General features: G+C 59.0%; 54 protein-coding genes. 26 read left to right on the plus strand and 28 right to left on the minus strand.

Translation table 11 applies throughout. The features are described from left to right. Window positions 1–27 precede the first annotated feature (27 nt). Together HDF10_RS07540 and rpsU are read right to left on the minus strand one after the other, a co-directional pair. Entirely contained in the window at window positions 28–441 is a 414-nt protein-coding gene (locus HDF10_RS07540) for a zinc-ribbon domain containing protein (protein WP_183812099.1), read from the minus strand. A gap of 285 nt (window positions 442–726) precedes the next feature. After that, window positions 727–924: a 30S ribosomal protein S21 gene (gene rpsU, locus HDF10_RS07545; protein WP_014267628.1), complete on the minus strand. Its 198-nt coding sequence runs from the start codon at window positions 922–924 to the stop codon at window positions 727–729. A 141-nt stretch (window positions 925–1,065) separates the two neighbouring features. Here rpsU and HDF10_RS07550 point away from each other — a divergent pair, with 141 nt between their 5' ends. The 4 genes from HDF10_RS07550 to glgC all read left to right on the plus strand — a co-directional run bounded on the left by HDF10_RS07550 (window position 1,066) and on the right by glgC (window position 6,384). Further along, on the plus strand, window positions 1,066–1,587 hold the full coding sequence (locus HDF10_RS07550) for a gamma carbonic anhydrase family protein (protein WP_183812100.1): 522 nt from the start codon (window positions 1,066–1,068) through the stop codon (window positions 1,585–1,587). A 32-nt stretch (window positions 1,588–1,619) separates the two neighbouring features. Beyond that, window positions 1,620–2,912 (plus strand): histidine--tRNA ligase, encoded by a 1,293-nt coding sequence (gene hisS / locus HDF10_RS07555; RefSeq protein WP_183812101.1) that lies wholly within the window; start codon window positions 1,620–1,622, stop codon window positions 2,910–2,912. A gap of 71 nt (window positions 2,913–2,983) precedes the next feature. Then, the gene (gene aspS, locus HDF10_RS07560; RefSeq protein ID WP_183812620.1) at window positions 2,984–4,840 is read left to right on the plus strand and encodes an aspartate--tRNA ligase; all 1,857 of its coding nucleotides are present in this window, start codon (window positions 2,984–2,986) and stop codon (window positions 4,838–4,840) included. Between the two features lie 254 nt (window positions 4,841–5,094). Then, window positions 5,095–6,384 (plus strand): glucose-1-phosphate adenylyltransferase, encoded by a 1,290-nt coding sequence (gene glgC / locus HDF10_RS07565; RefSeq protein ID WP_311732709.1) that lies wholly within the window; start codon window positions 5,095–5,097, stop codon window positions 6,382–6,384. Between the two features lie 126 nt (window positions 6,385–6,510). Here glgC and HDF10_RS07570 read toward each other — a convergent pair whose 3' ends face one another. Then, window positions 6,511–7,221: a hypothetical protein gene (locus tag HDF10_RS07570; protein WP_311732710.1), complete on the minus strand. Its 711-nt coding sequence runs from the start codon at window positions 7,219–7,221 to the stop codon at window positions 6,511–6,513. A gap of 274 nt (window positions 7,222–7,495) precedes the next feature. On the opposite strand from HDF10_RS07570, the gene HDF10_RS07575 reads away from it, so the two are divergent. Both HDF10_RS07575 and HDF10_RS07580 read left to right on the plus strand, forming a co-directional pair. Next, window positions 7,496–7,708 (plus strand): Sec-independent protein translocase subunit TatA/TatB, encoded by a 213-nt coding sequence (locus HDF10_RS07575; RefSeq protein WP_158945869.1) that lies wholly within the window; start codon window positions 7,496–7,498, stop codon window positions 7,706–7,708. Between the two features lie 266 nt (window positions 7,709–7,974). Beyond that, window positions 7,975–8,781, plus strand: a complete 807-nt coding sequence (locus HDF10_RS07580) for a PPK2 family polyphosphate kinase (RefSeq protein ID WP_183812106.1) — start codon at window positions 7,975–7,977, stop codon at window positions 8,779–8,781. A gap of 274 nt (window positions 8,782–9,055) precedes the next feature. Here the strand turns inward: HDF10_RS07580 and HDF10_RS07585 are convergent, their stop codons facing one another. Together HDF10_RS07585 and HDF10_RS07590 are read right to left on the minus strand one after the other, a co-directional pair. Continuing rightward, a complete protein-coding gene (locus HDF10_RS07585) occupies window positions 9,056–9,946 on the minus strand; it encodes an EamA family transporter (protein WP_183812108.1) in 891 nt (296 codons plus the stop codon). Between the two features lie 37 nt (window positions 9,947–9,983). Continuing rightward, the gene (locus tag HDF10_RS07590; RefSeq protein WP_311732692.1) at window positions 9,984–11,387 is read right to left on the minus strand and encodes a VWA domain-containing protein; all 1,404 of its coding nucleotides are present in this window, start codon (window positions 11,385–11,387) and stop codon (window positions 9,984–9,986) included. Window positions 11,388–11,766: 379 nt separating this feature from the next. On the opposite strand from HDF10_RS07590, the gene HDF10_RS07595 reads away from it, so the two are divergent. From HDF10_RS07595 to HDF10_RS07605, 3 genes are all read left to right on the plus strand, one after another. Continuing rightward, entirely contained in the window at window positions 11,767–12,798 is a 1,032-nt protein-coding gene (locus HDF10_RS07595; protein WP_183812110.1) for a VWA domain-containing protein, read from the plus strand. A gap of 621 nt (window positions 12,799–13,419) precedes the next feature. Continuing rightward, on the plus strand, window positions 13,420–14,418 hold the full coding sequence (locus HDF10_RS07600; protein ID WP_183812112.1) for an aldo/keto reductase: 999 nt from the start codon (window positions 13,420–13,422) through the stop codon (window positions 14,416–14,418). A gap of 136 nt (window positions 14,419–14,554) precedes the next feature. After that, the gene (locus HDF10_RS07605) at window positions 14,555–15,256 is read left to right on the plus strand and encodes a 1-(5-phosphoribosyl)-5-[(5-phosphoribosylamino)methylideneamino]imidazole-4-carboxamide isomerase (protein WP_183812114.1); all 702 of its coding nucleotides are present in this window, start codon (window positions 14,555–14,557) and stop codon (window positions 15,254–15,256) included. A gap of 119 nt (window positions 15,257–15,375) precedes the next feature. On the opposite strand, the gene hisF is transcribed toward HDF10_RS07605, so the two are convergent. Genes hisF through hisI form a run of 8 tightly spaced genes read right to left on the minus strand, consistent with a single transcriptional unit; the run spans window position 15,376 to window position 21,361 of the window. Beyond that, complete coding sequence (gene hisF / locus HDF10_RS07610; protein ID WP_183812116.1) at window positions 15,376–16,149, minus strand: imidazole glycerol phosphate synthase subunit HisF; 774 nt, start codon at window positions 16,147–16,149, stop codon at window positions 15,376–15,378. Window positions 16,150–16,151: 2 nt separating this feature from the next. Continuing rightward, the gene (locus tag HDF10_RS07615; RefSeq protein WP_183812117.1) at window positions 16,152–16,433 is read right to left on the minus strand and encodes a biotin/lipoyl-containing protein; all 282 of its coding nucleotides are present in this window, start codon (window positions 16,431–16,433) and stop codon (window positions 16,152–16,154) included. A 3-nt stretch (window positions 16,434–16,436) separates the two neighbouring features. Then, a complete protein-coding gene (hisH, locus tag HDF10_RS07620; protein ID WP_183812118.1) occupies window positions 16,437–17,048 on the minus strand; it encodes an imidazole glycerol phosphate synthase subunit HisH in 612 nt (203 codons plus the stop codon). Between the two features lie 43 nt (window positions 17,049–17,091). Next, window positions 17,092–17,703 (minus strand): imidazoleglycerol-phosphate dehydratase HisB, encoded by a 612-nt coding sequence (hisB, locus tag HDF10_RS07625; protein WP_183812119.1) that lies wholly within the window; start codon window positions 17,701–17,703, stop codon window positions 17,092–17,094. Beyond that, complete coding sequence (hisC, locus tag HDF10_RS07630) at window positions 17,700–18,806, minus strand: histidinol-phosphate transaminase (protein WP_183812120.1); 1,107 nt, start codon at window positions 18,804–18,806, stop codon at window positions 17,700–17,702. Before hisC ends, hisB begins: the two co-directional genes overlap by 4 nt. After that, on the minus strand, window positions 18,803–20,062 hold the full coding sequence (gene hisD, locus HDF10_RS07635) for a histidinol dehydrogenase (protein ID WP_183812121.1): 1,260 nt from the start codon (window positions 20,060–20,062) through the stop codon (window positions 18,803–18,805). Before hisD ends, hisC begins: the two co-directional genes overlap by 4 nt. 46 nt (window positions 20,063–20,108) lie before the next feature. Further along, window positions 20,109–20,990: an ATP phosphoribosyltransferase gene (gene hisG, locus HDF10_RS07640; protein ID WP_183812122.1), complete on the minus strand. Its 882-nt coding sequence runs from the start codon at window positions 20,988–20,990 to the stop codon at window positions 20,109–20,111. Beyond that, the gene (gene hisI, locus HDF10_RS07645) at window positions 20,987–21,361 is read right to left on the minus strand and encodes a phosphoribosyl-AMP cyclohydrolase (protein WP_183812124.1); all 375 of its coding nucleotides are present in this window, start codon (window positions 21,359–21,361) and stop codon (window positions 20,987–20,989) included. The genes hisG and hisI overlap by 4 nt, the downstream gene beginning before the upstream one ends. Window positions 21,362–21,703: 342 nt before the next feature. Here hisI and HDF10_RS07650 point away from each other — a divergent pair, with 342 nt between their 5' ends. The 4 genes from HDF10_RS07650 to HDF10_RS07665 all read left to right on the plus strand — a co-directional run bounded on the left by HDF10_RS07650 (window position 21,704) and on the right by HDF10_RS07665 (window position 26,299). Then, window positions 21,704–22,009, plus strand: a complete 306-nt coding sequence (locus tag HDF10_RS07650) for a ComEA family DNA-binding protein (protein ID WP_183812126.1) — start codon at window positions 21,704–21,706, stop codon at window positions 22,007–22,009. Window positions 22,010–22,126: 117 nt separating this feature from the next. Then, a complete protein-coding gene (locus HDF10_RS07655; RefSeq protein WP_183812128.1) occupies window positions 22,127–24,775 on the plus strand; it encodes a SpoIIE family protein phosphatase in 2,649 nt (882 codons plus the stop codon). Between the two features lie 185 nt (window positions 24,776–24,960). After that, entirely contained in the window at window positions 24,961–25,698 is a 738-nt protein-coding gene (locus HDF10_RS07660; protein WP_183812130.1) for a DUF4397 domain-containing protein, read from the plus strand. Window positions 25,699–25,960: 262 nt separating this feature from the next. Continuing rightward, the gene (locus HDF10_RS07665; protein WP_183812132.1) at window positions 25,961–26,299 is read left to right on the plus strand and encodes a hypothetical protein; all 339 of its coding nucleotides are present in this window, start codon (window positions 25,961–25,963) and stop codon (window positions 26,297–26,299) included. A gap of 129 nt (window positions 26,300–26,428) precedes the next feature. On the opposite strand, the gene ahcY is transcribed toward HDF10_RS07665, so the two are convergent. The 5 genes from ahcY to HDF10_RS07690 form a co-directional block, all read right to left on the minus strand. Beyond that, the gene (gene ahcY, locus HDF10_RS07670; RefSeq protein WP_183812134.1) at window positions 26,429–27,877 is read right to left on the minus strand and encodes an adenosylhomocysteinase; all 1,449 of its coding nucleotides are present in this window, start codon (window positions 27,875–27,877) and stop codon (window positions 26,429–26,431) included. 197 nt (window positions 27,878–28,074) lie between these two features. Beyond that, window positions 28,075–29,391, minus strand: a complete 1,317-nt coding sequence (locus HDF10_RS07675) for an MFS transporter (protein WP_183812136.1) — start codon at window positions 29,389–29,391, stop codon at window positions 28,075–28,077. Then, window positions 29,388–29,786, minus strand: coding sequence for a hypothetical protein (locus tag HDF10_RS07680; protein ID WP_183812138.1), 399 nt, complete (start codon window positions 29,784–29,786; stop codon window positions 29,388–29,390). The genes HDF10_RS07675 and HDF10_RS07680 overlap by 4 nt, the downstream gene beginning before the upstream one ends. Window positions 29,787–29,878: 92 nt before the next feature. Further along, entirely contained in the window at window positions 29,879–30,163 is a 285-nt protein-coding gene (locus tag HDF10_RS07685) for a hypothetical protein (protein ID WP_183812140.1), read from the minus strand. Further along, the gene (locus HDF10_RS07690; protein WP_311732693.1) at window positions 30,163–31,290 is read right to left on the minus strand and encodes a bifunctional transcriptional activator/DNA repair enzyme AdaA; all 1,128 of its coding nucleotides are present in this window, start codon (window positions 31,288–31,290) and stop codon (window positions 30,163–30,165) included. Before HDF10_RS07690 ends, HDF10_RS07685 begins: the two co-directional genes overlap by 1 nt. A gap of 112 nt (window positions 31,291–31,402) precedes the next feature. Here HDF10_RS07690 and HDF10_RS07695 point away from each other — a divergent pair, with 112 nt between their 5' ends. Continuing rightward, window positions 31,403–31,921, plus strand: a complete 519-nt coding sequence (locus tag HDF10_RS07695) for a DUF3455 domain-containing protein (protein ID WP_183812142.1) — start codon at window positions 31,403–31,405, stop codon at window positions 31,919–31,921. Here HDF10_RS07695 and HDF10_RS07700 read toward each other — a convergent pair. Continuing rightward, the gene (locus HDF10_RS07700; RefSeq protein ID WP_183812144.1) at window positions 31,903–32,841 is read right to left on the minus strand and encodes a transglutaminase-like domain-containing protein; all 939 of its coding nucleotides are present in this window, start codon (window positions 32,839–32,841) and stop codon (window positions 31,903–31,905) included. The two genes, HDF10_RS07695 and HDF10_RS07700, sit on opposite strands and share 19 nt — an antisense overlap. A gap of 252 nt (window positions 32,842–33,093) precedes the next feature. Here HDF10_RS07700 and HDF10_RS07705 point away from each other — a divergent pair, with 252 nt between their 5' ends. Together HDF10_RS07705 and HDF10_RS07710 are read left to right on the plus strand one after the other, a co-directional pair. Further along, complete coding sequence (locus HDF10_RS07705; RefSeq protein ID WP_183812146.1) at window positions 33,094–34,038, plus strand: aldo/keto reductase; 945 nt, start codon at window positions 33,094–33,096, stop codon at window positions 34,036–34,038. Between the two features lie 38 nt (window positions 34,039–34,076). Beyond that, complete coding sequence (locus HDF10_RS07710) at window positions 34,077–34,460, plus strand: nuclear transport factor 2 family protein (protein ID WP_183812148.1); 384 nt, start codon at window positions 34,077–34,079, stop codon at window positions 34,458–34,460. Window positions 34,461–34,675: 215 nt separating this feature from the next. Here the strand turns inward: HDF10_RS07710 and metK are convergent, their stop codons facing one another. Both metK and HDF10_RS07720 read right to left on the minus strand, forming a co-directional pair. Further along, a complete protein-coding gene (metK, locus tag HDF10_RS07715) occupies window positions 34,676–35,848 on the minus strand; it encodes a methionine adenosyltransferase (RefSeq protein WP_183812150.1) in 1,173 nt (390 codons plus the stop codon). 221 nt (window positions 35,849–36,069) lie between these two features. Further along, the gene (locus tag HDF10_RS07720; protein WP_183812152.1) at window positions 36,070–36,486 is read right to left on the minus strand and encodes a helix-turn-helix domain-containing protein; all 417 of its coding nucleotides are present in this window, start codon (window positions 36,484–36,486) and stop codon (window positions 36,070–36,072) included. A gap of 344 nt (window positions 36,487–36,830) precedes the next feature. On the opposite strand from HDF10_RS07720, the gene HDF10_RS07725 reads away from it, so the two are divergent. From HDF10_RS07725 to HDF10_RS07735, 3 genes are all read left to right on the plus strand, one after another. Then, window positions 36,831–38,351, plus strand: coding sequence for a hypothetical protein (locus HDF10_RS07725; RefSeq protein ID WP_183812154.1), 1,521 nt, complete (start codon window positions 36,831–36,833; stop codon window positions 38,349–38,351). A 237-nt stretch (window positions 38,352–38,588) separates the two neighbouring features. Beyond that, complete coding sequence (locus HDF10_RS07730; protein WP_183812156.1) at window positions 38,589–39,680, plus strand: ABC transporter permease; 1,092 nt, start codon at window positions 38,589–38,591, stop codon at window positions 39,678–39,680. Between the two features lie 266 nt (window positions 39,681–39,946). Beyond that, window positions 39,947–40,771, plus strand: a complete 825-nt coding sequence (locus tag HDF10_RS07735; RefSeq protein ID WP_183812158.1) for an alpha/beta fold hydrolase — start codon at window positions 39,947–39,949, stop codon at window positions 40,769–40,771. Between the two features lie 271 nt (window positions 40,772–41,042). Here HDF10_RS07735 and HDF10_RS07740 read toward each other — a convergent pair whose 3' ends face one another. After that, a complete protein-coding gene (locus HDF10_RS07740; RefSeq protein WP_183812160.1) occupies window positions 41,043–42,050 on the minus strand; it encodes a hypothetical protein in 1,008 nt (335 codons plus the stop codon). 166 nt (window positions 42,051–42,216) lie between these two features. Here HDF10_RS07740 and HDF10_RS07745 point away from each other — a divergent pair, with 166 nt between their 5' ends. Further along, window positions 42,217–43,902 carry a hypothetical protein gene (locus tag HDF10_RS07745; RefSeq protein ID WP_183812162.1) on the plus strand — a complete coding sequence of 562 codons (1,686 nt, stop codon included), beginning with the start codon at window positions 42,217–42,219 and terminating at the stop codon, window positions 43,900–43,902. A 56-nt stretch (window positions 43,903–43,958) separates the two neighbouring features. Here HDF10_RS07745 and HDF10_RS07750 read toward each other — a convergent pair whose 3' ends face one another. Then, the gene (locus HDF10_RS07750; RefSeq protein WP_183812164.1) at window positions 43,959–45,098 is read right to left on the minus strand and encodes a hypothetical protein; all 1,140 of its coding nucleotides are present in this window, start codon (window positions 45,096–45,098) and stop codon (window positions 43,959–43,961) included. A gap of 458 nt (window positions 45,099–45,556) precedes the next feature. On the opposite strand from HDF10_RS07750, the gene rplM reads away from it, so the two are divergent. From rplM to HDF10_RS07770, 4 genes are all read left to right on the plus strand, one after another. Next, window positions 45,557–46,060, plus strand: coding sequence for a 50S ribosomal protein L13 (rplM, locus tag HDF10_RS07755; RefSeq protein ID WP_183812167.1), 504 nt, complete (start codon window positions 45,557–45,559; stop codon window positions 46,058–46,060). Between the two features lie 76 nt (window positions 46,061–46,136). Then, a complete protein-coding gene (rpsI, locus tag HDF10_RS07760; protein ID WP_020712730.1) occupies window positions 46,137–46,532 on the plus strand; it encodes a 30S ribosomal protein S9 in 396 nt (131 codons plus the stop codon). A 184-nt stretch (window positions 46,533–46,716) separates the two neighbouring features. Beyond that, complete coding sequence (gene rpsB, locus HDF10_RS07765) at window positions 46,717–47,655, plus strand: 30S ribosomal protein S2 (RefSeq protein ID WP_183812169.1); 939 nt, start codon at window positions 46,717–46,719, stop codon at window positions 47,653–47,655. A 142-nt stretch (window positions 47,656–47,797) separates the two neighbouring features. Beyond that, on the plus strand, window positions 47,798–48,460 hold the full coding sequence (locus tag HDF10_RS07770) for a translation elongation factor Ts (protein ID WP_183812171.1): 663 nt from the start codon (window positions 47,798–47,800) through the stop codon (window positions 48,458–48,460). 93 nt (window positions 48,461–48,553) lie between these two features. Here HDF10_RS07770 and HDF10_RS07775 read toward each other — a convergent pair whose 3' ends face one another. The 3 genes from HDF10_RS07775 to HDF10_RS07785 form a co-directional block, all read right to left on the minus strand. After that, the gene (locus HDF10_RS07775; RefSeq protein ID WP_221271540.1) at window positions 48,554–49,549 is read right to left on the minus strand and encodes a linear amide C-N hydrolase; all 996 of its coding nucleotides are present in this window, start codon (window positions 49,547–49,549) and stop codon (window positions 48,554–48,556) included. Between the two features lie 327 nt (window positions 49,550–49,876). Next, window positions 49,877–50,839: a hypothetical protein gene (locus HDF10_RS07780; RefSeq protein ID WP_183812176.1), complete on the minus strand. Its 963-nt coding sequence runs from the start codon at window positions 50,837–50,839 to the stop codon at window positions 49,877–49,879. A 216-nt stretch (window positions 50,840–51,055) separates the two neighbouring features. Further along, window positions 51,056–51,520 carry a hypothetical protein gene (locus HDF10_RS07785; RefSeq protein ID WP_183812178.1) on the minus strand — a complete coding sequence of 155 codons (465 nt, stop codon included), beginning with the start codon at window positions 51,518–51,520 and terminating at the stop codon, window positions 51,056–51,058. Window positions 51,521–51,708: 188 nt separating this feature from the next. On the opposite strand from HDF10_RS07785, the gene pyrH reads away from it, so the two are divergent. Further along, complete coding sequence (pyrH, locus tag HDF10_RS07790; RefSeq protein WP_183812180.1) at window positions 51,709–52,413, plus strand: UMP kinase; 705 nt, start codon at window positions 51,709–51,711, stop codon at window positions 52,411–52,413. Window positions 52,414–52,649: 236 nt separating this feature from the next. Further along, complete coding sequence (locus HDF10_RS07795; RefSeq protein WP_183812181.1) at window positions 52,650–53,903, plus strand: acyltransferase family protein; 1,254 nt, start codon at window positions 52,650–52,652, stop codon at window positions 53,901–53,903. 422 nt (window positions 53,904–54,325) lie between these two features. Here HDF10_RS07795 and HDF10_RS07800 read toward each other — a convergent pair whose 3' ends face one another. Continuing rightward, window positions 54,326–55,693 carry a lactonase family protein gene (locus HDF10_RS07800; RefSeq protein ID WP_183812182.1) on the minus strand — a complete coding sequence of 456 codons (1,368 nt, stop codon included), beginning with the start codon at window positions 55,691–55,693 and terminating at the stop codon, window positions 54,326–54,328. A 105-nt stretch (window positions 55,694–55,798) separates the two neighbouring features. After that, a complete protein-coding gene (locus HDF10_RS07805) occupies window positions 55,799–57,025 on the minus strand; it encodes a beta-propeller fold lactonase family protein (protein ID WP_183812183.1) in 1,227 nt (408 codons plus the stop codon). Window positions 57,026–57,256 lie beyond the last annotated feature (231 nt).

Raw genomic sequence — 57,256 nt, forward strand, 5'->3', positions numbered from 1 at the left:
GTGAGGGAGACAGGCAGAAGGAGCAGTTCAGACTCGCGAAGCCGCCAGTAGCTCGACGTTGGGCGCAACATGCTCTCCAGGAGCACCGGCAACCATTCCCGCTGTCTCAGCCGCAGTCACCAGCGCCCCGGTTGTAGGAGCACGTTTGCTCTGGAAGCACTGCCGGCAAAGCACCGGGCGCCCCTGTGTCGGCTTGAACGGCACAGTAGTCTCCACCCCGCACTCCGAGCACTCCGTACGCGTCTCGGTGCGCGACAGGCCCGCCGCCGCCGGTCCCGCCCCAGCCTTCAGCCCCACCCCGGACCGTTTGGACTTGCAAGGCTTACAGCGCTTTGGGTCGTTCTTGAATTGTTTGTCGAAGAAAAAGAGTTGTTCCCCGGCGGTGAAGATGAACTCGCCACCGCAGTCTGCGCAGGTTAATAGCCGATCCAGAAATTCCATGCCGCTTCTCCCGTCCTACGGAAAGGAAGAACACCCGAGGGCCTGATCGTGGCAACACCGCAAGGGGGTTTACCTTTACTGATGACCGTTACTCTTTGGATTTGAAGGGGCCCGAAACTACGAGTTCGTGGAATTTGCTTCGGTTTGCCGGTCAATGTGAACCAGGAGTCAGGTTCTATCTGCCGGGGCTAGCCGATGGCGGGAGTCCATCACTAGCGGTTCAGACGGCCGCCTCTTCAAACTCTTTGACGAGGTAGAGGCGGCACATCCTGGTTGCGGAGCTGACTAATCCTGCTCCTTACGGACCTTCTTGCGATTGCGCTTACGTGCAAGCGCTTCTTTCACACGCTTCTTCTCACCTGGTTTCAGATAAAAAGAGTGACGCTTGACTTCCTTGATAATGTCTTCTGTCTGCACCTTGCGCTTAAAGCGCCGCAGGGCATTCTCAAGGGGTTCGCCTTCTTGTACTCGAACCTCTGCCAAGAAAAATACACCTCCAACCACTCCCAATGGGGATATCTACTAGAATACTCGTCTTTAGCACGAAAAGCACACAAATCGTTGGTAATTAGGGGGTGGATACCACTCTGAAATCTTTTGCATTCCAAAGGTAGAATTTGTTTCATGATTCGCACTTATCAGACACACACACCGGAAATTCCTGCCAGTTGTTATGTCGACCAGTCGGCTCAAGTCATCGGTGACGTTATCCTTGGCGAACAAGCCAGTGTCTGGATGAACGCCGTCGTCCGCGGCGATGTAAATTCGATCCGCATCGGTGCCAAAAGCAACGTACAGGACTGCGCCGTCCTGCATGGTATGCGCTATCTCTACCCGGTAATCGTAGGCGAACTGGTGACCATCGGACACAATGCCACCGTACATGGGTGCGTGTTGGAGGATATGGTTCTGATTGGGATCGGCGCGACCATCCTCAACAACGCCCGGATTGGGGAGGGATCGATCATCGCCGCAGGCGCCGTAATTCCGGAGCACACCGTGATTCCACCCAACTCGCTAGTTGCCGGAGTTCCAGGCAAGGTGCGGCGAACCTTGGGCGATGCGGATCGGACGCTGATCCTCAAGTACGCGCAGAACTACCTCGACTACACCGCAATCTATCTGGCCGAAGCAGCCGGCGCGTAAATCCCGCGTCGCTTTCGCTACACTAGGAAGTGATGGCTACTTTGAAGGCAGTACGCGGGACTCGGGACTTGTTGCCTCCCGAGACGGCGCTTTGGAACTATGTGGAGGCAACGGCGAGAGCCGTCTTTGCACGCTATGGATTCGGGGAGATTCGTACCCCGATCTTCGAGGATACGGCGCTCTTCGCCCGCGGAGTAGGCGAGGAGACCGACATCGTCTCCAAGGAGATGTACACCTGGGAGGATCGCGCGCGAGCCGATAGCGACAGCGCGCAGAGCCTCACCCTCCGTCCCGAAAACACCGCCGGCGTAGTCCGCGCCTACATCGAGCACAAGCTCGCAGACACCGGAATGCTACAGAAGCTCTTCTACATCGGCCCGCAGTTCCGGCGCGAGCGGCCACAGCGCGGACGTTATCGCCAGTTCTGGCAGATCGGCGCAGAGGTCCTCGGACCAGCGTGGTCAGGCGCGGACAGCGCACTGCGCGATGCAGAAGTTCTGGAAATGCTCTCGACCTTCCTGAACGAGCTTGGCGTGAAGGGCTGGAAGCTCGAAGTGAACTCCGTGGGCTCCTCGACCGACCGGCCCAGGTACATCACTGCTCTGCGTGAGGCGTTGGCTCCCGTGAAACACAAAATGAGCGCAGACAATCAGCGCCGCGCCGAGACGAATCCGCTGCGTGTTCTCGACTCGAAGGATGCTGGCGATCAGGAGATCATCAACGGCCTTCCGAAGATCGCGGACTTCCTCGATGAAGTCAGCAAGGAGCACTTCGCGCAGGTACTCGCCGCGCTCGATGCATGCGGCGTCGCCTACACCATCAACCCGCGCCTGGTTCGCGGCCTGGACTACTACACGCGAACGACCTTCGAGTTTACCGTGCCCGATGGAAGCGGACTCGGAACGCAGAACGCTCTGTTAGGAGGCGGTCGCTACGATGGCCTCTCCGAGATGCTCGGCGGACCTAAGGCTCCTGGAATCGGCTTCGCGATTGGAGAAGATCGGTTGATCCTCACGCTTCAAGCTCAGGAATCGGCTGCCGTTGCGCGAAAGCTCGATGCGTTCCTCGCTCCGATGGGAGTCGCACAAAACGCCGCTGCCCTCGCACTGGCGCAGGAGCTTCGTCTAGCGGGACTCGCGGTTGAAGTCGGAGATGGAAGCTTCCGGCTGAAGAAGTCCTTCGAAGCGGCCGACAAGCTCGCCCGGCGAATGGTAATCGTGGGCGAAGATGAGGTTGCGTCGGGTATCCTGACGGTTAAAGACTTTAGCGCTGGCGAGCAGACAAAGGTTCCTCGAGCCGAACTCGCGAGCTTTTTGCGCGTTTAGGATTCTGCTCCTGCTTGTCTTCGATAGACAACTTCGAGAAGAACGATTTCGATTTGAAAGTGAATGAGATCATGTTGGATTTTTTAGGAACTTTGCAGCGGACCCAGATGTGTGGCGAACTTCGCGTGGAGCAGGATGGCCAGGAGGTTGTGCTGATGGGTTGGGTCAACCGTCGCCGTGACCACGGCAACCTGATCTTTCTCGATGTGAGAGACCGCAGCGGCATCACGCAGGTCGTGCTCGATAAAGAGGTCTCGCCCGAGGCGCACGCCAAGGCCGAGGCAGCGCGGTCCGAGTACGTCGTCGCGGTCAAGGGCAAGGTTCGCCGTCGCGGCGCAGGGCTCGAGAATCCGAACATGCCAACGGGTGCGATCGAGATCGTCGCCAACGAGCTGCTGCTGCTCAACGAGGCGAAGACCCCTCCGTTCTCGCCAGCCGAAGATGCTATTGCCAACGAAGAGGTGAGGCTCAAGTATCGCTATCTCGACCTGCGGCGGCCTCAGATGCAGCACAACTTCGAGCTGCGCAGCAAGGTCGCGATGGCGATCCGCAACTACCTCGTCGAGCAGGGCTTTCTTGAAATTGAGACTCCCTTCATGACGCGGTCCACTCCTGAAGGCGCACGCGACTACCTCGTCCCCAGCCGTGTTCACGCCGGAAGCTTCTACGCGCTGCCGCAGTCCCCACAGATCTTCAAGCAGATCCTCATGATCTCCGGCTTCGATAAGTACTTCCAGATCGCGCGTTGCTTCCGCGACGAAGATCTTCGCGCCGACCGCCAGCCGGAGTTCACCCAGATCGACCTCGAGATGAGCTTCCCCCAGCAGGAGAAGGTCTTTCGCGTGGTCGAAGGATTTCTCACCGCCGCGTTCAAGACAGCCTCGATCTCGTTGACCACCCCCTTCGTGCAGATGACCTACGACGACGCGATTCGCAACTACGGCATTGACAAGCCAGACATGCGCCTGCCCGCGATGGTTTCGCTGACCGACGTACTCACACCGGAGCTGCGCGAGCAGCTAAAGATCGAGAAGGACCTGCCCGTGCTCGGATTCGTGATTCCCAAGGCAGGCACGCTCAGCGGAACGCAGAAGCGCGCGTTGGTGGAAGAAATCCGCGCAACGTTCGGCGACAGCGGTCTCGACTTTCTCGATGTGGCACGGCTGAAGACCAACGAGGCGTTCAATCCGCTGGCTGTGGCGATCGAAGCCAAGCTCTCAGACGAGCAGACACGCTTTGAAGCAGCCGCGAAGCAGGTAGACGCTGTCGATCTGATCATCGTCATCACCCCCAAACTCGGTACGCCTGCGAAGTGGAACCACGATCCGCAGTGGATCTACAAGCGTGTGGGTGCATTGCGCCTGCAGCTTGCGGCCAAGTTCGCAGACAAGCACAAGCTGTTCGAAAAGACCGGCACCGAAGCCGACTACAAGTTTCTCTGGGTCACCGACTTCCCCATGTACGAGTGGGACGAGGAGACCAAAGTCTGGAACGCAGCGCATCATCCCTTCACCTCACCTCATGAAGAGGACATCAAGGCCGGCCGCCTCACCAACGACAAGGGCGCAGTGCGAGCGCTCGCCTACGACATCGTCCTCAACGGAACCGAGCTAGGTTCAGGCTCGATCCGTATTCACCGGCAGGATGTGCAGGCGGAGATCTTCCGCTCGCTGGGCATGTCGGACGCCGAGGCGAAGGAGCGTTTCGGCTTCTTCCTCGACGCACTCGAGTACGGCACACCTCCACACGGCGGCATCGCGCTCGGCCTCGACCGCATCGTGATGATCCTCGCCGGCGCAACCAGCCTGCGCGAGGTCATTGCGTTCCCCAAGACGGCAAAGGCGATCGACCTGATGGTGGACGCGCCTACGCCCGTCAGCGATCAGCAGATGCGCGAGCTGCACCTGAAGACGGTGACTCGAACTTAGAGCAAGCTCCTCATCGAGCTAGAGCGGCGATAACTACCCGGAACCCATGTCTCAGATTCGATACATCGCACATCCGCGTTCGCCAGCGTTCGGCCTCCAAAAACATCGCGCTTCCTCACCTCCGCCCCGCCACATTCCAAAGTCAATCTCTGCATGGTAGACTCGCGTTTCCCTGTAACACGTGGGTCGCTTTGTGCATCTGACTGACGTGGTACGAAGCTCAGCCGCCTAACGCAGAAGTCGGAGTTCGGAAGATTATGAGAGATACCCTTGGTGTTCTACTCGCTGGTGGCGCAGGCGAACGGCTCTTTCCCCTCACCCGCGATCGTGCAAAGCCCGCCGTCCCCTTCGCCGGCCAGTACCGTATCATCGACATCACCCTCTCCAATTGCATCAACTCCGACCTCCGCCACGTCTACATCCTCACCCAGTACAAGGCGCTCTCCCTCAACCGCCACATCCGCGAGGGCTGGGGAACCGTCGTAGCCAACGAGCTCGGCGAGTTCATCGAGATCCTTCCCCCCATGCAGCGCGTCTCCAAGTCCTGGTACCAGGGCACCGCCGACGCCGTCTACCAGAACATCTACTCCATCGGCTCCGAAGAGCCCAAACACGTTCTCATCCTCTCCGGCGACCACATCTACAAGATGAACTACGCCCTCATGATGCAGCAGCACACCGACTCAGGCGCCGACGTCACCATCGCGACCCTCCCCATCAAGCCGGAAGAGGTCTCTTCCTTCGGCGTCGTCGAAGTCGCCCGCAACGGCGAGGTCACCGGCTTCGAGGAGAAGCCAAAAGAAACCAAGCTCCGCTCGCCCTTCAACCCAGACATGGTCGACGCCTCCATGGGCATCTATATCTTCAACACCGACGTGCTTATCCCCGAGCTCATCAAGGACGCCGAAGACCCCGACTCCAAACATGACTTCGGCCACAACATCCTGCCCAACATCCTCGGACGCGTCAAGATGCGCGCCTACAACTTCGTCGACGAGAACAAGCAGAAGGCCCTCTACTGGCGCGACGTCGGTACCCTCGAGGCCTACTACGAGGCCAACATGGACGTCGCCGGCGTCACCCCTACCTTCAACCTCTACGACAAATCCTGGCCCATGCGCACTCGCCCCTACCAGTATCCGCCCGCAAAGTTCGTCTTTGGCGAACCCGGCCGCACCGGCATGGCCATCAACTCCATCGTCGCCGCCGGCACCATCGTCTCAGGAGCAGTCGTGCGCAACTCCGTCGTCTCGCAGGACGTTCGCGTCAACTCCTACGCCGACGTCGACTCCTCGATCGTCTTCTCCCACGTCAACATCGGCCGCCACTGCCGCATCCGACACGCCATCATCGACCGCGACGTCCACATCCCGGACGGCACCGTCATCGGCTACGACCCGAACGAGGACAAGAAGAACTACTTCGTCTCGCAGAGCGGCCTCACCGTCGTCACCCGCGACTACTCTGTCTACGAAAACCCTGTCTCTCCAGAGTTCCTCAACCGAGACACCCCAGGCAAGCCCGTAAACGTAGGACCAGAATAGCGGCCGGAGACCGAGGACAGTCTTATTCCCGACCAAAGGGAGGACCGAAGCAGTCAGCCTCTCCCAAACAAGGTATACAAGTCACGAAGTGACCGCCGCCCGCGGAGGGCGCCCGTCCGGCAGGACCTACCGCTTACCCATTCGATAAACCACACCACCAGAGATTCCAAAGAACTCCCGCGTCTCACTCCCAAAGTGCTCCAGAATCAAATCCGGCGAAAGCCGGATCGCCCAGTTCTTCGAGCGGTTGATGTCGATGCTTCCACCGATCGCCGCCACCGGCTTGGTCCGGTTCGTATAGAGTCCGGTCACCTGAGAAAACGTAGGCTGCCCCGGCTGCCCGGGCCTGAGGTCGTCATCGAAGGTCCCATGCGCAACGCCGCCATATGCGTGATAGTTGATGGCAACATATTGGTTCTTCGGTCCACGGTACTGCGCGCCCAGCAGACCCATGTTCAGGTAGACCAGCGGGCGGCTCAGATTGTACGGAAGTCCCTGCGCCTGGCCAAACACCGGCGTCGTTCCCGCCTCGCCCCGATACTCTGCGCCCACCCCAACATGGTTAGTGAACCAGTGATCGCCCGGCAGCCAGTAGGTCGCCAGAAACTCGCCTCCGCCCAGGTTCATTCGCCGTGGCAGCGACTGCCCGGCCTGGAAGTTCATAAAATTGATTCCGGCATAGAACTCATACTTGTTGTCGTAGGTCACCGGAGCCGCCAGCGCGATCTTCGTATTCGCGATCGGCACCGTGTTCTGCGTCGGCGCTGTCGCCGAGGATGAGGTAGCCTGCGCCCGCCCCAGTGTCGCGCCCGCCATCAGTAAACCCGCTGCCAACACTCCAAAGAAAGCGCGTTGCCCTGTCCTTCGCGCCCCTGTCAACTTCCATGCACCACTCGTCTTCAATCGCAACATCCGTCTCCGCATCTCTTCCAGCATCTGCTACTGCAGTTCTTCGCTATTCTTCGTGCACTTACCCTTTGTACACATACCAAGATATAACGTTCAGCCAACATCTGCTTCGGTCCCCGCTGCGTACCTATCCATAGCGCGGACCTGTGCGACAATAGTGGGTGGCAGTCGGCACATGCGTCAGGCTGCAGGGAGAAACAGTATGGGCGAACTATTTACACCAACACATCTCATCGTCATCGCCGTAGTCGTCCTGGTCCTCTTCGGCGGCAAAAAGCTGCCTGAGCTCGGCAAAGGTCTCGGCGAAGGTCTCCGCGGCTTCAAGGACGGGATGAAGGGCGTCACCGACGAGGTCAACAAGCCGACCGAGACAACCCACGCCGTCACCCCTAAGCCCGAAGAGTCCGTCAAATAACGCAACTTCCTCCCCGCGATTCAACTCCTCTTAGCTAGAAGCAAATTCCTGTGTCCTGCCAGACGGGCGCCCTGCGTGGGTGGCGGTCACTTTGTGACTCGTATACCGGTCTTGGCGGAATGAGCTCCACAGGTCCTCCCGTTGGTCGGCATAGAATTCAGTTTGCGACCAACGGGAGCACCGAGCGAAGCGGTATACAGGTCACGAAGTGACCGCCGCCCGCGCAGGGCGCCCGTCCGGCAGGACAAAACGAGGGAACCACTCGAATGAAGATCAAATCCACCCATCTCATCAAGCCAAACGCGCACGTCCGGCTCGCAAAAAAATCCACCTCAGACACCGGCAACTATAAGTCCGAGGAAGCCGCCGCAGCCGCCCTGGTCAAACACCGCACCCAACTCGCAGCCCTGCAGGACGTCTTCTACGCCAGCCAGACCAAAGCCCTCCTCATCGTCCTGCAAGGCATGGACACCGCCGGCAAAGACGGCACCATCAGCCACATCTTCTCTGGCATCAACCCCCAGGGCTGCGACGTCGCCGCCTTCAAAGTCCCCACCCCGCTCGAAGCCCGACACGACTTCCTCTGGCGAGCCCACGCCCAGGTCCCACCCCGCGGCATGATCAACATCTTCAACCGCTCCCACTACGAAGACGTCCTCTCCCCCCGCGTCCACAAGCTCATCACCGACAAAGTCATGCGCCGCCGCCTCGACGACATCAATCAGTTCGAAAGCATGCTCTTCGACAACGACGTCCTCATCCTCAAGTTCTATCTGCACATCTCCCGCGACGAGCAGACCCGCCGCCTCCAGTCCCGCATCGACGACAAACAAAAGCACTGGAAGCTCTCCGAGGCCGACCTTCACGAGCGCAAGTTCTGGCCCCAGTACATCGACGCCTACGACCGCATCCTCTCCACCACCAGCCCCAAACTCGCCCCCTGGTTCGTCATCCCCGCCGACCACAAGTGGTATCGCAACATCGCCATCTCCACCATCCTCGTAGACGCGCTGCAAAGCCTCAAACTCAAATTTCCCGACCCCACCCTCGACGCCTCCACCATCAAGCTCTAATTGCAGCAAGCCAGACAGCGGCTGCATTTCAGTTGCGTCTTGTCGGCCTCAAAAAAAATCTTGTCATTCTGAGCGAAGCGAAGAACCCCCGCATTTTGCATTTGTCGTTGTTCTTGCGTTTGAGGCAGAGCAGGGCTTTAGCCCTGCGTCAAATCCTGCCGCAAAGCGGCATACTCTCTGCGGAAGGTTGGAGCGCAGCCGAAGGGCGAAGCGACAAAATATTGCTCTTGTCGTTGCTTGTTCCTCTCTCCCCATCAAGCAATCCGCGAACCCACTAAAGCGTAACCATCACTACAGCCGCCGCAGCCACAGCCATCCCCCACGCCTGCCTTCGCGTAGGCCGCTCCCGCAGCGCCCACGCCGCCAGCAGAATCGTCGAAGCCGGATAAAGCGAAGCCAGCACCGCCGCCACATCCAGCCGTCCTGCCCGCGTCGCCGCTATATAGAACAGATTTCCCGAAGTATCCAGTAGCGCCGTGCCCATAGCCCACATCACCACCGGCCGGGTCACCCGCGCTCGCTCGCCGCCTTGGTTCGAGCGCAGGGAGATCGCCGCCAGCATCAACGCACAGACGCCGATACTACCGATCCTGGCCGTCGCCACCGGCCAGATCACTCCCGTCTTCGCCGCCGCCACCTTCAACGCCGTGAAGTAAATCCCAAACCCCACCCCGCCGATCACGGCCAGCCAGAAGGTACTCCGGTCCGCCGGCTTCGCCTCAGCATTCTCTCCCGCCGCAATCAGCCAGATCGAAACCCCCGCCACCAAAAATCCAGCCAGCTGCAACATCCCCGGCGACCCCTCCCACGCAGCAGAAAACGCCGCCGGAATCGCCGCCGCCAATAACCCGCTCAGCGCCGCCGATGCCCCCATCGCCCCACGCGACAACGCAATATAAAAGCATGCCAGCGAGACCCCCGCCGTCACCCCGGCCACTACTCCACAGAGCAGCGCAGCCCCATGCAGAAACGCATCCCCCCGCGCCCACGCCGCCAGCACCAGCAAGCTCAAGCTCGCGCAGTGGCTCAGCAGAATCACCCGCAGCGCAGCGCCCATCGAGCCACCGGCCTGCTTCACGCCCATGCCGCCCGAAAAATCCCCACCGCCCCACAGCACTGCGGCAGCCAGCGCCAGCAGCGCATTTCCGTGCACCAGCATCTCCATCAGATTCCGATCAGGCCGCGCCGCCGGCCACCGAGTCTTACTTGACCGTCACAATCCCCGCAGGACGCGAATCGCCCGCCGTCGGATAGTAGCCCTTCTTCGCAATCACCGTCAGGTTCGGCCTCATCACCTTCACCTCAAGCGTCCGGTACTTGCCATCGATAAACGGCTCATGCGTGTAGTAGCCGACCGTGTACTGCGTCCGCACCTCTTCCGCAATCTTCGCAAAGCTCGTCTCGATACCCTTCTGCCGGAACTCGCCATCAAAGTTCCCGCCCGTAGCATTCGCATACGCCGGCAGAATGTTATCCCGCATCTGCAGCGGCAGGTGAATCCGGTCCAGGAATCCAATCACCGGCAGCGACGAATCACCCACCAGCGTCCCATACACCGCAATCTTGTTCGTGTTCAGGTACTTCACCACCTGCGAAAACTTCGCCGTACTCCCATACTCGCGTCCATCGCTAATTACATAGATAATCCGCCGCCGTCCGGTCTTGGTCTTCGCCAACGCCGTCCCCGCCGCCAGAATCGCATCGTTCAGCGTATGCACATCCCGCGGAACATTCTGAATTCCCAAAATACTCGTCCCATGCGTTGCATTCGTATTCGGATCAGTGTGGCTATCCTGCCCACCATTGATATTGATGTTCTGTCCCAGCGGCCCCGTCGTGTCGTAGTAGATCGGCTCACGCCCCGTCACCTTCGACCGCTCCAACACTGCCTCCAGACGCGCACTCTGCGCCCCGGTAAAGTCCGTCTGCATCTTCGGCCCGTTGTTATACGTAAACACCGAGACCTCGTCGTACGGCGTGAACGCTCCCTGCAGCGCAGACAGCGAGTTGTTCACCTTCGCCATATTGTCATAGGTCAAGCTCTGGTCGATCACCAGCGCCACCGACAGAGGAAATGGATCGACCGTAAACAGATCCAGCTTCTGCCGCAGGTTGTTCTCGTACACCCGCACATCGCGCCACGTCAGCCCCGGCACCAGTCGCTGCTTGTTGTCCTTCACCGTAAACGGCACTTCCACAAAGTTCGTCTGCACCCGCAGCGTAAACGCCTCGGGCCCCTGTCCACCCGTCGGAATCTCAGGCGGCGGCCCATCGTCCTGCTTCTGCGCCGCGCTCTCCGGCAGCCTGCTCGGCACTCCGCCATCTTCGGTAGGGGTAGACTTGTCACCCGCCGACTCCGGCGTCGTCCCCGCACCCGGCGTCACCGGCCCAACCGGCAGTCCCTGCGGGTTCGGAGCATCGGGAATCGTCTGTGGTTTTGGCCCATCAGGGATCGACTGTGGGATCGTCTGCTGTTGCGGCACCTCCTGCTGCGCCTGCGTCAACGCCGGCTGTCCAGCCATCATGCACGCCAAAGCCCCTGCCAACACACTGTTCCTCACCACGACCACGCGAAAATCCCCCATACCTTCCAGCCAGGCCTTCACAGCCCAAAGCTTCACGAACTACCAGACTATCAGCGCAACATCCCCGCCGCCATCCCCATCCGCAGGATCCAGCCGCGCCGCCATACCCTTGGACGTCCAGCCGCCTCACAACGTTGCGCCCCCGCCGCCTTCTCCTCTTCCAAATCCCTAAAACGACACAGTCTTATCCACCACACGCAATCCTGCACCACCCTGAAAGAAGCGTCATCTCGACCAAAGTGGTTCACGGTCTCATCGTGAACCACGTAGTGGACAGACCCCCGCATTTGTTCTTGGAGTTGCTTGTTCTTGTAGTTGCTCGTTCCCTCGTTACCGTTCGTAGCCGCCGCCGCCTCACATTTTCCTCAAACTCACCTCCAACTTCGTCGTCTAATACGGTATGCGCCTCTTCTGCCTCGCCGCCGTCGCCCTCGCTCTCGCTCCCGCCCTCCACGCGCAGGAGGCCCCCTCCCCCGGCGGCCCGCCCCCCGCCAGCGACGCCGCCGCCCAGCCCGTCGACATCGGCGACACCCAGACCCTCAAAGTCAACGTCAACCTCGTCAACGTCTACTTCTCCGTCCGCGACAAGAGCGGCTTCATCACCAACCTCCACAAAGACGACTGCAGCATCTTCGAGGACAAGGCCCCGCAAAAAACCAAGAACTTCACCCAGGAGAAAAACCTCCCCCTCACCATCGGCATCCTCCTCGACACCAGCGGCAGCCAGATCCACGTCCTCCCCCTCGAGCAGCAGTCCGGCGCGGAGTTCCTCAAAGACGTCCTCACCCCCAAAGACGAAGCCTTCCTCATCTCCTTCGACATTAACGTCAACCTCCTCTCCGACTACACCAACAGCCCCCGCGAGATCAAACGCTCCCTCGACTCAGCCGAAATAAACACCGGTGCCGGCACCGGCTCAGTCACCGGCAACGGCACCGCGCGCGGGACGTTGCTCTTCGATGCCGTCTACCTCGCCGCCCACGACAAGCTCCGTCAGGAGGCCGGCCGTAAGATCCTCGTCCTGCTCACCGACGGAGGCGACCAGGGCTCCCAGGAAACTTTGAAGACCGCAACCGAGGCCGCGCAAAAGGCGAACGCCATCGTCTACGTCATCCTCCTCTCCGACCGCGGCTTCTACGGCGGCGGCTTCGGCATCAACCTCGCCGACACCGGCGAACGCGACATGCAGAAGCTCGCCACCGACACCGGCGGCCGCGTCATCAACGTAGGCAACAACGGTAAGAAGCTCGAAGAAGCCTTCAACCAGATCCAGGACGAGCTCCGCACCCAGTACCTCGCCAGCTTCACCCCCACCAACACCAAAATCGACGGCACCTTCCGCACCCTCAATATCACCTGCCAGCCCGGCCAGAAGATCCAGGCCCGCAAGGGCTACTACGCCATCGCCGACGCCCTCGGCAAAGACGACTAGCCCCACTTGCCTGTCCTTTGTTTGTCATCCCGTAGGGATCTGCTTTTTTGCTCTCCGCTTTTCTCCCTATCCTCACCACCGCCGTCATCCTGAGCGAAGTGGCTCACGGCACTATGTGAGCCACGCAGTCGAAGGATCCCGTATTTCGTCGTTGCTCTTGCCGTTGCTGTATTTTTTCCGCAAAAGGGTGAAGGCAAGAACCGGAAGGGCACGCCTTCAGCCGTGCCGCAAGAGCCGCCGCGAAGCGGTTACCGCTCTCCCCGAAGGCTGGAGCGAAGCCCGAAGGGCGAAGCGACTAAATCTATTGCCTTTGTTTTTCCGCGATTTCCGCCCAAAAATCGCATGTCAAGCCCCATAACCACTCAACTCCTTACAAACCAATAACATCCGCATGGCATTTCGTCAGGTCCCAACCGCTATACTGGATACAGAGAGAAAGAAGAGAAGTCAGAGCGCGACCGCCAACACGTAACTTGTTGATAACAAGTATTTTGTGGATAACCAATTTGTATTGAATACTTTGCAGAGGATACCCCTCTGTAAAACATTGAATACAAGTACTTTGCGCCCAAAATACTCTACCAGGGGGAGGGGGGTACCCCTCCCAGCCAAGGAGTCAGCATGGAGTACATCAATCTCGGCAAGACCGGCCTCAAAGTCTCCCGCATCACCCTCGGCTGCATGTCCTACGGAGTCCCTCCCGCCGGCCCCTTGCGCCCCGGCAGCCACGCCTGGGCCCTCAACGAAGAAGAGAGCCAGCCCTTCTTCAAACAAGCCCTCGACCTCGGCATCAACTTCTTCGACACCGCCAACATCTACACCGTAGGCTCCAGCGAAGAGATCCTAGGCCGCTTCCTCAAAGCCAACACCAAACGCGAAGACACCGTCATCGCAACCAAGCTCTTCTACGCCCTGCACGACGACCCCAACGCCAAGGGCCTCGGGCGCAAGCAGATCTTCTTTGAACTCGACCAGAGCCTCAAGCGCCTCGGCACCGACTACGTCGACCTCTACCAGATCCACCGCTGGGACTACGAGACTCCCATCGAAGAGACTATGGAAGCCCTCCACGATTGCGTCAAGTCCGGCAAGGTTCGCTACATCGGAGCTTCCTCCATGTACTCCTGGCAGTTCGCCAAGGCCCTCTACACCGCCGATCTCCACGGCTGGACCCGCTTCGTCTCCATGCAGAACCACTACAACCTCCTCTACCGCGAAGAGGAGCGGGAGATGATGGGCCTCTGCCAGGCCGAAGGTATCGGCGTCATCCCCTGGAGCCCGCTAGCCCGAGGCCGTCTCGCTCGCGCCTGGAACGCCGAGACCACCAAACGCAATGACACCGACCAGTTCGCCAAAACCATCTACGTCCCAACCGAAGAAGCCGACAAAAAGGTAATTGACCGTCTCGGCGAACTCGCCGAAAAGCGAGCCATCCCGCGCGCCGCCCTGGCCATCGCCTGGATGCTCAGCAAACCTTACATCACCTCGCCCATCGTAGGCGCCACCAAGCCGAACCACCTCACCGACGCCGCAGCCGCCCTCTACGTCAATCTCACACCCGAAGAGATCGCCTCACTCGAAGAGCCCTACATCCCCCACTCCGTCGTAGGCTTCAGCTAAACAAGCTATAACCCCCCGACCAACGGGAGGACCATGCACGCCAATCAGCCAAGGCAAGGTATACAAGTCACGAAGTGACCGCCCCACGCGAAGTGGGCCCGTCCGGCAGGACAGGCAGAGAAAAGAAAGTAGAAAAATGCTAATACCCTCAATCGACCTGATGGGCGGCCGCATCGTCCAACTAGTGCAAGGCGAAAAGCTCAAGCTAGCCTTCGACGACTTCGAGTACTGGATCGAGCGCTTCGCCAAGTACCCGCTAGTCCAACTCATCGACCTCGACGCCGCCATGCGTCTAGGCAACAACCGCTCCCTCATCGAGATGATCGCAAAACGTCTCCCATGTCAGGTAGGAGGCGGCCTCAAGACCGCCGAAGATGGCAAGCTCCTCCTCGAAGCCGGAGCCAAACGAGTCATCTACGGCTCCAGTCTCTTCCGGCCGGCCGAGCCCGATCACATCCGCCGCCACAAGCTCATCTATCTCGAGTTCGCCGAAGGCCTCAAATCCTCACTCGGCGAAGAAGCCCTGGTCTTCAGCGTAGACACCAAAGCCGGAAGAGTAGCCGTCAAAGGCTGGAAGGACTCCGTTGACCTCACTCCCGAAGAAGCCATCACCTGGCTCGAAGACTACTGCGCCGCCTTCCTCTACACCCACGTAGACACTGAAGGAACCATGCAGGGCTTCCCCCTGGAAGTAGCCGCGATCCTCAGAGCCTGCACCGCCAAACAACTCATCGTAGCGGGAGGAATTAAAGAGCGTAGCGAAATAGACGCCCTCGACGCTATGGGAGTCGATGCCGTACCCGGAATGGCCGTCTACTCCGGCGTCATGGAAGCCTAGCAATCATCACCCGACCAACGGGAGGACCAAAGCGCACCACAGGGGCAACGCAAGGTATACACCCCACGAAGTGGGCGCCCTCCGCGCAGGAGGCCCGTCCGGCAGGACATATCTAACAACTAACAAGGCAGCCGAACCGGAACCCCGGCAAGCTGCAACGCCGCCTTCAACTCTCGCGAATCAGTAACGCCGAAGTGAAATATGCTAGCCGCCAGCGCCGCATCCGCCTTGCCCTGCCCAAACACCTCAACAAAGTGCCCTGCAGTCCCCGCCCCACCCGAAGCAATCACCGGGATCTGCACCGCCCCACTCACCATCGCGGTCAACTCACAATCGAACCCACTCCGCATCCCATCGGTATCCATCGAAGTCAGCAGAATCTCCCCCGCCCCTCGCTCCTCAGCCTCACGAACCCAATCCAACACCCGCCGCCCCGCCGCCTTCCGACCACCACTCACAAAAACTTCTGCCTCTTCCACCCCGCGACCTTCAACGCGCCGAGCATCGACAGCGACAATCACAGCCTGCGCACCAAAGCTACCGCCAATCTCCCCAATCAACTCCGGCCTCGCGATCGCCGACGAGTTGATGCTCACCTTATCCGCACCCGCATCGAATACCGCCGCAGCATCCTCCGCACTCCGAATCCCACCACCAACCGTAAACGGCACAAACAGCGCCGCAGCCGTTCGCTTCACCGTATCGAGCAGCGTCCCTCGCCCCTCATGCGTCGCCGTAATATCCAGCAGCACAATCTCATCCGCGCCCGCCGCAGCATGACGATGCGCCAGCTCCGCCGGGTCCCCCGCATCGACGATGTCCACGAACTTCACACCCTTCACCACGCGCCCGCCGCGCACATCAAGACAAGCAATAATCCGCTTCGTCAGCATCGCTATCCCAACCTCATCGGCACAGCCGCAGGCACCGCCACCGACTCACCCTCACACACGACCCTGGCCAGCGAGTCCCCATTCTCGATCACCGCGCCATGCTCCACAAACCACTCCACCAGCAGACCCTGGCGCGGCGCAGGCACATGAAACTCCATAGCACCATCCGTCAGAGTGCAAACCGCCTGCCCTGTTCCGACAAGCGACCCCGCCGGCACCAGCTGCTGCACAAACGTATAAGAAGGTTCTTCCGCCGCAATCTTTAACTCATACAAAAAAGGCATACTCTACAACTCCACAAAGTTCTTCAAAACCTGTAATCCCACTGCGCTCGACTTCTCCGGATGAAACTGCACTCCCATCACATTGTCCTTCTCGACGACTCCCGTAAACGCTCCACCATATTCTGTAACCGCCGCAGTTTCATGAATCACCGGAGCACGCCACGAGTGAGTGTAGTAAACAAATCCACCACGTTCGACCCCGCGCAGCAATCTCGAATAAGCGCTCAACCGCTCCAGCGAGTTCCACCCAACATGCGGAGACTTCAACTCCACGCCCTCGAACTGAGCAGGGAACCGCTCACACCTCCCCGCAAAGTGCCCCAACCCAGTCGCGCCCGGAGCCTCGGTTGACCCCTCAAACAACCACTGCAACCCCACACAAATCCCCAGGAACCAAGCACCCTTAGCAATACTCTCCCGCACCGCATCTGCCAACCCAAGCTCGTGCAACAAGGATGTAGCCTGAAAGTGTCCCACCCCAGGCAACACCACCTTAGCCGCTCCGTACACCACCGCAGGATCCTGAGTCACCACCATCTCGTGCACGCCAAGATAATTCAGCGTCTTCACAACGCTGGTCAGGTTCCCCGCCTTGTAATCGATAATCGCAATCATGCAGGCAGCCTTACTCACCCATTCGTCATGGATAAAAACGATTTCAAAGCAATCCCTTGGTACTCGGTAACATCTCCCTCATCCGCTCATCTCGCGAACAAGCCCCACGTAGCGCCCTTGCGAACGCCTTGAAGATCGCCTCAATCTTGTGATGATTGCTGCGTCCATACATCGTCTTCACATGAACGTTTGCCTTCGCTCCACGAGCGAATCCATCGAAGAAATCGGTCAGCAACTCGCTCTGAAAATCTCCGACTAAGCGCACTTTCACTTTATCGTCGACAACATAAGCAACACGTCCACTAAGATCTACTGCCGCGACAGCAAGCGTCTCATCCATCGCCATCACAAAGTACCCAGCGCGCATGATTCCTTTCTTATCGCCCAGTGCTTTGCCAAACGCCTCGCCCAGAGCAATCCCCACATCTTCCACCGTATGGTGCTGGTCGACATCAAGATCGCCGGTGCACTTCAGCGTCAGGTCGAACCCGCCATGCCGCGTAAACAGCTCCAGCATGTGGTCGAAAAAACGAATTCCCGTTGATACCTTGTACACGCCCCGTCCATCGACGACGAGCTTCAACGCAATCTGCGTCTCCGTGGTGTCGCGCTTGATCGTCCCAGATCGAACCTTCAAAGTCTTCGCTGTCGTCATAGCGTCTCGCTCCAGTCAATCTTCTGTAGCGAAGCCTTCAGCGCCGCCAGTCCACGCGTTACATGTTCTTCGACCCCGATGGTGATACGCACGAAACCATCACATCCAGGATCAGTCGACCGATCGCGCAACAGCACCCCGTGCCGTCTCATCGCGTCCACAAGAGCCGCATGCTTCGGACCAATATTCATCAGGACAAAGTTCGCATGACTAGGAAAGAAGGGAATCCCCAGCTTTCGCAGTCCCTCCATCATTCGCTCTCGCCCTATACGCACCTGCTCGCTATACCAGGAAAGGTACTCCTCGTCGGCAATCGCAGCCGGCAGACAAGCTAGCGCTACTCCATTCACGTTGTACGGCGAAGATACCTTCCGCACACTCTTCAGCAACTCTCCATTCCCCGCCAACATGCCAACGCGCAGGTTCGCCAGCCCATAAGCCTTTGAAAACGTCCTTGCCACGATCAGATTCGGCACCGTCGCCAGATCTTCCATCGTCGACTCACCATGAAAGTGATGATATGCCTCATCAACCATCAACACCGCGTGAGGAGCCGCAGCGGCAATCGCCAGCAGATGCTCCTTCAGCACCGCTGCACCCGTCGGGTTGTTTGGAGAAGCAACGATGATCAGCTTTGTCTTCTCCGTAATAGCGGACATGAAGCGCTCGAACGGAAACTCCATCGTCGCATCCGCCTGCACCTTTCGCAGGTGAGGCGTCATCATTTTGATGCTCACGTCGTACATAAAAAACGTCGGGGTTGCAATCAGCGCCTCGTCATCCGCCTCGAGAAACGCCACACACATCAGGTGAATCGCCTCATCGACACCATTTGTCAGCAGCACTTCTTCTGTCTTCAATCCGAAATGCGCCGCGACTACTCTTTCTACCGGCTCCCTCTCGGGATACTTCGTCAGTCCCTCCGCCGTCAGCGCCAACAACGTCTCCATGACACGCGGCGAGGGCGCAAAGGTATTCTCGTTGAAGTCCAGACGCAATGCATCTCGTCCAGCCAGCGGCGGATGGTACTCCGGCATCTCTAATACTGCCTTACGCGGCTGCACAATTTTTTTATCTGTAACCAGATCAGTAGCAATACTCATCTCACCCTCACTCGCACGCTCTCTGCATGCCCTTTCAGCCCTTCAGCTTCAGCGAGTACAACTGCATGAGGGCCCATCTTCTTCAGCCCCGCCTTCGTGTACTGCTGCACTGTAATTACCTTCACAAGATCCATCACACTCAACCCTCCACGGATTCGTCCGAAGCGCCCGGTAGGCAACACATGATTAGGGCCGGAGACATAATCTCCCATCGACTGCGGTGTGTACTCCCCTACAAAGACCGACCCCGCATTTCGAATCCACTTCAAATCAGCCTCCGAATCCACGCTCAGATGCTCCGGCGCAAGACGATTCGTCAGCTCCTGAGCTTCGCGAACCGAAGAGGTTACAAATATGCATCCCCGTGCAGCCAGCGACTGCCTCGCAATCTCATTATCCCGCGCCCGCAGCTTCACCTCAGTTGCAACCCTCTTTGCCAAAGCTTCCTTGCTCGTAACCAGAACCGCCAGCGTCTCCGGGTCGTGCTCTGCCTGCGCAACCAGATCTGCTGCGATTCCCGCTGCGTCCCCGGCTTCACTCGTCACCACAATCTCCGTTGGCCCTGCCGGCATATCGATGCCGCACTCACTCGAAACCAATACCTTCGCCGCCGTCACATACAGGTTACCTGGCCCGACAATCTTATCGACTTGCTCGATCGTAACGGTGCCGTATGCCATCGCCGCAATCGCCTGGGCCCCGCCGACACGGTAAAACTCCGTCACCCCAGCTAACCACGCAGCAGCCATCGTCTCTTTTGCAGGCTTCGGCGAGCACACCACAATCCGTTCCACCCCCGCGACCTGCGAGGGAATCACCGTCATCAGCAACGTCGAAGGCAGCGGATAGCGTCCTCCCGGCACATAGCAGCCAACGCTGCCGAGCGGCCGCACGATCTGCCCCGTCCTCACTCCATCCACGGGAGAGATCGTCCAGTCCCGTGGCAGCTGCGCCTCGGCGAACGCCAGAATATTTCCTCGTGCCACCATCATCGCCGCTTGCAGCGCTGGCGCCGTCGAATTCCACGCGGCCTTCATCTCCTCCCGCGACACCAACAGCGGCTGGCCCTTTCGAAGTCCATCAAGCTCCGCCGCGTACTTCAGCAAAGCTCGATCGCCACCCTTACGCACCGCTGCGAGAATGCGTCGTACCACTGGTTCCACGCGCGCCGTATTCGCAGCGCCTCGCCGCTCCAGTGATTCGATCAACGCATCCGCCGCCGCTTTGCCACGGCCAAACGTCTTTACCAGCTTCATCCCGCAACTCCAGAGGCAAATCATTACCGAAACAGCAACGATCTTCTTACAACACAACCTTACTCAACGGATACTCAACAATTCCAGTAGCTCCTGCAGCTTTCAGCTTCGGAATCACCTCGCGAACCAACGCTTCATCCAGAATCGTATTCAGAGCAACCCACTCCTGATCGCTCAGCTGCGACACTGTCGGCGAATTCAGCGCAGGCAACTCACCAACGATCTTCTCCAGATCGGCCTTACGCGCATTCAGCATCAAACCGACCCGTCCCTGCGCAGCAATCGCCGCATTCAGCATCAGCGAGATATTCTCAATCTTCTCCCGCTTCCACGTATCTTGGTACGCTGCTTTATTCGCGATCAACTGCGTCTCACTCTCCATCAACGTCTCGATAATTCGCAGCCGGTTCGCCCGCAGCGACGACCCCGTCTCCGTCACCTCGACGATCGCATCCGCCAGTGTAGGAGGTTTCACTTCAGTCGCGCCCCAGCTAAACTCCACCGTCACCGGAATCTTCTTTCCGGCAAAGTACCGCTTCGTAAACTCAACCAACTCCGTAGCAATAATCTTGCCCGCCAGGTCCTCCGGCTTCTGGAACGGCGAATCCTCTGGCACCGCCAGCACCCACTTCACCTTCTGCCGGCTCTGCTTCGAGTACGTCAGACTCGTGACATACTCGACGTCGGTCTCATTCTCCAGCACCCAGTCGTTGCCTGTCAGTCCAGCATCGAGCGCCCCATGCTCCACGTACCGCGCCATCTCCTGAGCCCGCACCAGCATGCACTCAATCTCCGCATCATCGATAGAAGGGAAGTAGCTCCGCCCGTTAGCGAAGATCCTCCACCCAGCGCGTTCAAACAGCGCAATCGTCGCATCCTGCAGACTGCCCTTCGGTATTCCCAGCTTCAATCGCTTCGTCTCGCTCACTTCGCCTCCATCGCAATATTCTTCGTGAAGCAGCTCACCGTGCCCTCGTGACAAACCAACCCATCACCTTCGACTTCAACCTTGAACAGCAGCGCATCGTTATCGCAGTCGGTCGACGCTTCAATCACCCGCAGCCGATTGCCGCTCGTCTCACCCTTCATCCAGAGCTTCTGCCGAGTCCGGCTCCAGAACGTAACAAACCCGGTCTCAAGCGTCTTGGCGTAGCTCACCTCGTTCAAAAAACCGAGCATCAGCATCTCCCCGGTCTTCGCGTCCTGGACAATCCCCGGAACCAGGCCATCCATCTTTGCAAAATCTATCTCCACGGTATCGATCCTCTCTGTCTCCCTTGACGCGTTACCTAGCTGCATTCCCTGGCCGTACTACGCAAGAAAAAGGCCCGCTCGCGGTATGCGCGTCAGCGGGCCTTTCGAAATCCTTAGTAAGCGTTCGTTACTTCGCCACTCCGGACACAGCCGCCAACACGCTCGTTGCGTGATGATGCGAATGGCCGTGATGGAGGTGCAAGCTGCTCATCTCCAATTCAGGGTAGCGTTCAAGCCTAGAGAAGTCAAACCCTGGAGAAGTCAAACCCCACTATCCCCCGCCGCAGCTTCAAAGTCAGCAAACCCAAAACTTGTTCGTTGACGCAGCCCGCACACTCTCGTACTCTTCCGCTGTAAAGCATTCAGCCCAAAGTAGGAGATTCCAAGATGCTCAATCTTCGCCACAAACTTCTCGCCGTCGCGCTCCTGCTCTCCATCGCCCCGGTCTTTTCGGTTGCCCAGGCCTCCAAAGCAGGCACACCAGCCGCAGCGGCCACGGCTCCGCTAGATATCAACACCGCCACCGCCGACCAGCTCAAGGCCTTCCCGGGCATTGGCGATGCCTACTCCAAGCGCATCATCGACGGCCGCCCCTACACCGCAAAGAATCAGCTCGTCACCAAGGGTGTCCTCCCTCAGGCCACCTACAACAAGATCAAGGATCAGATCATCGCCAGCCACCCCAAGAAATAGGCGCCAGGCAGAGCCCTTGCTCGGACGGGCATCCGGACCAGGATGCCCGTCCCATTTAACCCATTATCTTCATCCTCGAAACCCCCACGCCGCTGCTACCATCTCTCCAACTGGCCTATGCCCCAGAGATCCGCACGCCTCCAGTATTTACTTCTCGCCGTCGTAGCCGCGCTCGCGCTCCTGCATGCGTACGGTGCTGCGATTCGCGACTTCAACGTCTTCGTGCACGGCCAGTCCATCGTTCGAGCTCCGTTCGAAAGCGGCTTGCGTCTGGCGACCACGACCAATCTTCGCGAAGAAGCTCTTGCCGCAGGTCTCCAACCCTTCGACACTATTCTCACAATAAACGGCCAGCCATACACCAGCCGCAGTATGCTTCTTGGACAAATCCGTCCCGCCTCGCCGGGCGACCCGATGACAATCACATACCGCCACGGCTCGGATCCGGCAATCAAATCGACGACCATCCGACTAGCCGCGGCCCAGGCCCGGAAGCTCTCGCCCCTCCAAATCTCACTCAACGTGGTCTTCGCCCTACTCCCTTTCTTCTGTCTTCTCATCGGTTTGTGGGTGGTCTTCGCTCGTCCAAGAAATTTAAATGCTTGGCTGATTCTTGGGATTCTCGGCTACTTCAACGCCATCATCATCAACCCGACACTGATCGTCGGGCCCTACCTCCTTCCCATCGCCTTGATCTGGAATATCGTGGCGCAGGCGGCTATGCCGATCTGCCTCATGTTTTTTGGGGTCTACTTTCCCGATCGCTCAAAAACTGATATCAAGTTCCCTTGGGTCAAATGGGTTGTCGCGATTTCCCTCATCCTTCTGTGCTCCACAGATTTCATCGCCAACTTCGGCGACATGTGGAGCTTTGCCTCGATCTCCTGGTTGGCTCCTTACCTCTACCGCATCAACGTTGCGGAAAACGTCTTGAGCGCCATCGCAATTAGTTGGTTCTTCTTCAATCTCGGCCCGAAGATCGGACAAGCTACCGGAGACGCCCGCCGTCGCCTCCGTATCCTCTACTTCGGAACTTCAATTGGTCTTACACCCTTCTTTCTCATTCTCCTTTACTCCCTCTACAAGCGAGGCGATTTCGGTCAGGACCTACCCGAATGGGTCGATATCACAGTTTTCCTGATCCTTCTTCTTTTTCCCCTCTCGCTCGCCTACGTTGTCGTCGTACAGCGTGCAATGGATCTTCGCATCATCATCCGCCAGGGAACCCGCTACGCCTTCGCCCGCGAATCTCTTACCGTGATCAGAGTCGGGCTCGCCATCTGGATGGCCTTCTCCCTCAACGATTTCTTCAGGCACCCCGACCACCAGCGCAACGACATCATCCGCATCTTACTCATCATCGCGGTCTTCTTTGCCTTCCGTTTCCTCCTCTCGAATCGTCTGCAAAAGATCATCGACCAGCGTTTCTTCCGCGAGGCCTACTCCACCGAGCAGCTCCTCTCCGAACTCTCCGACGAAGCCCGAAAATTCACCGAAGTCGCACCGCTCCTCGAAACCATCACGCGCCGCCTCGGCTCCACCCTCCACATCGACCGCATCGCCGTCTTCCTCCGCTCCGGAGATACTTATCACCTCCAACTCGCCACCGGAATGCCCATGAACGGCGCAGCCCAGATCTTCTCTCTCCCGGCCGCCTCCACCACCATCACCACACTCAGCCGCGCCAAAGCCCCCGCCAACGTCTATCGCGACGATCCCTCCAGCTGGCTCATCGACGCCACCGACGCCGAACGCAACGCCCTCAACGATCTCTCCACCGAACTTCTCGTTCCTCTGCCCGGCCGCACCCGTCTCGCCGGAGTCATCGCTCTCGGCCCCAAGAGCTCCGAAGAGCCATACAGCAAAACCGACCGCCAGCTCCTGCAAACCATCGCCTCCCAAACCGGCCTCGCTCTTGAAAACGCCGAGCTCTTTGAAAACCTCACCACCGAGGTCACTCAACGCGAACGCATCTCTCGCGAGATCGAGATTGCTCGCGAGGTCCAGGAGCGCCTCTTCCCGCAGACCTATCCCCAGCTTCCAGGTGTCGATCTCGCCGGATTCTGCCGCCCCGCTCAGGCCGTCGGAGGCGACTACTACGACTTCTTTCTCCTTCCCTCAAATTCAACCACTGACGCCCGTCTAGCTCTCGCACTCGGCGACATCTCTGGCAAAGGTATCTCCGCCTCCCTTGTCATGGCGAGTCTCCGCGCGAGCCTTCGCAGCATCGCCGGCCTGCAGCAGGGTGATCTGGGTACTCTGATCTCCCGCGTCAACGACATCGTCTATCAGTCCTCCACCGCCAGCCGCTATGCCACCTTCTTCTACGCCGAATACGATCCGATCAACCATCTCCTCACCTACGTCAACGCCGGACACAACCCGCCCTATGTCCTCCGCGGCGCAGAAACCATCGCTCTCGAAGCCACCGGAACTGTAGTTGGCCTTCTCGCGGACGCCGAGTACTCCCAGGCCACCCTCCAACTGCATCCCGGCGATGTTCTCCTCGCCTTCACCGACGGTATCTCCGAAGCCATGAACCACAGTGACGAAGAGTGGGGCGAAGACAACATGCTCGCAACCGCCCGTCAGCTCCTCTCCCGCCCCGACTGCACCACAACCGCCGACCAGCTCCTCACTTGCATCTTCGACGCCGCGGATAAATTCACCGACGGCGCGCCTCAACACGACGACATGACCCTCCTCATCTGCGCCATCGGCCGCACCCCCGCTCAATCCCGCGGAGACGCCATCAATAAAAATTGATAAATCCTTCGTTATCCCACAGATGGGTCATATCCACCCTCCACTCCGCCGTCGCCTGAGCCACGAAATCAAGTAGAGTAAAGGCAGGGCAGCCAAAGTTAAATCTGATATCGCACTGACGTCCCTCTGATGTCCCTCTGGATCTACCCTGATGTGTTGCTCTGGATGTTCCGGTTCGACGATCTATGTTCAACACCATTCCTCTCGTCCGTTCGATCACCTGCGTCGCCGGAGCCGCGACAATCCTGCTCGCACTCACCGGCTGCGGCGCCATCGTCAACAGCGCACCCGCGCCCCAGCTGCGCGTCGTCACCGCCTCACCCGACGCCGCAAGACTGGACATCTACCAGGGCTCCAACGCACTCGCGCACAATCTCGGTTTCGGCACCGTCACCTCCTACATTCCCGTCTCGTCAGGCAGCGACATAATCGCCGCAAACACCGCCGGAACGAAGCAGCTCCTCTCCGCATCCAAGACGAACTTCGCGTCGTCCGGCCAGTACACCGTTCTCATCGGCAGCACCGCCGCCAGCCTGCAGCAGCTTACCCTCACCGACCAGAGCCAGCCCGCACCCGCAGGCCAGATCGCGCTCCGTTTTCTCAACCAGGCCACCCACTCCGGACCCATCGACGTCTACCTCGTCCCCGCCGGCCAGAGACTCATCGCAGTCGCCCCCACCGTCACCAACACTCTCTTTGGAGCCAACACCGGCTACCTCAACCTCCCCGCCGGCGCCTACTCCCTCGTCATGATGCCCGGCGGAACCACTCCACCCTCGCCGCCTCTCGCGATCTACACAGGTCCCCAGGTCACCTATCCCTCCGGCGCAGCCCGCACCATCATCCTCATCGACCCGCAGCAGGCCTCCTCCCCCGGCCTCCAGGTCATCACCGCCAGCGACTTCGATCCCCCCGCCAACTAGAGCAAAGTAGCAGTTGGCGTAGAGTCTGCCTGCCTTTGTTTGTCATTCCTGAAGGGAATCTGCGGTTGCCTCCCCCCTCCTCTAGCCGATCGATCCCTCCTCAAGCCTCGCGCATACCCACAGAACGCGCTAAAGTCGCGGCGTTTCAAAAAAATATACTTCTTCGATTGACCACAACACCTGCAAAGTCCCTGTGTCTATTCCCTCCGTAAGCGGTAGCAGCAAGATCAAAGCCACCGCAGAAACTTACAGGAGCGCCACTATGAACCTCACCAAACTTGCCCTCATCGCCACTCTCACTCTCGCCCCCGCCGCCATCTTCGCGCAAACCCCAACCCCCGGCCAGAACGACTACAACATCAACCAGCGCAAAGCCGACCAGCAGCAGCGCATTGGTCAGGGCGTCAAGAGCGGCCAGCTCACCGCCGGCGAGACCTCTCACCTCGAGCATCAGGAAGCTGGCATCAACAAGGAAGAGCGTGGCATGCGCGCCCAGGACAACGGCCACCTCACCAAATCCGATCGTCAGACCCTTCACAAACAGCAGAACCAGGAATCCCGCCGCATCTACCGCGACAAGCACAACAACAAGGTCCGCTAACTCCACGCAACTTCACCTGAAACCCTGAAGACTGAATCAATCTGCTTCGTTCTCCATGCAGCAAAACAAAAAGGCCGCCGAGGAGTCCCTCAGCGGCCCTTTGTTCATCTTGAAGCTTCGTCCTGAAGCCTAGTACCGGTAGTGATCCGCCTTGTAAGGCCCTTCCACCGGAACGCTCAGGTAATCCGCCTGCTTCTTGGAGAGCGTCGTCAGCTTCACGCCGATCTTCTCCAGGTGCAGCCGTGCGACCTCTTCGTCCAGCTTCTTCGGAAGAATGTAGATCCCGATCTTGTACGTATCCTTGTTCTTCCACAGATCAAGCTGCGCCAGCGTCTGGTTCGCAAAGCTGTTCGACATCACAAAGCTAGGATGGCCCGTCGCGCAGCCCAGGTTCACCAGCCGGCCCTCAGCCAGAACAAAGATGCTGTTGCCGTTCTCGAACGTGTACTTGTCCACCTGCGGCTTGATGTTCAGCTTCTTCACGCCCTTCAGCGCATTCAGCGGCTCCATCTGAATCTCGTTGTCGAAGTGGCCGATGTTGCACACAATCGCCTGGTCCTTCATCAGCTTCATGTGCTCCACCGTGATGATGTCCACGTTCCCCGTGCAGGTCACATAAATATCGCCACGGCCAAGAGTCTCCTCAATCGTCGTGACCTCATAGCCCTCCATCGCAGCCTGCAGCGCATTGATCGGATCGATCTCCGTCACAACCACCCGCGCCCCAAGCCCACGCAGCGAAGCCGCCGAGCCTTTGCCCACATCGCCATACCCGCAAACCACCGCGACCTTACCCGCAACCATCACATCGGTCGCGCGCTTGATGCCATCCACCAGCGACTCACGGCAGCCGTACAGGTTATCGAACTTCGACTTCGTCACCGAGTCATTGACGTTGATCGCAGGCACAAGCAGCGTACCCTTCTCCAGCATCTTGTACAGCCGGTGAACACCCGTCGTCGTCTCCTCCGAGACGCCGCGCCACTCCTTCGCCACATCCTGCCAGCGTGTCGGATGCTCCGCATGCACCTTCTTCAACAGAGCCTTGATCACATCCTCTTCGGTCGAGCTCGAAGGAGAATCAATCCACTTATCGCCCTTCTCCATATCCACGCCCTTGTGGATCAGCAGCGTCACATCGCCGCCATCGTCGATCACAAGCTGCGGCCCCAGCAATCCACCCTTGCCATCAGGGAACTTCAGCGACTCGTTCGTGCACCACCAGAACTCCTCGAGCGTCTCGCCCTTCCATGCAAACACCGGCACACCCGCCGCCGCAATCGCAGCCGCCGCATGGTCCTGGGTCGAAAAGATGTTGCAGCTTGCCCAGCGAACATTCGCGCCCAGCGCCACCATCGTCTCAATCAGGACAGCCGTCTGGATCGTCATATGCAGCGAGCCGGTCACACGAACGCCTGCCAGCGGTTTCCCCGCAGCATACTTGTTGCGGATCGACATCAACCCGGGCATCTCCTGCTCGGCGATCTCAATCTCCTTCCGGCCAAAATCCGCCAGAGAAATATCGGCTACCTTGTAATCCGCCCCTGCTGCTGCCTTATCGACTGTCGCTGTCGCCATGTCTAAAAACCTCAAAATGCTGAATTTTTACCTACTCCAGAATACCATCGTAGCCTTGATTTCCTCCTCAATGAGGCGCAACAGTCATTGGCCCCATCGAACTCTTTCTGAGTCTTTTCAGCGAGATGAGCGAACCTGGACTTGTAATCCAAAGTTTCGGTGATCAATGAGGAACAAGAGTGACACGGCAGGCATGCTTAGAGATCGTGTGCAGTAGTGACAGTCGGCGTCTGTCGATTCCTAGCCACCAAAGCCAGCCCCGCCGCCGCAAGAGCCATGGCGCTGATCAAATAAAGCCCGCCGGTAAAGCTCTGCGTTGCATCCCGCAGCCGCCCCGTCATATACGGTCCCGCAAATCCTCCCACTCCACCGACCATCTGCAGAATCGCCACAGCCCCAGCCGCCGCCGTCCCGGTCAACATACTAGTCGCCAGCGTCCAGAACGGCCCCATCATGCTCCAGAGCCCCACCGCCGCCAGCGTCATCGCACACAACGCCACTAGCAGAGCATGCGCCCAGGCAGCCCACGCAAACCCCACCGCCGACAACGTCAGGCACCCAGCGATATGCCACCGCCGTTCCTTCTTCTTATCCGAGCTCCACCCCACCACCACCGTCATCACCGCCGCCGCCAGATAAGGAAACGTCGCATACCTCGCAATCAAAATCGCATCCCTCTCCCCACCATGCGAGAGGCTCTGCAGAATAAGCGGCATCCAAAGGTTCACGATATACACGCCCACCTGGCTCACAAAATAAACACCCGCCAGCACCCACAAAGCCGGCAGCCGAAACGCATCCAGCAGCCTGTGGTGCGTCGAAGCGCCAAACAGCTCATTATCCCGCTGCAACTCCCCCTCAAGCCACGTGCGCTCCTCAGGCCGCAGCCACCCAGCCTTCCCCGGCCCATCCTTCAGCACAAACAGCACCGAGATCCCCAGCAGAATCGTAGGAACTCCCTCCGAAACAAACAACCACTGCCACCCCGCCAGCCCACCTACCCCATCCAGCTTCAGCAGATAACTCGACAGCGGCCCACCCACCACTCCCGCCAGCGACGTCGCCGTCATAAACTTCGCCACCGCCCGCGCCCGCTCCTGCGTAGGGAACCAGTACGTCAGGTAAATAATCATCCCAGGAAAAAATCCCGCCTCACTCACCCCCAGCAAAAACCGCAGCACATAGAACGACTCCTTCGAGTGCATAAACATCATGCAGGTCGAGATCACGCCCCACGAGATCATGATCCGCGCAATCCATATCCGCGCCCCAACGCGCGTCAGCATCAGGTTGCTAGGCAGATCGAACAGCACCGACCCCAGAAAAAAAATCCCCGCGCCAGTCCCATACACGGTATTGCTGAAGTGCAGATCCCGCTGCAAGTCGTAAGCAGCAAACCCCACATTCACCCGGTCCAGATAAGCCACAATGTAGAGCAGAAAAATATAAGGAATCAGCCGCCAGGTAATCTTCGAGTAAAGCGCCCGTCCATCCACCGCTTGTATATCGGTCATCGGGACCTACCAAAGATCCAGTGAAGAATAGTCCCAAACCCAATAGCAAGGCACCCTGCGACGAACGCGACAACGAGAATTCCGAGAATCTTTTGCCTTCGCTCTTTCCATGGCGTTAGCTTTTCGGGTAGGTGCATGTGCGCGTATTCATCAAAGGACAAACCTTTTATCTGCCAATCGGCGTCTTCGTGGCAAACCCAAGGTTGCGAATCTAAGTTTTGGCTCTCTCCCTGTGAGGCTCTCACCGCTGCGATCGCCAGCCGAAGAAACCCTGCTCGATTGCCTAATATCGACTCGCCCATGTCTGGAGCCATCACGACCATCGCAGGGGGCTTATCCGACTTCGCAGCTTCCTCTTCTAGGAGAGCAATAGCCGTTTCGATCTTCTCGTCCATGGCAGCGACTAACCCCAGGTAGTTTCATAGGTGCATTCAGCAGAGTATCAGCATAGATGACAGACACTCTCATCACTGGTTCTTGAATCGCCCTAACGCACCGGCGGAATAATCTGAACCCGCTTTGACTCCGAATAGGATCGCCATCCAGCGAACGCCAAAAGCACAAACAGCCCTGCGAAACCAAGCGCCACGCCGAGTGCACCCACTACTCCGAGCAGCGTGACCCAAAGCGGGTTCGTCTTCTCGGAGAAATAGGCGAACGCCGCAACAATATCTCCAAGAACAAGTACGAGGGAAAGCAGCATCACGGCTACGCTTGCTATGATCCAGCCCTTGAATTCATCCGGCAGCGATTTGCTCTTGGCACCACTCATCACGCCCGCTCCGCCTCCAGCAGCCGCCTCTTCCGCTGCACGCCCCAGCGATATCCAGTGATCGCCCCATCCTTCCCCACCACGCGATGGCACGGCACAGCAATCGCAATCGGGTTCGCCCCGCAAGCCCCCGCCACCGCACGCGAAGCCGTCGGCGCGCCAAGCTGCAACGCCACTTCCGAGTAGCTCCGCGTCTCTCCCCGCGGGATAGCCTGCAGCGCCTTCCACACTCGTTGCTGAAACGCCGTAGCCCTCACATCCAGCGGAAACGTAGCCGCCAGCGGATGCTCCCCCAACTGACTCGCCACAAACGCAACCGCATCCGCCAGCCACCCAGTATTCCCCTTAGCTAACACCAGCTGTGCTTTGGAAAACTGCTCCCGCAACCCCGCAATCAACTCCTTATCATCCTTCCCAAAAGCAATCGAGCAGATCCCCACATCCGTCGTCGCCACCAGCATCCGTCCCAGCGGACTGGCCGCAGTGCAGTATCGAATCAGCAGCCCAGCCCCACCCTCCCGCATCACCCGCGGAGTCATCCCCAGCGTCGCCGCACTCTTCTCATACAACCTGCTGCTCGACCCAAACCCAGCCTCATAGATCGCATCCGTAATCGGAGCCTTCACCTTCTTAGGCTCCCTCACCTTGCTCTTGAACCGCTCCAGCCGAGCCTCCTTCGCATACTGTCCCGGACTCACCCCCAACACCCGCTTGAATCCACGCAGAATCGTCAGCCGCCCCACGCCCGTAGCCTTCGCCACATCGGCCAGCCGCGTCCGTGTCTCAGAGCCCGCATTCTCTCGCATATACTCCGTCACCGCCGCAATCGCATCCGCCTGCGGATCGGCCTTCGCCTCAGCCCTGTCGGGTTCACATCGCAAACAAGCACGGTACCCAGCAGCCTCAGCCAGCGCCGGGGTAGGGAAGAACGTCACATTCTTCCGCGAAGGCCGCCGGCTCGCGCAACTCGGCTTGCAATAGACCTTCGTAGACTTCACGGCATACACAAACTGCCCATCCGCACTCGCATCCCGCCCCAGCACCTGCTGCCACTGCTTGCCGGGAAAGTAACTCGGAACCGCCACATCACTCTTCGTTGTACTCGTCATCATCATTGTCTCTGTCATTCCAGTATCCTCCCATCCCCCGGAAATCCGCACACTCCGTTTCGTGTCTTCAAAGTAGCGCAATCTTGCCAGGCAACTTGTCGTGCAATCTTCACGGCGTAAACTATGGTCGATGAAACCGCGAACCCATCTCCCCCTCTCCCTCTCCGCGACTCTCCTCTTCACAGCTCTCGCCTCCGCGCAAAGCCCCACCGATCCTTCTCTCCCGCCTCCCACGCAACGCCCCATCCTCACCGTCACCGGCAAAGGAGTGCAGGTCTACTCCTGCCGGCAAACCGACTCCGGCCCCCAGTGGATCTTCCAAGCTCCCGACGCCACCCTCTATGACAAATCCGGCGCAACCGTTGGCACCCACGGTGCTGGACCCTCTTGGAGATCGCAAGATGGCAGCACCGTCAAAGGCAGTCTCCTCCAAAAGACCGACTCCCCCGCCCCCCAGGCCATCCCCTGGCTGCTCCTCAAAGCCGCCGACACCACCGGCTCTGGCATCATGTCTCGCGTAGAGTTCATCCGCCGCTCCGACACCCACGGAGGCATCGCGCCCACCATCGGTTGTGACGCCCAGCACCTCACCACCACCACCCGTGTCGATTACTCCGCCACCTACACCTTCTACTCCGCAAAACCCTGAACCGCCCCAGCCGAGCCGCGATTCGTCGCCGTCACTATGGGCTCCTGAGCAATCGTGCCCGGCAGACTCGGCACCGTCGTCCCATCCTCGAGCACCTCATAGCTGTCCACATAAAAGTTCGTCAGAATCGCATTTCCAAACGAAGTCGTAATCGCCACATCCGCCGCATCCCGGCCCGCCGCCATCAGCACCCGCCCAATCCTCGGCTCGTTATGCCGCGCATCCATCGTCATCCAGCGCCCATCGAGAAACACCTCATACCACGCGCTGAAATCTCCCGGCCCGCTAAACGGCGCACGAATATCCCCAAGATACCCGGTCACATACCGAGCCGGAATATTCTGGCATCTCGACAGCGTAATCGCCAGATGCTGATAGTCCCGGCACACCCCCACCCGCTCCGTAAACACATCCATCGCCGTCTTCGTCGGTCGCGCCGTCTTGTAGTTGAACATCACCTTCTCATGCACCCAGTCGCGAATCGCCGAAGCCTTCGTCCAGCCCGGCGTCATCCACCCAAAGAGATCCTGAGCGATCGGACCAAACTTGTCCACCTCGCAGTACCGGCTCGCCAGCAAATACTGCAGCACCTCCGACGGCAGATCCTCCACCGCAGCCTGTTGCGCATACGCATTGATCGGATCCGCCAGCCCCTCCATCTCAACCACGTTCATCCCGCTCAATCGAATCTCACCCGCAGGCGTCATAAACCGCGTGCACCGATTCCCAAATACATCGTGATACTCCGACACGGGAACATCAGCCTTCGTCTCGCGATCAATCTGTTCAATATGTTCGACCTTCAGCTCATTGCCCGCCCGCACCTGCCCCTCCAGCGACGGGTGCAGATGCAGCATCGCCACCATCGGCGTAGGCATAGCAAGATGAAATTGAATATCATATTCAGACTTAACAAGCATCAAAAACCCTCTTCTCGACTGGGGTTGGTACTCATGGGATGCAATTAAGCGATAGCCAGCAGTCTACTGCATCTTCTCCCAGACCCCACAACCAAAAAACAGAGCATATGCTAAGCAACAAAGCAGGGTACACACAGGGTGCGCAGTCTCCGAAAAACGCTTTGACGATTTTGCTGGCGCCTTTTCTGGGGCAGGACATCTAAATTTTGAAACCGGTAGGTGCAGGACGCAAAATAACGTGGAGGTGTCCCCATGGCTGAATCTTCTGATCTTCGGCTGACGAAGATGCCGCTCAACAACAGGGGCGGCCATATTCCCGCACTCGGCTTTGGCACCTTGATTCCCGACGCAGCCGTGACCGTCACTGCAACCAGAGACGCACTGGAAGCCGGATTTCGACACTTCGATTGCGCGGAGCGATACCGGAACGAGCGTGAGGTCGGCGAGGCCTTGCAGGCAGGAATTGCTGCCGGAGGGATTGCGCGCGAAGACATCTTTGTCACCACAAAGTTGTGGAACTCCAATCATCGGCCCGAACGTGTCGAACCGGCCTTCGGGGCGAGTCTCGACAGACTCAGGCTCAGGTATCTGGATCTCTATCTCATTCACACTCCGTTTGCATTTCAACCGGGAGACGAGCAGGACCCGCGAGATCAAAACGGCAATGTCCTATACGACAACGGAGTGACTTTGCTCGATACATGGAGAGCAATGGAAGCTCTCGTTGACGGCGGCAGATGCCGGGCCATCGGTCTGTCGGACATCAGCTTGAACCAATTGTTGCCAATCTACGAATCCGCAAGAATCAAGCCTGCGGTGGTCCAGGTTGAAGCCCATCCGTACCTGCCGGAGACGGAACTTCTGGAGTTCTGCAAAGAGAAGGGGATTGTGCTTTTGGCCTTCGCGCCGTTGGGTCACGGAATGCGCCCGGGGTTGCTCGAAGATCCAGTCATCTCGGCAATTGCCGTACGGGTTGGAAAGACGCCTGCACAGGTGCTGCTGGCATGGGCGGTGCAGCGCGGTACGGCTCTGCTTACCACACCCAAATCTGCGGCTCGCGCGCGAGAGAACTTTGACATCTCCACCCTTCCAGAAGACGCGATTGACGAGATCAATAGCATTCAGATCAGACAGAGGCTCAACGACGTGGTGAATACCGGCAGCCCAGGGTTCATTCCACGAGTTAAATCAGCATGAAGCCAAACAACACCTGAAAATAACACCTGGAGCAGCCCATGCAAGAAGAACAGATACGCGAAGCATTGAACGCGCATTGGCGTGCGTCGGCAGCCGGCGATGCAAACGCGGAGCACGATATTTATGATGACAATGCCATTTGTGATTATCCCCAATCAGGGGAGCGAATCCTCGGGCGAAACAATTTGCAGGCCTTGCGGAGTCATCACCCAGGCAAACCGTCAGGCTTCAACGTCAAGCGAATTCTCGGAAAAGGTGACCTCTGGATCACGGAATACACCATCATCTACCAGGGGCGACCGGCATACACCGTGAGCATTATGGAGTTCCGCAACGGTAAGGTTGTGCACGAGACACAGTATTTTGCGGACCCCTTTGAGGCGCCCGCCTGGCGAAGCCAATGGGTCCAGCAGATCGCGTGACACCGAATTGAGATCCGATCAGAGTCACGGTGCTGTCGGATCACAGGCAATCCGGACACTCAGTCGGTCGGCGAGGTTTTGCTTTTTTTATGCGCAGAGAATTGGCGTGCAAAAAACAGGATCATAGCAGCGATCATAAGTAACTGAACCAGCCCGCCACAAGAAAAAAGGCAGGCCCGAAGGCCCGCCCGTTTCCAATCCATCCAGAAAAAAATCTAGTTGGAAGCCGCCTGCTTGACCCCAGCCTGCTCCGCCAGTGCAGCGGCCTTATCGGTCTTCTCCCACGTAAAGCCCTCGCCCTTGCGGCCGAAGTGACCATACGCAGCCGTCGCCTTGAAGATCGGCTTGCGCAGATCGAGCCCCTCGATGATGCCCTTCGGCGTCAGCGAGAAGTTCTTCCGAACCAGGTCCTCAAGCTTCGACTCATCAGTCTTGCCCGTGCCAAACGTATCCACCAGCACGCTCACCGGCTCGGCAACACCAATCGCGTAGGCCAGCTGCACCTCGCAGCGGTCCGCCAGCCCAGCCGCGACGATATTCTTCGCCACATACCGCGCCATGTAAGCCGCCGAACGGTCCACCTTGGTCGCATCCTTGCCGCTGAATGCTCCACCGCCATGCCGTCCCATGCCGCCATACGTGTCCACGATGATCTTCCGACCCGTCAAACCCGTATCGCCCATCGGTCCACCGACCACAAACCGGCCCGTCGGATTGATGTGGTACTTCGTATCCTGGTCCAGCAGCTCCGCCGGAATCACGGCCTGAATCACATTCTTCAAAATATCCGCACGCAGCTCTTCGTTTCCAACATTCTCCGCATGCTGAGTCGAGATCACAACCGCATCCACCCGCTTCGGCTTGTTGTCCGAGTCATACTCCACCGTCACCTGGCTCTTGCCGTCCGGCCGCAGGTAAGCCATCAGGCCATTCTTGCGAACCTCGCTCAACCGGTACGCCAGCTTGTGCGCCAGCGAGATCGGCGTCGGCATCAGCTCCGGCGTCTCGTTCGTCGCATAGCCGAACATCATCCCCTGGTCGCCCGCTCCACCCGTATCCACACCCATGGCGATATCGCCCGACTGCTTGTTGATCGTCGAGATCACCGAACAGGTATTCGAATCGAACCCATACAGAGCGTTGTCATATCCAATCGCGGCGACAGTTCCGCGCACCAGGCTCTGAAAATCGACATAAGCCTTCGTCGTAATCTCCCCGGCGATCACCACCAGACCCGTGCAGGTCAGCGTCTCGCACGCCACGCGGCTATAGGGATCCTGCGCCAGACAGGCGTCCAGAATCGCATCGGAGATCTGATCGGCAATCTTATCGGGATGCCCCTCAGTGACAGACTCACTCGTAAACAGAAAACGGTCGCGTTTAGCCAAAACTCCTCCAAAGAGTACCTGCCCGGACACTTAGCCCGGAGCAGCGTGCATCTCTTCATTTTACCCACTCCAGGGGCAACCGGGCAAAGGGACTCAGCCATCTGTGTCGCACGATCATTCAACGGCCATATTCTGCATCAAGCGGCATCTGCATCAAGCAGCCGCCTCAGCAAACGGCGAAATGGGATGCAAAATGACTCCAACAGTTCCTTCAAATGTTGCTATTGAATCAGACGTCCATGCAGAGCGAACTTCCAAACCGCCCAACCCAGAACCCCTAGCATCGTCACCATCGAGCCAACGCCCATCCAGCGCATGTTCGTCTTTTGCCCGCCGCCGCTTCGGTTTCGCCGCACATTCTCAGCGAACTCCGTCCAGTCGGCATTCTGGCTATCCGCCCCGCTCTCCCGCAGGCTAGCCTCGAAGCGTTCAATCCACGGCGACTCTTCCAGCCCTACCGCTGCCAGGTAGCCGCGAACAATGCCTTTTCGGAAGACCCCTCCAGGCAGCTCGCCGTACTCCCCGGCCTCCAGCGCCTCCAGATGGCGCAGCGAAACCTTGGTCTCCGTGGAGACCCGCTCCATCGAGACCTGCCGCCTCTCGCGCTCCCTTCGTAGCTCGTCGCCGAATCGTTCCATTTGGCTTCCGTCTAACCCTTATCGGCGCGAACCTGCTCAACTCCAGTCCAACGCACGTTAATTGATCGAAGAATAGACCTCGGCATTTGTCAAAGTCAAAACTACTTTTGGGGGATGCTTCTTCCGGCTACCATATTGGAACCACGGTAGTTAGAACTGTTTCCTTCGAAGATATCCTCCAGCATTCCCCTTAAGAGGGATAGCTTTGACGATACCCCGTTCAGTCGCTATCATCGCACTTGAAGCGTCGATCGAGTAATTCCCCGGCTTTTGACGGCCACCCGCAAGCTCCGCACCCGCCAGCCACGCATTGCGGAATCGGTCCCGGTTGAGAAAGAGAATGAGTGCGCCTCCCATTTCCTGAACGCATTCCGATCGTCCCCGTATTCTTCTTTGCGGTGACCCTCCTGGTTATCCAGCTCTCTCAAGGCACCAGCCCAACCTTCGCGCTCTGCTGCTTCGCCTATATTCTTGTCGCCACCTTTGCCTTCAACCTCGCCGGAGGCTTCACCCGCACCTCCGGAGCCTTCATCTTCTTCAACTCGGTCCTCGGCGTTATCGTCGGCCTTTGCATGAAGGCTTATCTCGACGAAGCGGCAGACTCCAATCTCTTCGACCCAGAGCTCACCATCCGAGTCTTACTCGGCGGCATGTGCATGATGCTGGTCGCCGTCTATTTCACCAAAAAATCCGCCCCCCGGAACCCGCTCCTCGGAAAGATGGTCAGCGACGCCAAGATGCAGACAGCTACCGTCGGCAGTCTCATCGCGGGCGTCCTGCTCAACATCGCCTTTGTTGCGTTCCCCTCCGGCAGCGGATCGGTCCTCAGCGCTCTCAACCAGCTCAACCGCTTCTGGCCCATGGCGGTCGTCCTGGGGGTCATCAACACAATCCGCCGCAGCGGCGGAAGACGCAGCGTCAACCTGCCGGTTCTGCTCGCCGGATCTTTCATGTTCGCCTTCGGCGTCTTGGGCTTTTCCAAAGAAGGCATGTTATCTCCCTTTGCCTGCTGGCTCCTGGCGGTAGCCTCTCAGAAATACAAACTCAATCGAGCGCAGATCATCGGCGCAGTTCTCACCACCATCTTTGTCTTTCGATACCTGGTCCCCTATGCCCAATATGGAAGAACCTATCGAGAAGAAAACGGCGGAGCCAGCCTTTCGACCGTGGTCTCTCTGCTTTCCAATCTGGGCTATGTCCGTCAGCAATATCTCGAGACCTCCGCCGACTCCTATGAAGACCGCGTTCTCGGCTACTACAACAACCCCCAGGGATTCTTTGACCGTCTTCAAATGATCTCGATCGACGACGCTCTCATCAACCGCACCGCACAGTTCGGCACCTACGGCCTCTACCCCGTTGAGGAAGCCTTCGAAAATCTCGTCCCTCACTTCATCTGGCCGAACAAGCCCATTTTGCTGAGCGGAAATATCTACGCCCACGAGGTTGGCCTTCTCGGCGAAAACGACGAGTCCACCGGCGTGTCCTTCTCCTCCACCTCCACCGCCTTCCATCTCATCGGATGGAAGGGGATCTTCTTCCTCGCGCCGGCGATCTGGTTCCTCCTCTTCTTCGTCTTCGAATCCCTCTGCGGTGACACGCGAGAGACTCCATGGGGGCTCCTGGTCCTGGTTCTCTACACCCACACCGCACCCGAAGGCGACATCGGCAACATGGTATACACCGCCACTTACGCGGCCTTTGGAATCGTCTTTGCCGCTGTCGTCGGTGCCTACATCGCGCCCCTCATCGGAACCCTCTTTATCGGCCCCGAGGGCATCGAGCTCCGCCGCGGAGCGTCTATTCGAAGCATCGCCGGCCGGCTGCTCCTACCTCCGCCGCCGAAGCCGGATCAGGCGCAATAAGAAACTGTCCTGCCGGACGGGCCTCCTGCGCTGAGGGCGGTCACTTCGTGACGTGTATGCCTTTCTTGCAACCGACGATGTGTGGGGGTCCTCCCGCTGGTCGGAAGCGAAGTTGATTCCGACCAACGGGAGGACTGGGCGAAGCTCAAAAAAGGCGTGCGAACGCCCGCCCTCCGCGCAGGAGGCCCGTCCGGCAGGACAACGTCCGCAACCCCATTCCCATACACTGGTACAAGAATGAACAAATTAGTTGCCGGCAATCTGGTCCATCGCCCCCTCCGCTCGCTCATCAGCTGCCTCGCCATCGCCATCGAGGTCATCATGATCCTCTCCATCACCGCCATCCTCATGGGCAAGCTCAACGGCTTCAAGACCCGCCAGAACGGCATCGGCATGGACATGTTCGTCCGCCCCAACACCGCCAGCAACCTCATCGGCATGAGCCCCGCCGGAGCCTCCATCAAGGTCGCAGACGTCCTCGCCAAGATCCCCCACGTCATCGTCTCCGCCCCCGTCAACGTCCAGATCAACAGCTCCCTCGACACCATCTACGGCATCGACTTCAAGAGCTTCGACGCGCTCCTGCCCTTCACCTTCCTCTCCGGCACGCCCTTCCAGGGCCCCGACGACGTCATCCTCGACGACTACGCCGCAGCCGGCAAAAAAGTCGGCGACCCCATCACCATCCTCAACCACCCCTTCCGCATCTGCGGCATCGTCGCCCACGGCAAAGGCGGCCGCAAGTTCGTCCCCATCACCACAATGGGCGCGCTCACCGGCACCGAAGGCAAGGCCACCATGTTCTATCTCCGCACCGAAGACCAGCCGAAGTACCAGGACGAAGTCCGCAAGGACATCCTCGCCACCCCCGGCATGAGCACCTACAACGTCGCCACCGCCGAGGAGTACCTCTCCTCCATCTCGCCCGACCGCCTCCCCGGCTTCAACATAGGCCTTCAGGTCGTCATCGGCATCGCCGTCATCATCGGCTTCCTCGTCATCTTCCAGTCCATGTACACCGCCGTCATGGAGCGCACCCGCGAGATCGGCATCCTCAAGTCCATGGGAGCCTCCCGCGCCTACATCGTCAGCATCGTCCTGCGCGAGACCGGTGTCCTCGCCACCATCGGCATCGTCATCGGCATCGCAGCCAGCTTCGCCCTCAGCGCCGCCCTCGAGGCCCGCTTCCCCACGCTCGACTTCGTCATCAACGTCCCCTACGTCTGGAAGGCCACAGCCATCGCCTTCATCGGAGCCATCCTCGGCGCACTCTACCCAGCCCTAAAAGCCGCCAGCAAAGACCCCATCGACGCACTCTCCTACGAGTAACCAAAAGGCAGCGAGTAAGCGATAGAGCAGCGAGTAAGCAACAAGAGCAGTCAAATAATAACGAGCCGTCATTCTGAGCGCAGCGCAGAATCCCCGTATTTGCCGTTGCTGTTGCCTTTATTACCTTCTCGACAAACAAAAAAGCGTCATCTCGATCGAAGTAGTTCACCTGAACTGAAGGCTGCCTTTCCAGGGATCATTTCCTCACAACTCCGCATCACAACTCTGCGCGGCCCACGCCTCGCATAAATCAAGGAGGGAATCCCATGAGCGAGGTCAGGACAAAAGACGGAACGTCAATTTACTTCAAAGACTGGGGTACCGGTCAACCCATCGTGTTTAGCCATGGCTGGCCGCTTTCGGCCGACGACTGGGACACCCAGATGATGTTCTTTCTCAATCACGGCTATCGCGTCATCGCCCATGACCGCCGCGGCCACGGACGCTCCAGCCAGGGAGCCGACGGACACGACATGGATCACTACGCTGATGATCTTGCGGAGCTCACCGCCCATCTCGATCTGAAGAATGCCATACACGTCGGACACTCCACCGGCGGCGGCGAAGTCGTGCACTATCTGGCGCGGCATGGAGAGAGCCGCGTGGCCAAAGCTGCGATCATCAGCGCGGTGCCGCCCCTGATGGTCAAGACGGCGGCCAATCCGGGCGGCCTTCCCAAGGAGGTCTTCGACGGACTTCAGGCGCAGCTCGCCGCCAATCGTTCGCAGTTCTATCGCGACCTCCCAGCCGGCCCATTCTATGGCTACAACCGGCCCGGCGCGAAGTCCTCCGAGGCGGTCATCGAGAACTGGTGGCGCCAGGGCATGATGGGCGGCGCCAAGGCGCACTACGACGGCATCGTAGCCTTCTCCCAGACCGACTTCACCGAGGACCTCAAGAAGATCACCGTACCCGTGCTCGTGATGCACGGCGAAGACGATCAGATTGTGCCATTCGCCGATGCCGGACCCCTCTCAGCAAAACTGCTCAAAAACTCCAAGACGAAGTTCTATCCGGGCTTCCCGCACGGTATGCCGACTACGAACGCGGACACGATCAACGCCGACCTACTCGCGTTCTTCAAGGGATGAGCACCTTTGGAGGGTCGTGCTTCAAACGACCCTCCAATTCCGGGCAAGAGACGAGCTAATCGGAAGCTGACCCACAAAAGCCCACCCTCTTGACAAACAACCGCCCCAAACACCCCACGTTCAGGCCGCCGCACCAGCAATAAAAGAATCCACCATCAAAACGCGAAACCCCGCCACTGGCGCGCCCTCCACCACAAAAAGACGCTGTCAAAACACCACGTTTCACCACCGAAAAACCACCTCATCACCACTATCCACCAGCACCCAAAACTCAGACCGATCCCGTCGCCGCATCCGCCACCTCACCCTGCACAAACCGCCGCATCGCCAGCTCCGCCGTCAGAGGAGCCAGCGCCAGTGCGAACGGCAAAAATATCCGCACCTCCTCCATCCTCCCCACCACCAGCCACATCCCCAGAAAGACCAAAGCCCCCGCCAGCATCCCCGCTCCCGCCGCCTCCACCCGCTCCCGCTGCCTCACAACCCTCCCCACCGTCCATGCAAATGGCCCCATAAACAGCGCAAAGGGAAGCCACGACACCGGCGAACTCAAATTCGAAAGCAGTTGAAACACCGGGGTATTGCCGTAAGTCGCCAGAGGAAACATCCTCCGCATCAGCCAGTACTGAATCCCCAGCACCACCAGCAGCGAAACCACGCTGGTCCCCGCCTGCAAGCTCCGCGGCAGCGCAAACCCGCGCCCCAGCGGCGTCAAACACACCAGCAGAATCCCGACATGCAGCGCAAACGCAACATCGGCGCGAACAAACCCCTGCGCCACCGTCAGCAACAGAAACCCAACCACCGCCACTCCCCCACGCAGAGGAACACCCAGCAGCAACAGCGCCACCGCCAGGATTGCCGCCGTCGGCAGCGTCTCCGGCCTTTGATACCAGAGCAGCCACGCCAGATAAAACTGCACCAGCACCAAAAAACCAGCGGCCCCAAACCACTGCCCCGCCAGCCCGGCCTCGCGGTACCTCGCCGACCGCCGCAACACCGTAAACAGCGCAAACACCGCAACCAGACCCGCGATCACATCTACCACCGTCAGCATATGCCGAAGCGCAAGATGTGTGTGTCGAGCCAGAAAGTACGCCGAATCAATCACCCCGATCCGGTACTGGTTCGGCGCATTCGCCGTCCCCCCCACCACATCCATCCAGATCCCCGGCTCTGCATGAAACGCCCGACTGTAGCTCCAGTAATCCAGAAAACCCGCCGACAGAACGATAAGACTCAGCAAAACGCTGACGACCTTCTTTGGGCCCTGCTTCATCTGTTCTCTTCTCGCTTCCCACTGGGGTTTGAGTGGAAGAATAGCATCCTACCCCTGGCCGTCCCGCTCTGAAAACTCACCCATGTGCAACTCCTTGCACCCCTCCGTACTAATTCTGTAATACCCTAAACTCTTACAACATACTTGCGTTTAACCCTCTGTACACATGAAGCGGCCAGGCTCCATCTCGTTCCCCATTCTCCCCGTCCTCGAGGCGTCCCTCCTCCTCGCCTCAGCCTTCTTCTTCATCCTGCATGCCTTCCACCTCAGCGCCGACTTCCCCAACCACTCCCTCTGGATGGACTGGGCCAAGTACACCGACGAGGGCTGGTACGGCGACGGCGCCATCCGCCACTTCCTGCGCGGCCACTGGTATGTCCCCGGCGACTTCAACCCCGCCGCCGCCCTCCCCGTCTGGCCCCTCCTCGAAGCCGCCCTCTTCCGCTTCACCGGCGTCAGCCTCACCGCCGCCCGTGCTCTGACGGTCGCCATCTTCGGTCTTATCCTCGCTGCTTCCTATCTCCTCCTGCGCCGCTGGCACCATCTCGCAACCCCCGCAGGTCAAGCCCCCTCGAGAAACCTCGCCCCCGCCATCGCCGTCCTCCTGCTGGCGGTCAGTCCCTTCTGCTACGTCTTCACCCGCATGGCGATCCTCGAGCCCCTGCTCATCCTCCTCACGCTCCTCGCCCTCCTCGCCGCCTCCTATGCGACGCCTGTGCAGGGAGTCGAGCCGATCTCCCTGCGAGACCGCCTCCATCAAGCACTCCCCGTCGTCTCCCTCGGCCTGCTTCTTCCCCTCATGGTCCTCACCAAGACCACCGCCATCTTCCTCCTCCCCTCCATCGCCTGGATCCTCTGGGCCCGCGCCGGCTACCGCCTCCGCCCCTTCTTCCGCCTCGCCCTCCCCGCCGCCGCGCTCGCCGCCGTCACCTGGACTGCCTACTACGCCCTCCTCATCCGCCCGCACTTCCTCGACGACTACCACTACCTCTTCAGCGCCAACGGTTACACCGGCATCACCCCCGCCACCGCCCTCTCCGTCCTGGGCGACACCATCGTCGACGGCCTCTGGATCGGCAACATCCTCTATCCCCTTGCTCTTCTCGCCATCTTCTCCGCCTTCCTCCTCCGTCCCCGCCTTCTCCGTAACCCGCTCATCCCAGCCCTCCTGCTCTGGGCCGTCGGCTACACCGCCTTCCTCGCCTATCACAACAACCTCCAGCCGCGTTACTACCTCGTTCTCGCGGTCCCCCTCACCCTGCTCATTCCTGTCGTCTTCTCCACCCTCTGGACCAGCAGCCAACCCTCCGTCACCTCCGAACCGCTATCTCCCCTCCGCCGCCTGGCCACCGCCAGCATAGTAGCCGTCCTGGCTCTCCTCACCGTCACCGACGCCCGCCAGACCCTCCACTACGTCCGCACCCCCGACTACACCTACACCTCTGCCGCCGCTCAGATCCGCAACATCGTCTCCGCCGACCACACCCACAACCCGCTCATCCTCTCGATCAGCGGCTCCGACCTCTCCCTCATGACCGGCCTGCCCTCCATCTGCGACGACTTTGGCACCATGGACCTCGCCGTCCGCGTTCAGGCCTACCACCCCGGCTGGTACGTCGCCTGGAATCAGGTTGACGACGACAAGATGGACGCCCTCGCACCCATCTACCACCTCCAGCGCGTCGCCGCCTTCCCCACCATGGACGACCCCGAGCGCAACCTCCTCATCCTCTACCGTCTGGACCCAGCTATCCCCGGCACGCACCCCCGCCGCCACCGCAAACCCGTCATCCCTCGCCTCCTCCAGACCACCTTCGGCCAGCAGCCCAGCCCCATCCAGCTCGAGCACTAGCAGCAACTCACTGAAGTTGCTTTACATCCCAATCCCCTACCAATCTCACGGCAGCCTCAAACCCCTGCCACGGCACCGGACGGTTCTGCCGCCACCGGCGCAAACCGGTGATACACAATCAAGCCCATTGCCGGAACCAGCAGGGCGCTCAGCTCGGAGAAGATCCGTATCTCCGGCATCAATCCCATAAAGAACATGCCCACAAACCAAATGGGAATCAGAATCGTGCAGCCGTAGTCGATTCCCGGGTTCCCGATCCATCTCCTCTGCAGCAATATCACCGGCAGCAGAAACCCAAAGACGCTCAGATAGACAGGCCACTGTTGCGGTCGCAGTAGCATATGCACGTTCAGCATCATCCTGCCCACCACCGGAGGATTCGTCGGAGTCGAGCCATAGTCATAGATGTTTGCTGCAAATCGATGTGCCAGCCACAGCTTCAGCCCTACCCAGATCGCGCCCTGCACCACCCCATGCGCCGCCAGCCGCAGAGCGTCCTTCGAGGTCACACGGCCTTCGCGTGCGCGTATCTCCTGCCACTTCCAGATCAGGAAAAATATTGTCAGGAAGCAGATCGTCTCCCGATTCAGCACCGCAATCGGATAAAGAGCGTAATAGAGCCGGTTCCGCCCACTCACCACCAGAAAGACGCCGAGGCAGAAGAACATCAGGCTCGGCGTATCGTACGGAAAGGTATACGCGAGACCCCACCCCGGAGCCAAGTTCGCATAGGCCATGTAGATCAGCAGCAGGCTCATCCACCGGCTGAAGATCCTGTCCCCGGTCAGCCTGGTCAGCGTCGCCGCCGTCGCCAGCACCGCCCCGAACAGGCTCATGATCGCAATGCCGATCTGCACCAGCTGCGTGGGCTTTTGGAATAGCAGCGGAGCATGACGCATGTGCTGCGCGTGCTGCGCCAGCGCGATCACCGCATGCCGCGTAGCGAAGAAGCGAAACACGTACATCATCAGAATGCGGTACTGATACGGCGTCTTCTCCACCCCGCGCATGTAGGCGTCCAGGTCGAGAAAGTCGATGATCAGGTTGTACGACAAGGCAAAATGCAGGCAGATTCCCAGGGTAAATCCAACCCAGACCGCCGTCTTCCAGCGGGAGTCTGGTCGCCCGAACCAAACCGCGCCGCCTCCGTTCGTCACGATCGCCCTGCTACCTTCGGTCACCGCGCTCCCCGCCATCCGTAAAATCCCTTCCAACCCCAAATTCGCCCGATAATAGCATGGCACCCCGCCCCAACCTGCTCAAAATCGTTGACTTCGCTAGGGCCATTCGATATTCTATTCACTCGCGCAGTCTCGCGTCTGTACGTCTGTGTCAGCTTCACTCTCAGGCGAGTCAGTTCACCGAGACATCCGTGGTGGATCCACTGGGGAGCAGCTTTCAACACAGCCGCCCCTGAAGCACCCTCCCATAGGTTGTGCGTAGTCGAGATGTAGTCCAGCTGTAGTCCAGGCCAGGCGGGCCGTTCCGCGTGTTTGGAGAGAGATTCTCCCCTCCCGCACGTCGCCTTGCTCTGGAAAAAACGTTCTTTCGGACTTTTCCGAATTTTTTTATCAACGCACCACTAACCTGGCACCACTTTCTTCATGCACCACGCCGAACACTGAAGACGGCAGAAACAAGGAGTAACCCAACGATGTCCACCACCATTCCGAGTGGCAAAGATATTAAGCGCAAGTGGTACGTGCTTGATGCCAGCGGTAAGACTCTCGGCCGCCTCGCCACACAGGCCGCCTCCGTCCTCGCCGGCAAGACCAACCCCCTCTACACCCCCTACATCGATATGGGCGATCACGTTGTTATCATCAATGCCGAAAAGATCGTGCTGACCGGCCTCAAGTCTGACCAGAAGCTCTATCGCCGCTACACCGGCTTCCCCGGTGGTCTCCGCGAAGAGTCCTTCATCAAGCTCCTCGCCCGTCGCCCCGAAGCCATCGTCGAGCAGGCCGTCAAGGGCATGCTTCCCAAGTCCAAGCTCGGCCGCCAGATGGCCACCAAGCTCAAGGTCTACAAGGGAGCACAGCACCCCCACCTCGCCCAGCAGCCCGTTGCCATGGACTTCCATGCCTCCAACGCGCCCAAGGTTCTCACCTCCAAGGTCATGGTGCCGGCCCATCCGGCTCACTCCCTCGAAGGCTAAGCGTCCCCTCCCGATCTTTGGGAGCTAACGAGTTTTGGGGCATCAGCCCCGGGTTTTCAAAAGTTCAAGGAGCACCATGGCAGATCTGATTCAGTACTACGGAACCGGCCGTCGCAAGTCCTCGATCGCACGTGTCTTCCTGCGTCCAGGCAGCGGCAAATTCACCGTCAACAAAAAAGAGTGTGACGTCTACTTCGTCACCGCACAACAGCGCGCAGCCGCCAAGCGGTCGCTCGGCATCGCCGACATCGGCGAGACCTTCGACGTCATCACCACCGTAAAGGGTGGCGGTGTCATGGGCCAGGCCGATGCCGTCAAGCTCGGCATCGCTCGCGCCCTCATGGTATTCAACCCCGAGCTCCGCAAGGCGCTCAAGGCAGAAGGCCTCGTTACCCGCGACTCGCGCGGTAAAGAGCGTAAGAAGTACGGTCAGAAGGGCGCTCGCGCTCGCTTCCAGTTCAGCAAACGCTAATTGGAATGCAGCCGTTAGTCGTTGGCTTTTAGCTTTTAGCTAAGAGCCAACGGCTAATAGCTAAAGCTGGCTTTCGCATCACCCGCAGGCTTCAACCCTTGCGGCAAGGAGTCAAATCTCCCTTACGAGGGATCAATCCAGGCACCGGAGCACCGGTCCGGCTGTCTTAAACCAAGGAGCTACATTGGCAAACATCACTATGAAAGAACTGCTCGAAGCTGGCGTTCACTTCGGGCATCAGACCAAGCGCTGGAACCCAAAGATGAAGGAGTACATCTTCGGCGAGCGCAACGGTATCTACATCATCGACCTTCAGAAGACCCTCAAGATGTTCAAAGAGGCTTCCAAGTTCGTCACCGATCTCACCTCCACCGGCAAGCTCATCCTCTTCGTCGGCACCAAGCGCCAGGCGCAGGATGCCATCGCCGAAGAGGCAACCCGCGCGGGCATGCCCTACATCAACAGCCGCTGGCTCGGCGGTCTTCTCACCAACTGGGTCACCGTGCAGAAGTCGGTCAAGCGCCTCACCGAACTCGACGACATGTCGACCGACGGCCGCTACGAGCTCCTCACCAAGAAGGAAGTCATCAAGCTCGAGCGCGAGCGCAAGCACCTCACCACCAACCTCGCCGGTATCAAGACCATGAAGCGCCTTCCCGACGCCATCTTCGTCGTTGACTCCAACAACGAAGCCATCGCCGTCGCCGAAGCCCGCAAGCTTGGCATCCCGGTCGTCGCCGTCGTCGACACCAACTGCGACCCCACCGTCGTCGACTACGTCATCCCCGGCAACGACGACGCCCTCCGCGCCATCCGCCTCTTCACCACGAAGATCGCCGATTCCGCCTACGAAGGCGTCCAGATGGTCTCCGAGAAGGCCTTCGCCACTGAGTCCGCTGACGTTCAGCCCCTCGCAGTCTCCCCCGAGTACGTCGGGGAAGAGGGCGAGTACGAAGGTGCCGAGATCCACGCCGCTGCCGAGCCCGCTGTCGAAGCTGCTCCCGAAGAAGACGAGACCGTCGACCTCGCCGCAGTCCTCGGCGGAAACATCCGCAAGGCGCCTTCCGCTGCCTCGGAGCCCGAAGCCGAGTCCGAGCCCATCTCAGCCCAGGCCGCCGTCTAGCACCCTCACTCGTGCCGAAAGGCCGTCGCAAGGGAAGGGCAGCGCATTAGCCGTGCCGTAACCGTCTCTTGTTATTTTAGTGGGGCGCGGGCATCCAGCCCGCGCCCCCTTTCGTAGAAACCGCAACACAAGGAAACTCACAATGACTGAAACCGCCGTAAAGATCGACGCAAAACTCGTCAAAGAACTCCGTGAAAAGTCCGGCGCCCCCATGGGCGACTGCTTGAAAGCGCTGCAAGAGGCTAAAGGCGAGATGGAAGCCGCCTTCGTCGTTCTCCGCAAGCGTGGCATGGCGTCGGCCGCCAAGAAGGCTACCCGCACCACCAATGAAGGCGCAGTCGGAACCTACATCCACGCCGGTGGCAAGATCGGCGTTCTCCTCGAGCTCAACTGCGAGTCCGACTTCGTCGCCCGCACCGACGACTTCCAGGAGCTGCTCCGCGACGTCGCCATGCACATCGCCGCCGTCGACCCCCGCTTCGTCAGCCGCGAAGACGTCACCGAAGCCGACCTCGAGCGCGAGAAGGACGTCTACCGCGCCCAGGCCGCAGCTTCCGGCAAGCCCGCCGAGATCATCGAAAAGATGCTCACCGGCAAGCTCGCCAAGTTCTACGAAGAGTTCTGCCTCCTCGATCAGCCCTTCATCAAGGAGGCCTCGCAGACCATCGGCCAGCTAATCGCCAGCAAAGTCGCCAAGCTAGGCGAGAACATCAGCGTCCGCCGCTTCGCCCGCTTCAAGGTGGGCGCCACCGACTGGACCGTAGCCCAGGCCAAGCCAGCCGCCACTGAAGAAACCGCTTTCTAATCTGTAACCACCACCGATACAAAAGCCCAGGCCACCAGCCCGGGCTTTTCATCTTCTGTTATAGATTCGGGCGAGCGATCACGGCTCTCGCCTCTAGTGTCCCGACGCAAACGTGAATGCAGTCGCCGTTACAAACTTGCTTGAGGCGTCGCCCGCGTAAACCTTCCCGCCTGCCATCGTGAGCTTCTTCACCGGAGCACCCTTCGTGAAATCGAGACTAGACAGCGGAACCCAGAAGGCGTTCGGGCTGGTTGCGGAGTCAAAATAAAAGACCTTGTTCTTCTGGTCGTACGCTGTACGCCACAACGTGGACGCTAGATTCGGCTTGTCCGGATGGGTGATGCCAAGCGGTGTGCTGACCGACCGCATAACCCCAAGCACAGCAGCCACGGCCTGATTCTCATACGTCCCACCCGGCACCGCTTTGATCGTATGCGGATCGGCCTGCTTCGGAATCGCGTTGATCAGGAACGACGCACGAACGAAGCGGTCGGCAGCGCTGATCGAGCCGGGAAGGAAGGCAAGCGGGTTTACGCCTGTCCAGTAAGTCTCGATCGCCAACTGTTGATCGAAGCTGGGCGAATTCGTCATCACCTGATATTTTCTGTCGTGATGAATGACAAGTTTGCCACCGAGGTATTCGAAGATAGCGGAGTCGCCGCTGGGGTCCGAAACCGCGAGGTGCAACTGCGCGCCCTTACCGTTAGGCAATGTAGGAGCGATCACCACGAACGGCTCGGCACGCAACGCGTCTACCACCTCGGAGACTGTCGTGTAGTTGTCGAGAACATACTGTCCCCAAGCCATGATCGAGATGGTTGGCTTGCCGGACTGCGGCGTGCCGTAGTCGGATTCCGCAAGATAGAGGACATTCGCGACAAGTCCGTGCTCATTCATCCCGTCTGCGGTTCCCGCGTCGTAGCCGGAGACGATGAGGCTGCCATATTTGGAGCTCCACTTAATCGTATTGGCGCCGGTAGCGCCGTCGCGTTCCATGCCACGAGGAAAGACCCACGCGTTCGAGTAGATATCCTCCGCCCAGTCCATCGAGCGGCCGGTAATGACAACGTTGTCGGTGCCAAGATACACAGCGCGTGTGCACGCATTGGCCGAAGCGCTGTTACAAACGAAGAGGGTAAGGAGAGTAAAAACTGCTGACGCCTTGCGAGCGACGGACCTGCACGCCGCGGCGATTGCCACTGTTGATAGGCCGTTCATAGTCACTAAATTACCTTTCAGATTGAGTGAATTACGCGGCCCATCCCAGTCCATGAGGCTGGAAGAGAGATTACCTTTCTGGAGTAAGCGTAGCGTATCACCCCGCCAGGCTCCCCACTCTTCAAAATTCAGGAAATCAGTTGCGAAATCGCATAATCTCGTGGATTCCACACTTAGTCTCACAGAGCCGATACCAGCTCACCGCGAAGACACGGAGTACTGCACCAGCACCCCATTCACAAAGTCCGCCTGAACCTTCTCATCCTTGCTCTGATACGTGCACGAGGTCATGGACATTCCATTCTCCGTCCGGTCATGCGCCTCCACCGCAGGTCCGTACAGACCCTCTACCTGCTCTCGTGTCATCCCTTTTTTCAAACTCTGCGCCGGATCAAAACCATTATCCGCACCACGCACCGCCAGCCCCGGACCTCCTCCCTGAACGCTTCCAACTGGCACCCCGCCTCCGTTCGCCCCCGCCGCATCTCCCGGAAAGGAGACATACTCCGCCAGCGCACTCTCAATCACCTGCGGCGTCAACGAATCTTCCATCGTTCGCGCATCCAGTTTGATGTTGAATCGCGACCCACCCTGCTGCCGCTTCATGCCGAGCTGGTCTGTTCTCCTCGCGGCATCGTCCTCTGCCCTCGCGTGGTTGTAGGCGTCGCGTCTCTCTCGGTCCGACCGCACACGGTCCAGCTCTCGCTGCAGCGACCGCCGTCTATCCGGATCGCTTTCGTTGCTGATCTGATTCTCCAGATCCTTCTCCCGGCTACTCTTCTCCCCCGGCGTAAAGTGCACCGCCGTATCCGTGCTATCTCTCGCCGTCCCATATCCCCCGCCGCCAAGCTGAAACTCGACGTTGTCCTTATTCACCTTTACCTTCGTCACCATCACCGTATCGCCCTTCTGCAGCGACACGCCAAACTGCTTCAGCCGGTCCCCATAGCTCTTCGCATCCAGCGGCGGCTGCCGGTTCGGATAGATATCCACACCCTTCTGCGTGCCAGGCATATCCATCTTCACCACGACCTGCTTTCCCTCAAAGAAAGGGGACAGCGCGTCCGCGTTCTGCGCAGCCGCATAGGGGACACCGGCGAGCACAACAGCCAGACACACTGGCCAAACGAAGCCTTCCAGCGACCATCGGGAACAGCGCATAGCACCTCCTCCACGATCAACACGCGAACAAGAAAAAAGCCCGAGGACTATTCCGCTGAGAACGAAATTATCATAGCCCGTCCCGCCATCAATCTATCGCTGTCCCCAACCGGAAACATGAAAAGGAGGAGAAATACAAACCTTGACAGCCGCGCCACAGAGCAAACAAAAGAGGGGAGCATCCTCGCTCCCCTCCTTCGCTTCGATCAACAACGCTTACTCCCAGTGAGCCGTACGCTCCGCATTGTCCACGATCGTGTGCGCATAGTCGATATGCCCAATCGCCCGATCCCTCAGCCCATGCGCCTGCGGAACATCCTCTGCGTGTTCCAAATCTCGATGCGCCGCAAACAGCAGTTCGTTAGCCTTCCGGAACCTATCATGAGGGCTCAAACGGGTATCAATCTGGAACGGATCGTTCAGGCCCTTGCCGTCATCAATCGCGGCGCGTTTGATCTCATCGATCGCCGCATCGATATGCTTGATCGCCTCATTATCGTCATGCTTCACCGGACCCCATGCCCATCCATCATTCAGATAGTGCCGCGCCGCGCGAAGATCGCTCAGTGCATGCAGATAAGCCGGGTGAGGGCCCGGTACCTCTCCTGCCTGCATCGTCATCGGCGCTGCCGTCGCAATAATTCCAGCTGTCAAAACCATCAAACGAACTTTGCTAACCATGTAACTTTCTCCTTGGGCTATGTCGTATCGTGCCCGCACCCTGCAAGACCCACCTTACCCCGCAAAGTTGTGCACAACCTTACAGGTTCCCCCAAAGTTGTAAACAAAATCCAGCTTCGAGCCGTCTATTGCCACGAAGTGAGCCAGCCAGTAGTTCTCCCCCGCCCCATGCGATACTTAGTTCTGACATGTACAAAAGAGTCCTCCTCAAGATCTCAGGCGAAGCTCTGGCCGCAGGTAAAGGTTTTGGCATCGACGCCGTCTTCATCCACAAAATCGCCGCCGAAATCGCAGCCGTTCACGCCCTCGGCTGCGAGATCGGCATCGTAGTCGGAGGCGGAAACTTCTTCCGCGGCGTCGCCCAGCAGGCCATCGACATGGACCGCGTCGCCGCCGACCACATGGGCATGCTCTCCACCGTCATCAATGCCATCGCACTCCAGGACGCCATCGAAAAGCTCGGCCTCTTCTGCCGCGTCATGTCCGCCATCGAGATGCACGAGGTCGCCGAGCCCTACATCCGCCGCCGCGCCATGCGCCACCTCGAAAAGAATCGCATCGTCATCTTCGCCGCAGGCACCGGCAACCCCTTCTTCTCCACCGACACCGCAGCCAGCCTCCGCGCCATGGAGATCAAAGCCGACATCCTCCTCAAGGCCACCTCCGTCGACGGCATCTACACCGCCGACCCCAAAGTCGACGACACCGCCACCAAATTCGACCACATCACCTACAGCGAGATGCTCCGCCTCAACCTCCGCGTCATGGACACCACCGCCGTCTCCCTCTGTCGCGACAACAACATGCCCATGATGGTCTTCAGCATGCGCGAAGCCGGCAACATCGTCCGCGTCGTCAGCGGCGAAAAAATCGGCTCCCTCGTCACAGCCTGAAACTCTGTTCAGGACTGAACTGGATTTTTTGTTGTCCTCTCGCACCCAGAGCGTAGTCGAACGGGGGAGAGATCTGCTGTCCCGCCACCGTCGCCCGCCGCCCCCACTCCTAAATTGCTCAACCCATGCAAAATAACTCATTCTCCGCAAATTCCCCGCGTCTAATCGCAGGAAATTGCGTCTAGATAAATTAGATAAAGCAGACTCCGCAGCATCTAACAAGCAGGGACGACTGTGTGAACCTTAGCCTTCTGGAACCAGAGATCGAGCAGCCGCAAAGCCTTGCCCCACGGCCCGCGGTTATCACCACCCGCAAGCCGCAGCTCCCGGCGCTCACCGGAATCCGCACTCTCCTCGCCCTCTTCATCATTCTCTTCCACTTCACCCCGCCGCACCTCGGCCTCCTCTATCCCATCATCGACAACGGCTATGTCTTCGTCGGCGTCTTCTTCCTCATCTCCGGCTACGTCCTCACCTACAACTACGCCGACCGCGCAAACACCCTGGTCAAGCGCGACTTCTGGCTGGCCCGCTTCTCCCGACTCTACCCCATCTACCTGCTCGTGCTCCTCATCTCCTTCCGCATGGTGCAGGACGAGTGGCACGCCCGCTCCCGCTTCGAGTTCTGGCAGGGAATCATCCTCACCCCCCTCGTCCTTCAAGGGTGGAGCCCGTCGGTCGCCACCTTCTGGAACACCGTCGCCTGGACCCTCTCGAGCGAAGTCGTCCTCTACGCCGCCTTCCCCTGGCTCATCCGCTTGCCATGGCCCAAAAAGCCCATCCAGCTGGTCCTGCTCCTCGCAGCGCTATGGATCATCGGCCTCATCCCCCACTCCCTCTACCTCTGGCTTAACCCCGACCACATCGTTGTCGACCGCTACAGCTCCACCCAGCTCATCCGCTTCCTCAAGTTCACCCCGCTCCCCTACGTCTGCACCTTCCTCATTGGCGTCACCCTGGGCAAGCTCCAGCACGCCCTCACCATCACCTCGCGTCAGCGCCTCATGCTCTCCTTCGTCAGCCTGGCGCTCGTGGGAGTCTTCTTCTACACCCTCGTTCTCCGCACGCCGTACCTCCTCATGCACGGCGGCCTCATGACCCCTGTCTTCGCCGCCCTGGTCCTCGGCCTCAGCGGGCCTCACGCTATCTCAGCCCTCTTCTCCTGGCGTCCTCTCCTGCTCATTGGGGAGAGCAGCTACTGCCTCTACCTGCTCCACTTCAACGTCTTCCAGCTCCTCCACCTCTACCATGTGCCGGAGCGTCTCCACCTGGCCGCACTTGACCCCTGGCTCTCCTACGGAATCCTCATCCTGCTGGCTCTTGCAGCCTTCCACTTCGTCGAAACTCCCGCCCGCAAGGCCATCCTCAGCCGCTTCTCCAGCAAACCCCGTCCTCTTTCGCCTGCCTCGTATAGCCCTCCGCAATTTTCCTGTCAAGCCCCACAGAAGCAAATCGCCGCGCCAGAGAAGGACAAACGCGTGGCGTATTAGTTTCGCTCCCTCCGCTATACTTGATACAGAGCTCAAACAGATGCCCTCGGACGACAATCCGAGGGCATCTTTGTTTTTAGAAGAGCTAGCGGTTAGAGGAAGCAGCCAGAAAACTATCCGTAACCCATTGATTTCAGATATTTTAGCAACAAGCCATTCAGGATGAATACTTTGCAGGCAGTGGTACGTTGTAAATAATTGAAAACAAAAAACTTACACGCAAGATACCCCGGGGGGGGGAGGGGGGGTACCTCACAGAAGAAACGTTGGGATAAAGGAGGCAGGATAATACGAAAGAGTGGCGTAAGCCCATGCCGTTAGGCCCTCCACTGACATCGCAAGAAAACCGGAGGAGTGCATCGGTACAACGAGCGCAAAAAGCCCCGCAGCAGCGGGGCTTTTTGCGCAACAGGACAAATCGGCTACTCGACGATGATCTGCGTCGGATGCGATCCATTCGCTACGGCGACGGCACAGCTTGGCAGCGCACCAGAGGGGAACGGCGTATTCTGCACCTGCTTCAGCGTCCCGTTTTGCGGAGCCAGTTGAAACGCCGAGACATCGCCTTCGAGGCTGTTCGACGTATAGAGGTAGATGCCCAGTGCCGGCTCGATCGCAACGCACGTCGGACCCGTACCCGTAGCCGTCGAAGCAGAACCGACAGCGCCCGTCGGATTCCCCGAGTTTTGATCGATCGTATAAGCGCCAACCGTTCCCGAGGAGAAGTTCGCAACATACAGGAACTTGCCCCGAGGATCGATCGTCACGCCCACCGGGAAGATACCAGTGGCGAACGGGCTGTTGTTCATGGGAGTCAGTGACCCATCTGAATTCACCGTACTGCCGTACAGCTGGTTCGTCGCCTGGTCGGTAATGTAGACATACCGGGAGGAAGGATCTTCTGCAATCGCGCTCGGTGTCGTTCCCGCGCCGTATCCGGTCGCCACCGTCTTGCCCGTGTTATCGGTGGTAATCGTTGTCCCGGGAGTAGGAGTCAACGCGCCCGTCGACGAGTTCTGCAGGAAGCCCAGAACCGTCGCCTTCGGTGTGGTCGGTGTCTCCTGATCGATCACATACACATAGTTGGTCAGGAGTCCGTTGTTCGTAGTCGCTGTGGGTGTCGTCGACAGAATGCAGTTCGCAGTGCTGGTACTTCCGGCGGGTATTGGCTGACAACGCGGACGACCCACCACAATACCGACAGGGGTGTTGCCAACCGGAACGTAGTTCAGAGAGGTCGTGGTTCCAACCGTCGTATTTTTTACCGCCGTTCCCAACGAGCCGTCCTTATTGATCGGGAAGATCGTAATCCCACCTGGCCCAGGCGCACCGGGGCCATAAAGCTGCTGTCCCTGTGGCCCGAGTTGGTACTGGAACGTGACATAAAGGAAGGCACCAGCCGCATCCATCGCAACCGAGGTCGCATTGCTGCCCGTGATGTTGTATGTGTTCTGCAGGTAGATCTTCCCGTCGGTGCCGACCGAGTACTCGCCAATGGTCGAGTCATCGTGATTGACGACATATAGATTCAATCCGCTCGGCGAGGCCACCAGGGTCACCGGATTCCGGCCCGCCGGTATCGGCGAATCCGCCAGCGGCGTCAACGAACCGATCTGATAGTCCACCGCGTACGCATTGATGCCACCGTTTGGAGAGGAGCTCGTCAACGGTTTTGCAGTAGTCACATACACATACGCCAGCGTGTAGTCGCGGCTGCACGCCGTTACGCTCACCAACGCAAAAGACAATATCGAGGCCACTGTTCCGCGACCCATCTTATTCCACTTCATGCTTGCCTAACTCCGGGGCAAATCGTTTCCGCCCGTTCCTGCTGTCCCGATACTCAGGATTCCTCGAGACATCCTGTCCTGGTTCTCCAGCTGCCGTACTGCCAGCTAGTCTACGTTTCCGCTTACTGCGAGGCACGTCGCCTGTCCGGTCGCCGTGAACTTCGATCCTCGCTTCAGGTCTTGCAAGAAGCCTTGCGTCGAGATCGACTTGCCAGTCACAGTCCCATCTCCGTTGGACGTATAGATGTACTGATTCGACGGGTCTTCGACCATGCAAACAGGCCCCGCGCCCACCGAGTAAGGGTTGTTTCCCGGATCGATCGCCAGCAAAGTATTGTTCGACTGGACCTGGAACGCCGAGATGGAGCTGTTCGGATTCGTGGTATTTGTGGTCGACTGGTTCGCCACATATAAGAAGTTCTTCGCCGAGCCAGCTCCACCAACCAGCGAGTAAACTGGATTCGCCGCCGTAGAGATATTCCCAATCGGTCCGCCCGTGATCGTGTTCAGCGAGCATGTGGTGGCTCCAACTGTGAAGGGAAGAATCTGTCCACCAGGATTGTTCGCAGTGGGAGCCGCATCGGTGATATACACCGAGCTTCCGCCGGCAATAATCGACGTAGCCCGTCCAGTATTCGTATTGAACTTCTGTGTCGTCGTAAGGGTCAACTGACCAGCAGTTCCGACTGCGTAAGGAGAGATGGACTGGTCAGCCGTATTGAGCGTAAACACACATCCACCCGAGACCGCCATCATCGTCGGCGTCTCGCCAACGGGGAAGTAGGTCAGCTGCAAGCCGGTCGCAGGATCCTTGATCTGCTGATTCAGTACCAGCGTCAGTCGACCCGTATTGGGATCGATCGAGAACACAGTAATGTCACCATTCGCGGGAAGAGGCGCACCATCGAGCGATGGTGCCTGCTGATCGAGAACATACAGGAAGTTACCGGTAGAATCGACCGCTGCCCAGACGGGGGTGCTCCCCTGGCTGGTGAAACACTGCTGGAAGGTCAACACGCCCTGTCCGCCAACGCTGAACTCACTGATGCTGCCGGCAGTTCCACAAGCCTTAATGACGCCAGTGGTATTGGGGCCGCCCTTGTTGACCACGTAGAGGAAGCGGCCTCCAGGCTTCACCACGATCGATACAGGGTCCGCCCCGCCAGAGGTAAACGGCGAGTGAGGCATAGCCGTCAGGTTTCCCGTAAAATCATCGATCTTGAAGCCGGCGATCTGGTTGTACTGCGTTCCAAGAACCCACATGAACCCGATCGTGCCGCCACCGCACGCCGTCATGCCCAGACCCATCGCTACGGACACTACCAAGGCCATTGAAACCCGGCCAATCCTGCTCAACTTCATGCGCTTCCTTAATCCTCGCCAGTGAACGCTTTCCGTCCACCTTTTGCTGCGAGCAACTCTGTAGGGTACGATTCCTTCGCTTATTGTAGAAGCTGTCGCGACTTTGTGCCACTTATGCCCTTCATTCTGGTTGGTCTATCCTTCGCGGATATGGTCACCACGTCATGGTTACCGCCAACTTCATCCACCCAAAAAGCCCAG

The sequence above is a fragment of the Tunturiibacter empetritectus genome, assembly GCF_014201375.1.
Taxonomy (GTDB): Bacteria; Acidobacteriota; Terriglobia; order Terriglobales; family Acidobacteriaceae; genus Edaphobacter; species Edaphobacter lichenicola_D.

What these genes read in the sequence shown, in the direction of transcription:
- HDF10_RS07700 (WP_183812144.1), bottom strand. Translation starts at nt 32,841, where the DNA reads ATGCTTGTTAAGTCTGAATATGATATTCAATTTCATCTTGCTATGCCT.
- ahcY (WP_183812134.1), bottom strand. Translation starts at nt 27,877, where the DNA reads ATGGCGACAGCGACAGTCGATAAGGCAGCAGCAGGGGCGGATTACAAG.
- HDF10_RS07680 (WP_183812138.1), bottom strand. Translation starts at nt 29,786, where the DNA reads ATGGACGAGAAGATCGAAACGGCTATTGCTCTCCTAGAAGAGGAAGCT.
- HDF10_RS07685 (WP_183812140.1), bottom strand. Translation starts at nt 30,163, where the DNA reads ATGAGTGGTGCCAAGAGCAAATCGCTGCCGGATGAATTCAAGGGCTGG.
- HDF10_RS07650 (WP_183812126.1), top strand. Translation starts at nt 21,704, where the DNA reads ATGCTCAATCTTCGCCACAAACTTCTCGCCGTCGCGCTCCTGCTCTCC.
- HDF10_RS07605 (WP_183812114.1), top strand. Translation starts at nt 14,555, where the DNA reads ATGCTAATACCCTCAATCGACCTGATGGGCGGCCGCATCGTCCAACTA.
- HDF10_RS07675 (WP_183812136.1), bottom strand. Translation starts at nt 29,391, where the DNA reads ATGACCGATATACAAGCGGTGGATGGACGGGCGCTTTACTCGAAGATT.
- HDF10_RS07660 (WP_183812130.1), top strand. Translation starts at nt 24,961, where the DNA reads ATGTTCAACACCATTCCTCTCGTCCGTTCGATCACCTGCGTCGCCGGA.
- HDF10_RS07600 (WP_183812112.1), top strand. Translation starts at nt 13,420, where the DNA reads ATGGAGTACATCAATCTCGGCAAGACCGGCCTCAAAGTCTCCCGCATC.
- HDF10_RS07770 (WP_183812171.1), top strand. Translation starts at nt 47,798, where the DNA reads ATGACTGAAACCGCCGTAAAGATCGACGCAAAACTCGTCAAAGAACTC.
- HDF10_RS07710 (WP_183812148.1), top strand. Translation starts at nt 34,077, where the DNA reads ATGCAAGAAGAACAGATACGCGAAGCATTGAACGCGCATTGGCGTGCG.
- HDF10_RS07690 (WP_311732693.1), bottom strand. Translation starts at nt 31,290, where the DNA reads ATGACAGAGACAATGATGATGACGAGTACAACGAAGAGTGATGTGGCG.
- hisH (WP_183812118.1), bottom strand. Translation starts at nt 17,048, where the DNA reads ATGATTGCGATTATCGATTACAAGGCGGGGAACCTGACCAGCGTTGTG.
- hisD (WP_183812121.1), bottom strand. Translation starts at nt 20,062, where the DNA reads ATGAAGCTGGTAAAGACGTTTGGCCGTGGCAAAGCGGCGGCGGATGCG.
- hisF (WP_183812116.1), bottom strand. Translation starts at nt 16,149, where the DNA reads ATGCTGACGAAGCGGATTATTGCTTGTCTTGATGTGCGCGGCGGGCGC.
- HDF10_RS07750 (WP_183812164.1), bottom strand. Translation starts at nt 45,098, where the DNA reads ATGGCGGGGAGCGCGGTGACCGAAGGTAGCAGGGCGATCGTGACGAAC.
- hisI (WP_183812124.1), bottom strand. Translation starts at nt 21,361, where the DNA reads ATGCAGCTAGGTAACGCGTCAAGGGAGACAGAGAGGATCGATACCGTG.
- HDF10_RS07585 (WP_183812108.1), bottom strand. Translation starts at nt 9,946, where the DNA reads ATGGAGATGCTGGTGCACGGAAATGCGCTGCTGGCGCTGGCTGCCGCA.
- HDF10_RS07805 (WP_183812183.1), bottom strand. Translation starts at nt 57,025, where the DNA reads ATGGCCTTGGTAGTGTCCGTAGCGATGGGTCTGGGCATGACGGCGTGC.
- aspS (WP_183812620.1), top strand. Translation starts at nt 2,984, where the DNA reads ATGTTGGATTTTTTAGGAACTTTGCAGCGGACCCAGATGTGTGGCGAA.
- HDF10_RS07550 (WP_183812100.1), top strand. Translation starts at nt 1,066, where the DNA reads ATGATTCGCACTTATCAGACACACACACCGGAAATTCCTGCCAGTTGT.
- HDF10_RS07540 (WP_183812099.1), bottom strand. Translation starts at nt 441, where the DNA reads ATGGAATTTCTGGATCGGCTATTAACCTGCGCAGACTGCGGTGGCGAG.
- HDF10_RS07695 (WP_183812142.1), top strand. Translation starts at nt 31,403, where the DNA reads ATGAAACCGCGAACCCATCTCCCCCTCTCCCTCTCCGCGACTCTCCTC.
- HDF10_RS07730 (WP_183812156.1), top strand. Translation starts at nt 38,589, where the DNA reads ATGAACAAATTAGTTGCCGGCAATCTGGTCCATCGCCCCCTCCGCTCG.
- HDF10_RS07580 (WP_183812106.1), top strand. Translation starts at nt 7,975, where the DNA reads ATGAAGATCAAATCCACCCATCTCATCAAGCCAAACGCGCACGTCCGG.
- hisC (WP_183812120.1), bottom strand. Translation starts at nt 18,806, where the DNA reads ATGAGTATTGCTACTGATCTGGTTACAGATAAAAAAATTGTGCAGCCG.
- HDF10_RS07740 (WP_183812160.1), bottom strand. Translation starts at nt 42,050, where the DNA reads ATGAAGCAGGGCCCAAAGAAGGTCGTCAGCGTTTTGCTGAGTCTTATC.
- hisS (WP_183812101.1), top strand. Translation starts at nt 1,620, where the DNA reads ATGGCTACTTTGAAGGCAGTACGCGGGACTCGGGACTTGTTGCCTCCC.
- HDF10_RS07615 (WP_183812117.1), bottom strand. Translation starts at nt 16,433, where the DNA reads ATGCCTTTTTTGTATGAGTTAAAGATTGCGGCGGAAGAACCTTCTTAT.
- HDF10_RS07705 (WP_183812146.1), top strand. Translation starts at nt 33,094, where the DNA reads ATGGCTGAATCTTCTGATCTTCGGCTGACGAAGATGCCGCTCAACAAC.
- HDF10_RS07655 (WP_183812128.1), top strand. Translation starts at nt 22,127, where the DNA reads ATGCCCCAGAGATCCGCACGCCTCCAGTATTTACTTCTCGCCGTCGTA.
- rplM (WP_183812167.1), top strand. Translation starts at nt 45,557, where the DNA reads ATGTCCACCACCATTCCGAGTGGCAAAGATATTAAGCGCAAGTGGTAC.
- HDF10_RS07575 (WP_158945869.1), top strand. Translation starts at nt 7,496, where the DNA reads ATGGGCGAACTATTTACACCAACACATCTCATCGTCATCGCCGTAGTC.
- HDF10_RS07665 (WP_183812132.1), top strand. Translation starts at nt 25,961, where the DNA reads ATGAACCTCACCAAACTTGCCCTCATCGCCACTCTCACTCTCGCCCCC.
- rpsI (WP_020712730.1), top strand. Translation starts at nt 46,137, where the DNA reads ATGGCAGATCTGATTCAGTACTACGGAACCGGCCGTCGCAAGTCCTCG.
- HDF10_RS07780 (WP_183812176.1), bottom strand. Translation starts at nt 50,839, where the DNA reads ATGCGCTGTTCCCGATGGTCGCTGGAAGGCTTCGTTTGGCCAGTGTGT.
- hisB (WP_183812119.1), bottom strand. Translation starts at nt 17,703, where the DNA reads ATGACGACAGCGAAGACTTTGAAGGTTCGATCTGGGACGATCAAGCGC.
- HDF10_RS07595 (WP_183812110.1), top strand. Translation starts at nt 11,767, where the DNA reads ATGCGCCTCTTCTGCCTCGCCGCCGTCGCCCTCGCTCTCGCTCCCGCC.
- HDF10_RS07745 (WP_183812162.1), top strand. Translation starts at nt 42,217, where the DNA reads ATGAAGCGGCCAGGCTCCATCTCGTTCCCCATTCTCCCCGTCCTCGAG.
- HDF10_RS07735 (WP_183812158.1), top strand. Translation starts at nt 39,947, where the DNA reads ATGAGCGAGGTCAGGACAAAAGACGGAACGTCAATTTACTTCAAAGAC.
- HDF10_RS07720 (WP_183812152.1), bottom strand. Translation starts at nt 36,486, where the DNA reads ATGGAACGATTCGGCGACGAGCTACGAAGGGAGCGCGAGAGGCGGCAG.
- HDF10_RS07785 (WP_183812178.1), bottom strand. Translation starts at nt 51,520, where the DNA reads ATGGTTAGCAAAGTTCGTTTGATGGTTTTGACAGCTGGAATTATTGCG.
- pyrH (WP_183812180.1), top strand. Translation starts at nt 51,709, where the DNA reads ATGTACAAAAGAGTCCTCCTCAAGATCTCAGGCGAAGCTCTGGCCGCA.
- HDF10_RS07800 (WP_183812182.1), bottom strand. Translation starts at nt 55,693, where the DNA reads ATGAAGTGGAATAAGATGGGTCGCGGAACAGTGGCCTCGATATTGTCT.